A 57,671-nucleotide genomic window follows, 5' to 3' on the forward strand; every position below is an offset into this window, starting at 1 on the left:
GTCGTGGATGGCTATGATGAAACCCCCGTCGTTGCCCACATGAAGGGACAGGACATCGAAATCGGTGTCGATCTCGGTCTGGGCGATGGGAAGGCAACCATGTGGACCTGCGATCTGACGCATGGCTACATTGACATCAACGGTTCTTACCGCAGCTAGGCGCGCACCTATGAATGATGCCTTTCCTCCGGGCTGGGGAAGCCCTGCCAGCCCTTCCGGAATTGTTGGTGACGCGGGCTCCCTCGCCCCGGACGGTCGCATGCTGGTCTATGCGGGATTCTGGATACGCACCGCCGCCGCGCTGCTGGATTCGTTCCTGCTTGGCCTGTCCAGCATCCTGTTCGGCATTTTCACCCTGCCCCATGTTCATTTCGAACAATGGCAGGGCGATACGCCTTCCTATCAGGTCGCCTACACAAACACCGACCTGAACAGCAGTTTCGCCTTCCCGATGCCGCAGATCGACGTACCGGATCACGGCTCGTATCTCGCCATTTACATGATGCTCTACTTCATCCTGATGGAAGCTTCCCCATTGCAGGGAACCCTCGGCAAGCTTGCGCTTGGGCTCCGCGTCAGCACGCTGCATGGAAACCGGATTTCGTTCCTGCAATCGCTCGTCCGTACGGTCATCAAGACATTCGTCTCGTTCCCGCTTCTCTATATCGGTGTGTTGATGGTGGCGTTTACGCCTCGTAAACAGGGTCTGCACGATCTTGTGGCGCGGACCCTCGTTCTCAGACGTGAACGCGTGGCACGCTTCGATGGATAACTGAATTTCCTGCAACATTCGCAGGGTAAAAGCGTTTCTGGACAGGACAGTTGAAGCCGGAAGGCTTACCTCCCGAGGATTCGGGAGATACACTTTCGTTCAGAAACCAAAACCGACTTCGAGAGGTTGGCAAAGAATGCAGGCGTGCAACGCGGGTACCCGTTCAGATTTTCATAGTCCTGACCGTCTTGTACGGCGATCCTTTTCCTCCCTGCTTCGCACGATTTTTCTGCTCTGGCTTCTTGCGTTCGGCATTGCTCCCCTCAATGCCGCTCTGGCCGCCGATGCCGGAGCCGCCAATGCTCCTCTCTCCAAACAGGAAGCCCAGCAGCTTCTGAATGTTCTGAACGACCCGCAGAAACGTTCTGATTTCACGAAAACGCTTTCGCTGATGGCGAAAGGGGTGGACGCCACCGGCACAGTTGCGCCCCCCGCTGTCACAAAACCTGCGGCCGCTGCCCAGCCGGCGGTCGTCACGCCAAATGCAGCGGCGCTGCAAAGTGACTTCGCCTCCAGCGTTTCGTCCATCAAATCGCGGTTTCGGGATTATCTCGACAACTTTCTCGGTCTTTTCTCGGACCTGAAGAGCGTCGGCCACTGGTTCAGGGGAGAAATTTCCAACCCTCAGAGCCGGGAAATCCTGATCGACACGTTCTGGCGGGCTGGTCTCATCATTCTGGTGGCAATGGCAAGTGAATGGGCCATAAGCCTGCTGATCAGGAAGCCGCTCCATCGGGTCACAGCACGCGCCCAGCTTCGGGAACATCGCCTGAATGCGACGAGCGACGCCACGCCCAGCGCGGATCCAACTGCAAGCGCCACCCCCGCTGAATCGACACCAGCGAAAACCGTTGATGCAAAAGACGTCGCCGAGGCTCAGGCCGCAGGTGCCAGCAAAGACGAGATCGCGACGCTCCAGACTCGTGCGAACGACCAACAGCGACAGATCGACACCCTGCGTTTCATCACGCGCGTGCCTTACGCGCTGGGGCATTTCGGTCTCAAGCTCCTGCCGATCCTTCTCTTCCTTGGTGTCGCCTTTGCCGGCTCCGCGCTGGCCACCGGCACGTCTCAGGCCGAAACCGTCACGGAGACGCTGGCCGAGGCCTATGTGGTCGCACGCATTCTGTTCATTCTGGTTGAATCCGCTCTTGCACCGCGTTCTCCCACCATCCGTCTGGCGCCCGTTTCAGACAGCACGGCGCGCATGCTCACCCATTGGTGGAATGTTCTGGTAGCGGCCCCTTCCATCGTCGTCTGCCTATCGGTGCTGGGCGGCGAATTCGACATGTCCGCGCGCGGAACGGAAGCCATGATCCGCGCCGTGGTATTGGTCGAGCATATTCTCATCGCCGGGTTCATCTGGCGTCTGCGCCCCATTGTAGCCCGCACCATCGCTCCCAAGCGCGCAAAAGCGAAGACAGGCTTCTGGTCGTTCATGCTCGCGCTGGCGGAAATCTGGTGGATTCCGGCCCTCTTCCTTGATGTGGCGCTGTGGCTCGTCTGGGCCGTCCACATGCGCGGTGGTTATGACTGGATTCTTCGCACCGTTGTCCTGACAGTTGTCATCATCGCTCTCTCACGGCTGCTCGCCATTCTCTGCTACGGCTGGCAGGACAAACTCTTCCGCCTCAACCCGGAACTGGTGCAGAAACACCCGGACCTTCAGGCCCGTGCCGATCGCTATTATCCTTTCGTGCGCGGCACGCTTACAGGCATCATCGCGTTCGTCAGCTTCCTGGCACTGACGGAATCATGGGGCATCGACAGCGTTCATTTCTTCTTCACCAACAGCCTCGGCTCACGCCTTCTGGGGGCAGCGGTCACGCTTATCGTCGCCGTCGCCTTTGCCGCCGCGATCTGGGAATTCGTCAACGTTCTGCTCAACCGCCAGCTTGAACAGTTCGACAAGAGCGGTCAGTCCACACGAGCGACGCGCCTCAAGACTGTTCTTCCCATCATCCGGACAGTGCTTCTGTTCATCATCATCATCATCGTGCTGGTCACGTCGCTGTCCCAGCTTGGCATCAACGTCGCGCCACTGCTGACCGGTGCGGGCATCATGGGTGCTGCCATCGCCTTCGGCTCGCAGAGTCTGGTGAAAGACTTCATCACCGGATTCTTCATGCTGGTGGAAGATGCGATTCAGGTGGGTGACTGGGTAACCGCAGGTGGCGTGGCCGGCATTGTGGAGAACATCTCCATCCGTACCGTGCGTGTCCGCGCCTTCGACGGTGACCTGCACATCATTCCCTTCTCGTCCGTTTCCTCCATCGCGAACACGGCGCGTGGCTGGAACCAGATCATCATCAATCAGACCGTCGATCTGGGGGAAAACATTCCGCGTGTGGTCAAGATCATGGCCGATACGGTGAAGGAAATGCGCGAGGAAGAGGCCTTCAAGACCATCATTTACTCCGACTACAACGATCTCGGTGTCAACAGCACGACGGAAAACGGCTCCATCATCATCGGCACAATCCGCACGGCGGCAATGATGAAATGGAAGGTTCAGCGCGAATTCTACAAGCGCATCGCCAACCGGATGGCTGCTGCCGGTGTCAAATTTTACACGCCAACCTCCTATACCGCTTCCGCACCGGGCACGGCGCTGAACATCACGGGTGCGATCAAGGCGCCAGCCGCAACCACGGCTGCAAACGAGGACACTCCTGCGCCTACCTCATCCGAAACCAAGAAACCCAAAGCCGACGAGCCCAAAGGCCACGATGATGAAACATGAGGCGCCGCAGTCTCTTTCGAACGATCTGAACCGTATCGAAGCGGAGACGCGGCAGACGTTCTTCGCGCACATCACGCCGGAGACGATGCAGGTGCTGCTCGATAATCTGGGCATGACCGACTGGCATGGCTTTGCCGAAAGCTGGGAACGGCTCGGGATGGATCTTTACATGGCGGATGGCGGTCGTTACCGCCGCCGCCGCTATGCCAGCTTTGCGCTCTCGGACGACACCATCACCCGCAAAAAGCACCAGCCGCATTATCAAAGCCGCGATTACAACGCGCTCAATGGTGGTATCGAACGCTGGTTCGAGCCCATTGAGGACGCCATTGCCGATCATCCGGTCATGCACGCGGTTCTCTCGCTCGTGCATCGACTGGCAGTCGATCTCACCAGCAACGACCAACGCCCTGACACATGGCATGCGGAGGTGCATCAATTCCGCATCGAAGCACAACCCGGGAAACTGGGGCAGCCGACACCCGAAGGGCGTCACCGCGATGGTGTTGACTGGGTTCTGGTGCTGATGGTGCGTCGAGAAAACGTAAACAGCGGTGAGACCACCATTTACGATCTGCAAGGGCGCGAAATCGGAGGCTTCACCCTGTCAGCGCCGATGGACGCCGCTTTTGTCAACGACAATCAGGCCTATCACGGCGTGACGCCGATTCATCCCGTCGATAATAACAAGCCCGCATTCCGCGACGTTCTCGTCGTCACGCTGCGCCATCAGTGAACGCGTGAGGTAAGCGGCCCTTTCAGTAGGGCCAAGCCCCCGAATAATGCGCAGCGTGCCAACCGGTCGCCACAAGCAGACCGACAAAAAGCATGGCACCCACCAGTTGAGCCAGTTCCTTATAGGCGGCTCGGTCCATGTAATCGGATGAAGCAGGCGGCGCAGCGGCTGTCACAGTGCCGTCTGAAGACACAGCTGCAATCACGGGTGCTGGCGCGAGTGGTGTGGGAGGCGGAGGAGCCGCATTATGTTCTGAGGATGGCGCAACAGCAGCAGATGTTTCAGCATCGGGAGCATGTTGCTCGCTGTTAGAAGTGTGCGTCTGTTCGTTCATCTCGTTCTCCACATTTCTGATTCTAACACGAACTTCGCGTTGCGGAGCCTTCTTTTTTGACTTCGTTTCTCACAAGATAATTTTAACCTGAACTTTTAAAAACCAAGCCGATGTTAACACGGAAGTAATAGGAACCAGATCATTATGCAGGAGTATCCTCGCTAAACTGGACATTCCTGTTCTTGTTTTCAATTCAAACCCATTGCAATAAGCGCCGTTTCGCTTTTTTTACTGTTCCTGAGCCATTCAGGAAGGTTTCTCTTCTTCTGGCCTACACTTTCATGGTGGGCAGTCATCACGCCTACGCTCAAAGCCTTGATTACAGTTCTTTTGAACAGATGTTCGGTGAACCGGTCACGACCTCCGCTACGGGAAAGCCACAGCGGGCCAGTGAACTGTCCACCGACACGCAGATCGTCACCGCAGAGCAGATCGAAAGCAGTGGCGCCCAGACCATTCCTGAAGTGCTGAGAATGGTCCCCGGACTGGATGTGCGACGCTACTCCCTGTTACAGGCCAATGTTTCCGTGCGCGGTAACGACGCTGCTGGCGGGGCGCGCACACTGGTGCTGATTGATGGGCGGCAGGTTTATCTCGATGGTTATAACTACACGGACTGGGCCACGCTTCCTGTCTCGCTGAAAGATATCCGGCAGATCGAAGTAATCCGTGGACCGAACTCTGCCCTGTATGGCTTTAACGCTTCAGGTGGCGTCATCAATATCGTCACACGTGATCCGTTGCACGAAAACAAAAGCTATATTCATATTGGGGGCGGAAGCCTTGAAGGATTTGGCGGCGAATTCGTTGCCTCCCACAAATTTTCCGATGTTATCGCCGCAAAACTGTCAGTAAATGGTTATCGTTCCAACGAATACGCAGCGCGCGGTCGTTACGACACCTACCAGCAGACAAGCACAATCAACGCCGCCCTCGAACTGAGAGGCCAAATTACGCCGCAGATCGAATGGAGCCTTACCGGGACAATCGATCAGGCTCACGCGCCGTTCTGGCTGGATTTCGGCACCTATTTCCAGAACACCCCCCTCTCCAAAAGTCTGGAAGGCAAACTTTCCGCAGATACACGATGGGGACTGATTGAATTCAAAGCCTACCACAATGACTTTGAAAGTGGAGTGGACAAGAATATCACCGCTCTCGGCGAGGTTCTTCCCATCGACTTCAACTACAACATGGGCATGACGAACGCCCAGTTGTCTGATACCATCACTCTGAACAGCAAGAACGATCTGAGGCTGGGTGTCGAATACCGCTATACAGACCTGACTGCGAAGCAGGAAAACATCCATCTACCTCCTGAAAACGAAACTCTGGGGGCTGGCTCGGCATCATGGGATTATCATATCCTTCCCAATCTGACGCTGACGAACGCCGTGCGACTGGATGCTCTCTATGTGCCTTCCTTCGCCTCAAACATACCGAACCTTCCCCGCTCGAAATCGCGGCATTTCGTTGAGCCAAGCTTCAACAGTCGTATCCGTTATGATGCGGGCAATGCTGGTGTATTCGGTCTGAATGTGGCGCGCGGCATTCAACTGCCCGGTCTGTTTGATTTTGCGCCCACAACTGTTTTCGGGCCTGTCTCGACGCTCAACAACGCCTTGATTGTACCTTCCACAACAATCAATGTGGGGCTGAATTATTCAAGACATATCGGTCCCATCGGGGCCAATCTTTACGTCGCTCTTTTCGCCCAGCGCACGAGCAACATGCTCGGCACGCCTTTTGCGTCCAACTATATGTTCATGCCTCCCGCTTCCGTTGCCATGTTCCCCCGGAATTATGGGCGTGTTGACGATGCCGGAGGAGAAATCCGTCTTGATGGAAAAACGGGGTTCGGACTGAACTGGGACATTGCCTACGCGATGGCGGCGGTTCGGGATAACAACCAGAGTTCACAGGTCAATTTTGAACGCCAGACCCCGGTCAATTCCGTGATTGGTGGCTTTGCTTACAAGCTCGGGCAGGTGGAACTCAGTTCACACGCCCGCTGGCAGTCACATTATCAGGATGCCGAAGCCAATTTCACAACGCTCACCATGACAAACGTGAAAATCAAGGATTTCGTCACGTTGACAGCCCGCGTCGGCTGGCGTTTTCACAAACATTTCCTGCTGTCATTGACCGGTGAACAACTCGGCACATCTGCACTCAGGGAAACAGCAGGACTGCATGTGCAACGCCGTCTCATAGGAGGCTTTACAGCGTCCTTCTGAAACCAGAGCGCTTTCTCAGTCATCCAGCCTTATCTTACGATTCTTCTTGATTCCGGCCCTATGAGCCTTCCCGTCAAGCCGTCGCTGACGCGCGGCGCGGCCCGGACGGGTCGCCACACGGAAAGCGGGACGATGAGCCGCCTCCCGGATCAGTTCCTCAAGGCGTTCAATCACATCCTCACGGTTTCGGATCTGGCTGCGAAAGCGCCTTCCCGTAATGACAATCTCACCATCGCGCGTGGCGCGTGTCCCAGCCAGTTCAAGCATCCGGTGGCGCACCCGATCAGGCAATCCTGATGCAAGCCACACATTGAAGCGAAGCTGTGCGGCGGTCGCCACCTTATTGACGTTCTGTCCACCGGGACCAGACGCGAGAATGTAGGTAACTTCGATTTCGTCTTCTTCAAGCACCACACCGGGAAGAATCGCCCGCTTCATGAGGAGGCAGCCATCGGATTGATCATCGCCCGTGCGGCGTCGACAGCGAGATGAAGTTGGGGAAACACATGGTCCTCGCCAATGGCCTCAAGAAGGTGATGCCTTACCATGTCACGATGAAGATCGGGACTAACGCGGCCAAGAAAGAGCGTGACATGCCGCTGATGCAACTTCTCCAGCAGATTGCGCAACATGACAGCGGCTGAATAATCCACATCCGTGATGGCGCCTGCGTCAACAACAACGCATCTCACGGGGTGAGGCGCAGCTTCCACCAGACGTGTCACATCATCTAGGAACCAGGTGCAGTTCGCATAGAAAAGATCTGCGGCAAAACGATAGATGATCAGCCCTGGCGCGGTCTCAATTCCATTGCGACAGGGAACGGTCTCGAAAAGCCCGGATTGTACTGGCAGCAGAACACTCGTATGGGGTTCATAGCTATGGCGCACATGCCGGAGCAGAGAGAGGACCGTCGCAAGCAGAATACCCTGCTCCACCCCGATGGCCACGACGGTCGCCGCCGTGACGAGCGCAAGCCGGAACTCGCCGGGACTTTCGCTTTTAATAGCGAGCAATCCCCGCACATTGATCATGTTCAACCCGGTGACAAACACGACGCTGGCCAGAACACATTGCGGCAGATAACGCAGCGGCCCGGTCGCGCAGAGAAGAATGACGGCTACGACGGCCGCGATGGCAATCTGCGATTTCTGGCTACGTGCACCCAGTCGCGTGAGAACAGCCGTCTGGGAAGGACTGCCGTTGACGACAAACGACCCGGTGAGACTGGAAGCAAGATTGGCCGCCGACAGTCCCAGAATGTCGGCATTCTCATCAACCTGTTCGTTAAAGAGATCGGCAAAGGCACGCGACGTTGCCGCACTTTGGGCGATGATGACGAACACGCACGAACCGGCAATGGGCAGAACGTGTTGCAGATCCTCAAACGCAGGCAGCGACAGGACCAGACGCGGCAGGCCGCTACTGACCGGCTGTAACGTGACGATCCCAATCGAGGAAAAACCGAAGGCCGCACTAAGAGCGATACTGCCCACCAGAGCGATCAGCGGCACGGGGCACTTGGGCGCGAAACGGCTGCCAAGCGCTATACTCCCTACGACCGCAGCAGAAAGTATCAGTGTCGGCACGTTGAGCGTGCGAAGATGGGTTAGATCGCGCCACAGCTGAACGACGGGATTGGGGTCATGTCCGCTCATCCCGATCATGTCGTGCAGCATGGAGAGGGCAATCTGCATACCCACGCCAGCAAGAAAGCCGACGAGCACAGTGCGGGAAAGAAAGTCGGCCAGAAATCCCAGCCGGAACAGACGGGCGACAAGCAGCAGGAGGGCCGTCAGAAAAGCGACAACCGGCACAAGCGCCATATAATGCACGCTGCCCGGCTCGGCGATGGCCCCCAAGCCACCAGCCAGAATGGCAGCCGTAGCAGAGTCGGCCGCCACCACCAGATGGCGCGAGGACCCAAAAGCGGCAAAGGCAAGCGGCGGCAGCAGAAGCGTGTAGAGGCCGATAACGGGCGCGACACCCGCAATGCGCGCGTAACCCATCACCTGCGGAACGCTCAGGGCCGCACCGGACAGGCCAGCGAAATAGTCCTGCCAGCGGCTTCGTGGGGTCGTCGTGTTACTCATGCCATGTCTTTCCAACCGCATCCGTCCGCCGTCAACGGCCATACGGGCTGTGGCAGCCAAGCCTCCCGCCCAGCGACAGGCAAACATGACCTCCGATCGCTTCCGGTGTTGCGTTCCGTCGCGCGAAAAGGCATCCACGCGAGAGCTTGAAAACCACAGGACGACAGAGACCTTATCACGATGACACAGCTTCTGCTCCACGACAGCCAGCGGCGCGCGACCGTTCCGTTCGAGCCGCTCGATCCGGAGCATGTGAAGGTCTATTACTGCGGCCCCACGGTTTATGACCTGCCGCACGTCGGCAATCTGCGGGCCATGCTGACAGCGGATATTCTCACCCGCCTGCTGCGCAGGCTCTATCCGCGTGTGACGTTCGTGCGCAACATCACCGATGTGGATGACAAGATCACCGCACGGGCTGCGCAGAACAACGAGGACATCGCCTCCCTCACCGCCCGCACGACCGCCGAGTTCCACGCCGATCTCAAGGCGATGAACATGCTGCCGCCGGACATCGAGCCGCGCGCCACGCACAACATCGAAGAGATGGTGGCGATGATCGCCCGCCTGATCGAACTCGGTCATGCCTATGAAGCGGAAGGCCACGTGCTGTTTGCCGTCGCCTCTTTCCCCTCCTATGGGGCACTGTCCGGCCGCGATCCGGAAGATCTGATCGCAGGCGCTCGTGTCGAGGTCGCTCCCTACAAACGTGATCCGGGCGATTTCGTGCTATGGAAACCCTCCACGCCGACACAGCCCGGTTGGCCTTCTCCGTGGGGACGCGGCCGTCCCGGCTGGCACATCGAATGCTCGGCCATGTCGCACCGCTATCTCGGCGACAGTTTCGACATTCACGGCGGCGGCAGCGATCTGCTCTTTCCGCACCATGAAAACGAACGCGCCCAGAGCCTGTGCTGCTTCCCGCAGGGCAAGTTCGCCGACTACTGGGTGCACAACGCCATGCTGCTGGTCGATGGCGAGAAGATGTCCAAGTCACTGGGCAACTTCCTGACCATTCGCGACGTGCTGGCGAAAGGCCCGGTCGAAGCGCTGCGTCTTCTGCTTATGGGCGCACAGTATCGCTCGGTCCTGAACTTCACCTGGGCGGGTCTGGACGAGGCCAAGCGCACGCTGGACCGGTTTTATCGGGCGCTGGAAGGTGTATGGCCGCTGGATGTGGAGGGCCGCGACATTCCGGCTTCCTTCCTCGCCGCCCTGTGCGACGACCTGAATACCCCAAAAGCCATTGCTGAACTGCATGCCTTGGCGACAGCGGCCATGGCTGGCGATCGAGACGCCGCCGCTGACCTGCTGGTTTCGGGTCGGATGATCGGCCTGTTCATGCAGGAACCCGCCGCATGGTTCCGGGGCGAGGCTGGTGACGGGCCATCTGAGGCAGAAATCGAGGCCCTGATCGCCGAGCGTCTGGCAGCCCGCAAGGCGAAGGATTTCGCCCGTGCCGACGCCATCCGCAAGGAACTGACCGACAAGGGCGTGGTGCTTGAAGACGGTCCCGGCGGGACGACATGGAGGCGCGCATGACCGGGCGGGACGGCGGCGCCGACATCGGGCCGATCGGCAACAGTCCGGTTGTCATTCTTGTTCGCCCGCAGATGGCAGAAAATATCGGCACGACCGCACGCGCCATGGCCAATGGCGGACTGTTCCATATGCGCATTGTCGCCCCACGTGACGGATGGCCGCAGGAACGGGCCAGACGCGCAGCCTCCGGCGCAGACCGAATTCTCGACGCAGCGGAAGTGTTCGAGACGGTCGATGACGCCATCGCCGATCTGCATCACGTCTATGCGACCTGCCCCCGCCCCCGCCATATCGTCAAACCGCTGCTGACGGCACGCGGTGGCGCGGTCGAAGTGCGGGAAGCGACCAACCGTGGCTTGAAGGTCGGGCTGATGTTCGGCCCCGAGCGTGCGGGTCTCGACAATGAGGACATGGCACGGGCTGACGCCCTGATTCGCTACCCACTGAACCCAGCGTTCATGTCGCTGAATCTGGCGCAGGCCGTGATGATCATGGCTTATGAGTGGTGGCTGACAGAGGACAGCACGCTGCCTCGTGAACTGATGACCAATGAAACGCATGTCGCCACCAAAGGCGAACTTGAGAACTTCATGCGGCATCTTTTCCGCGAACTGGATGAATGCGGCTTTCTGCGCAATGAGCAGAAGCGTCCCGGCATGGTGCGTAATCTTCGCCATTTTTTCACACGCGGTGAAGTGACGGAACAGGAACTCCGCACACTCCATGGTGTTGTCACGGAACTGGCCAACAAACGTCGCGAACGATAGACCCTCATTGTTCAGCATACTGAACGATGATTCTTGATACTGGACAAGGCAGGAGAGAATCCAGCATTGTGAACAGTAGTGCTCAGATACAGAGCCAAGAACAAAGGGTGCAGTCCAATGACATCTTCGAAGTCCTCATTACGCGGTATGGCTCTTCTCAATGATGGCGAGGCCAATCATGGCACCGCCTTCACGGAGGAAGAGCGCCGAAGACTGGGGCTCGAAGGCCTGCTGCCCTCCCGCGTCGAGACACTGGACCGTCAGGTTGAGCGCACCCTGCACCATATTGAAATCAAGCCGGACGATCTTGAGCGCTATATCTATCTGAATTCTCTGGTCGATCGGAACGAAATCCTTTTCTACAAGGTTCTCCGGTCCGACCCAGCGCATTTCGTGCCGATCGTCTATGCGCCAACGCTCGCACGGGCCTGCAAGGTTTTCAGCCACATCTACCGCCGTCCCCGCGGGATGTACATTACGCTGGACATGAAAGGGCGCATTGCCGACGTCCTGCGCAACTGGCCGGAAGCGGATGTCCGCACGATCTGCGTGACGACTGGCGGTCGCATTCTTGGACTGGGTGATATCGGCGTAAACGGGATGGGAATCCCCATCGGCAAGCTCCAGCTCTATACGGTCTGCGGTTCCGTACCTCCCCGCTCTCTGCTGCCAATCCAGCTTGATATCGGCACCACCAACGCAGCCCTCCGCGCCGATCCGCTTTATCTGGGAATGCGGCGCGAACCACCCGCTCAGGACGAACTTGATGAGTTTGTCGATGAGTTCGTGCAGGCTGTGCAGGAAGTCTTTCCCGGCTGCTGCCTACATTTCGAAGACTGGAAGGGCACGGACGCCCTACGCTATCTCGCGCGCTACCGCGACAAGACACTGTGTTACAATGACGATATTCAGGGAACGGCAGCCGTCACACTGGCTGGCCTTTTCAGCGCCCTGCGGGTCAAAAAGGAAAAAATCTCCGACCAGACCTACCTGTTTCTCGGCGCAGGCTCATCCGGCCTCGGAATTGCGGACATTCTGATTGCCGCCATGAAGCTTGAAGGCCTGACGGAACAGCAAGCCATCGCACGCATCACCATGATGGATGTGAACGGCCTGCTTGAAACATCCCGCACCGATCTCATCCCCGAGCAGGAACGATTTACAAAACAGGCTGAGCCCAGCACCGATCTTCTTGCTGTGATACGGCAGGTCAAACCGAGCGTTCTTATTGGAGCTTCCACAGCAGGAGGCGCCTTCAGTGAAGCTGTCATCCGTGAAATGGCAACGCTCAACGAACGTCCCATCATCTTCGCCCTGTCCCTGCCGGAAGCAAACGCGGAATGCACGGCGGAACAGGCCTATCGCTGGTCGAATGGTCGGGCGCTCTTTGCCGCGGGCATCCAGTTTCCCAACACGGAAGTCGAAGGCAAAACCTTCTTTCCCGGACAGGCCAACAATTTTTACATTTTCCCCGGCCTCGGCCTTGCGATTTATGCAACACGTCCGAAGCTTGTAACGGACGAACTCATCATTGAGGCGGCTCTTGCGCTGGCAGACCAGATCGACGTGGTGACACTGGAACGCGGTCGTCTTTATCCGCCGCAGACAGACATCATCGACGTTTCCCTCACCTCTTCCGTGCGTCTGGCCGAATTCATCTTCGACAAGGGGATGGCCAGTGTGGAGCGTCCTGAAGATATCCGCGCGTGGATCGAAAGTCTGGCTTACGATCCGCATTATTGAAACGACTGGCCGTTTTCCGTGATCTGTGAAGCCTATTCCCGCAACACGCCCACCTGTGCGGCGTCATGCGGGAGAGGCTGTCCGTGCGTCTCAGTATAGCATGACGCAAAAGCCTGCCGTTCCAGTCGTTCGCAATAGTCGAGATAACGGATCAATGCGCGTTCAGCGCGCGTGTTGCGTCCATAAATTCCCTTGTAGTGCCGCCACAAGATCAGGACGTTGACCGACCAGGCATCATAAGCGTGCATCGTCACACGTTGCCGGACAGAAGGCGGCAACTGATCGAAAGCGTCCCAGTCATCGCCATCGAAACGCCGCCACATTTCATGCCTTAGCGTGCGCTCATTACTGCTGTCCTCTTGTCGGCTTTCTTTCTCCGACGCGAATGACCCGGGCAAACACGCGCCGCTTTTTCTGTCGCCCCTATCGTTTACAAGACGGCATTCGGACATCCGCAACTCCTGTCGCAGCAATTGTGACTGGCTTCACTTCCATTCGTTATGTTATAACATAACAATCATATTGCAAGCGAGTTGACATGACCGACAGTTGCCCCACCCGCCAGCAGATGAATGTTTTGAGTGCTCTGAAAGATATTCAGCAGCCAGATCAACATATTGTCGTTGTTGAACGGTCAATCGGCGCCCCCTTGCAGGCGGCCATCGAAGCATGGCTTGCCTACGCCCCGCGTCTATTTCTGACCCGCGGCACCCCGGAGACGATTGAACGAGAAATTGCTGACATCATGCCAGTGGACGCGCACTGGCTTCTGCGCGACATTCTCACTCTGGCGCATCAATACAGAACATTTTCCCAAACTCAGGAATTACGTGTCCGACTGGAAATCATCATCGGTGACAGCTGCCGCCGTTTTCATGTGGATAATGTGCCGCTCCGTCTGCTCTGCACATATGCCGGGCCGGGTGTCCAATGGCGCTATCAGGACGAGGAAGCCATTCATCAGACGAGCACGGGAGCCATCACGCTTCTTAAAGGTCTGAAATTTCCCGACTGGAGCGAAGAACCCGCAATCCTACACCGTTCCCCGCCCCTGTCGGCCTGTTCCACCCCAACGCAGCGGCTGTTGCTGACAGTGGATCATCCTGATGCCTGCGGCATGACCGCCACCACACAAAGCCTTCTGGTGGAAGCCTGAGGTTTAATCCCCGGAAACAGCCATGAAAGCGAAAGCCGTCGGCGTTCCGACAGGCGTGAAGTTCCATGTGAAATCCAGCACGCCGGTTTCACCATTCACCCGCCACGAGGTGATGGAATCGCTGCGCTGATTGGCGACAAACAGGAACTGTCCCGAAGGATCAAAAGCGAAAGAACGGCCATAGTTGGCGTGTTCCCAAGCCTGATCGAACAGTTCGATGGAGCCATCATCCTTCACGCGGAAACAGGCAATGGAATCACCAAGCCGGTTCGTCACATAAAGGAATTTTCCATTCGGGTGCAGACCGATTTCGGCGGCAAGCGTGCTTCCACGAAACTTTGCCGTCACAGTCATGGCCGTCTGACGCACGGACATCTCGCCCGTTTCCTGATCGTAATCCGCCACGACCACACGAGAATTCTGCTCACCCAGAATGTAGATGACCTTGCCATCTGGACTGAAACAGAAATGACGCGGTGCAGACCCCGGTTCCATCGCCATGAAAGGAGACTTTGCCGGACTCAGCTTTCCGGATTCGAGATCGAACTTCCAGACATAGACGCGGTCCAGACCGGCATCGGCCCCGACAATGAACCGTCCCGCCGCGTCCGCCTGAATCATATGCATGTGCGATCCGGAGTGATCACTGACGGCATAATTGCCCGGCGGATTATCCTTCGCACGTTCCGGCATTCGGGGACCCGTATTCTGCACGAGATCTGTCCGCTCCCCCAGACTTCCATCCGGCTGAAGGCGGATAACGGCTGCGCTGCCACCGGTATAATTCGCCGCAAACACATAGCGTCCTGAAGGATGGACGCTTAAGTGAGCGGGATCAGCACCACCTGACGGTACTGCGTTCAGAAATTTCAGGACACCTGTGTGCTGATCGACGTTAAAAGCGGAAACAGCGCCTGTCTTTTCTCCACCAAAATCGCTGACTTCATTGACACAATAAAGAGTTTTATGATCCGGTGAGAAAGCCAGAAAAGATGGGTTATCCGCATTGGTTGGCTGACCGACCTGCGTAAGTATGCCTGTTTCCTGATTCATTTCGAACAGGGTGATACCCTTGGCATTTGCGTCATCCGGCCCGGAACGTGTGTAGCCACCGACATAACAGAGAACGCGAAGACCGCTCTTTCGTGCGGCCGCCTCCGGTGTCATTTTCGGCAATGCGGCTTTGGGAATGGGCGCGGGCGGCGGCGCTTTGCCATTTTCGCCAAACGCAGCGTCAGTCAGACCACTCAGACCTGTTCCCAAAAGAGACAGACCAAACAGACGCCGTCCAAAACCCCTTTTCTGGCTCATATAAAAAACACTTCCTCAATTCATTTCAGTTGGAAAGAACGTCACTGTTCCAGTTATCGCTACCCTAGAGCGATATTATGACCAGAAGAGGAACAGCAGTTAATTGGTTGCAGATAATTGAAGCGTGCAATTATTTGATAACATGCGTGAGCACGCGTGAAAGCGGCGTGTGCGACAGCACAATAACCAGAAGTCCGCAGAAAATCGCGGCACGTCCACAGATAAATATCCCGACATCAAGGAGATCATGCAAGGTCGCCATATTGACGAAGGGGTCCAAGGGCGCGTCTTCATCCGACACGTTCCGCAAAGCCCGTTCCGCCCGGCGCGTCGCTTCATCCGGCGATAGTTCTGCTCTCAGAAACAGTTCGGTGCGATAGACATCGAGCGCATCGACCCGATAGCGCCCCCTGTCCAAGGCGACAGGACCACAATGGCCGACCTCCAGCATTCTCAACCGAAACGGCGTAATGCCCAGATAACGAGCGGCCTCTCGTCGATCCAGCAGCGAACGACCGGGGAACGCGTAAACCGTTTTCCCTGCATCTCCGATATCTGCCGTTTGGGGATTTTCCACCATTTTCAACAATTCGACGCACGGGACGAACAATGTCAACGACGGTTTTTTGGATGCAGCCTTGCAGACAGCCCTCCTGAACCCTCATTCAGGAGGTGATTTCCGCAGAAAAACACAGATAAAGCAATGACCTGAGGGCTCAAACGCCCTCATCGCATCACCTATGCTTTTTTCATTTTCCTGGCGAGACGTTCCACAACGGACATAAAGGCACTTCTTTCGCCTGCATCGAGACAGGTGCTCCACAGCACACCGTAAAAAACAACCGACAGGATGACAGCCGCACCAAATGCCACCGGAAGGCTCATGTGAATGGTGGCAAGACAGAGCAGCACTGCGCCGGAAAGCGTCGCAGGCAGCACCCTTATGACTGCGGGGCGAAGCGGCTGATAAAGGCGCACACTCACGAGCGACCGCATCCCATAGTCCGCACAGACGCGGAGAGCCCACGCACAGGCAGCACCCGGCACACCGAAGAAAAGAAGCGCAAAGTAGAGGACCGGAAGATAAATGATGATTTCAACGATGGAAAATTTTGCATTCACATCAGCGCGGCCAATCGCATCGACCAGACCGGCTGCGATGGTGTCCGCGCCACTCAGGAACATCCCGAGACAGAGTAGCTTCATGATGGTGCTACTGCGGGCGGCAAAGTCTGGATCGATCCAGAGGGCAAGCAACGGATGACTGAACAGGCTCGCAATGAGGCATGGCGGAAACAGCAGAGCGGAAACAACGAGAACGCTTGTGCTGTAGATTTTCGCGGTACGCCCCGCATCACGGCGCCATGAGGCGGCCAAGGCCGGAAAAGATGATCCGCTGACAGACGTGGTCAGCATCCCGAAGCGGTTCACGACATCCGCAGGTGTTGAATAATAACTTGTCGCGGCAGCCGACACCACGCTGGCGATCATGAACCGGTCAAGATAGCTGAGAATCGGAAAGACGATGTTCGAAACGGTCATCCAGCCGCCGACACGCAGCAACGGTTTCAGCAGGTTGGGGCGAACACGAGCCTGTCGTAATTCCGGGATACGTTTCAGTAAAGGCGGCAGATAGGCGATCGTCAGAGCGATACGGCACCCAAGCACCGTCAGCATGACGGCAATGAGACTATCCCACACATAAAGTGCGCCCAATGGGGCTACATAATAGGCAATGGAGACCGGAATATTGATCAGATTGGCCGTCCGGAAAGCGTGATAGCTCGTATAGACGCTCCAGAACGCAGCATTGAGCATGAGAAACGGTCCGGTGGCGCAGAAAATCCACATGGACCAGAGGACTTCCGAATGAAGCTCCGGTGGAATCTTCAGCCCGTGGTCAACCCATAAGCCGACAACCACGCTCGCGAGCAGTCCTCCGGCGACACCCATGAGGGTGAGCACAACACAGCCTGTCAGAATGAGATCAGCCGTTTCCGGGGTAGTTTTGCCATCAGGACGGTCTGCAATGGCGCGCGTCATGGCACGACCAAGGCCCATATCGAAGATACCGAGCGTCCCGATCATGCTGAGCGCGATGGTGAATACACCCCACCGTGACAGTCCAAGCATGTGAATCAGCTTTGGCGTCACAAGCAGCGCAACAAACACCGGCGAAACACGCCCGATGAGATTCCACGCTGTATTGGAGAGGATATGATGTGTGTGCGGGAGGTCAGACCCCTCGGTCTTTTCCATTCGCCTTTATGCCCCCGAGGCCTACCCGCCAACCATCAGGGTACAGAAACACTTCCACATCTTTGTGGCCTCGTTTCTCTGCAATCCCCATGCGAACCCGACACACCGAGAGAAAAGCGGGGATTTTCTCCGGCTACTCCGTGCCCGTTATCCAGAAATATTCGGGCAGAAAAATCCTGCCCGAAGCATTTCGTCCGACTTACGGAAGAATTTCCGTCTCGGCGAAGAAGAAGCGAATTTCGTTCGCTGCATTCTCGGCGCTGTCGGAACCATGCACGGAGTTGGCTTCAATGCTCTCCGCGAACTGGGCACGAATGGTCTGCGGCTCGGCCTTCTTCGGGTCGGTCGCGCCCATGACTTCGCGGTTCTTCGCAACAGCGTTCTCACCTTCGAGAACCTGCAGAACGACCGGACCGGAAATCATGAAGGACACCAGCTCGCCATAAAAAGGACGCTCTTTGTGCACAGCATAGAATGCGCCTGCCTGAGCTTCACTCAGCTGGACGCGCTTCTGAGCAACGATGCGCAGACCGTTCTCTTCGAACACGGCATTGATCTTGCCGGTCAGGTTGCGGCGGGTCGCGTCTGGCTTGATGATGGAAAGGGTGCGCTCAACGGCCATGTGTGGCTCCTGATACTCTTCAGTTGTTCGCCCTGTAATCAGCAGGGACGACTTCGCGGATAATCCAGCGGCAGCAAAGCCTCTAGAGCATTCTCGCTCTCTCGGGTAGGGCTTTGCGGCATTGGATGCTATGGCAGATTCATTCTTTACGCTTTTTTTCTAGTATGAGACTGCCGTGAGTTTGCTCGTCATCCATGATCTGACCCTCCGCATCGCCGGGCGCACACTGCTGGAACAGGCGGATCTGTCCATTGAACCGGGTCGCAAGGTGGGACTCGTTGGGCGCAACGGCGCAGGCAAATCCACACTGCTCGCGGCGATTTCCGGTGATATCCAGCCCGATGGCGGGACCATCCGCCTTTCCGCCCGCGCCCACCTTGGTCGTGTAAAGCAGGAGGCGCCATCCGGCCCCGCCTCGCTGATCGCGACCGTTCTGGAAGGCGACACGGAACGTTCCGCCCTGCTTGCTGAAGCCGATACGGCGACTGATCCGCAGCGGATCGCGGAAATTCATGAGCGTCTTCTGGCAATCAATGCGGACAGCGCCCCCGCACGTGCCGCCAGCATCCTCTCGGGCCTCGGTTTCAACGCGGAAGCTCAGGCGCGGCCCGTCTCGGATTTCTCCGGTGGCTGGCGGATGCGTGTGTCGCTCGCCACAGCCCTGTTCCTTGAACCGGACCTGTTGCTGCTCGACGAACCGACCAACCATCTCGACCTTGAAGCCACCCTCTGGCTGGAAGGATGGCTTTCCCGCTTTTCCGGCGCTGCCCTGATTGTCAGCCATGATCGCGGCCTGCTGGATTCCTGCGTGGATGCCATCGCTCACCTCGATCGGGGCAAGCTGTCCCTCACGCCCGGCGGTTACGAGGAGTTCGTCCGTATCCGCACCGAACAGGCTCTTCAGCAGTCCCGCGCCGCAGAAAGAGTTGCGGCACAGCGGGCACACATGCAGTCGTTTGTGGACCGTTTCCGCGCCAAGGCAACGAAGGCCCGGCAGGCACAGGCCCGCCTGAAAGCGCTTGAAAAGCTGCCGGTCATTGAAAGCGTCGTCGAGGATTCCCCTACCCGCTTTGAATTTCCCGTTCCGGCTCCGCTGCCACCGCCAATGATCACGATGGATCGCGTGACGGTGGGTTACGATGGCAAACCGATTCTTTCCAATATATCACTCCGCATCGACATGGAGGATCGCATCGCGCTGCTTGGCGCGAACGGTAACGGCAAGTCGACCTTCGCCAAACTGGTTGCGGGCCGCCTCACCCCAATGTCCGGCACGATGAATCACAGTTCGCGTCTGAAAGTCGGGTATTTCGCCCAGCATCAGGCTGAAGAACTGGTGTTGAACGATACGCCTATCGATCATATGGCGCGCGCATTGCCGCAGGCTCTCCCCACAGAAGTGCGCTCGCAACTCGCACGGTTCGGTCTTGACGCTGCCAAGGCTGAAACCAAGGTGTCGGAACTGTCCGGTGGCGAGAAGGCGCGGCTCCTCCTTGCCCTTGCCACGCGCGACGCCCCTCAACTTCTAATTCTTGACGAACCAACCAACCATCTCGATCTCGACGCCAAGGACGCCTTGGTGCGTGCCCTGTCGGCGTTTGAAGGCGCAGTCCTGCTGATCAGCCATGACCCACATCTGGTTGAGATGGTTGCCGATCGCCTCTGGCTCGTGGGCGACGGCAAGATCACGCCCTTCGAAGGCGATATGGCTGAGTATCGCACATGGCTTCTAGAACGGTCGCGGGCGGCGGCGCGGAATGGCGCAGCCAGCAATGCGGAACCCACAACCGGCAAAAAGGAAGAGCGGCGCGAAAGAGCGGAAGCGCGGAAGGCACAGGCGCCTTTGCGCAAGCGGGTGAAGGATGCCGAAGCGAAAATGTCAAAGCTTTCGACGGAGCGGGCCAAAATCGAGGCGAAACTCGCCGATCCGTCTCTCTATGCAAACGCCTCTGGCGACGAAGTCACAAAACTGACGACAAAGCTGGCCGCCATCAAGAAGGATGAAGAACAGGCGGAAGAGGAATGGTTCGCGGCACAAGGCGCGCTGGAAGAAGCGGCGTCAGAGGAATAAGCAGGCTTTTCAGACTACATGGCCGAAGCGAAGATCATGTAGTCTGCGCTGTCCTCAATGACTGGCTTTTTTGCCAGCTGCTTTCTGCTCCTGGAACTGTTCGATCTCGCCTCTCAGGTTGCCAATCGGCGCTGCGCCAATCGTGTCCTGATAGGTCGTTCCGTCCCAGATCCAGCGATCCGAACCATCCACCACAAGATCGTACATTCCCTTGTGACTTGTCGGTAAAACGGCGATTTCACCGCTGACGGAGTCAAGAATCTTGCGCCAGTTGCTGCCCTGCTTGAGATAGACATCGGTCGAGCATCCTGCCGATCCGCAAAGCGCTGCTGACTGCAACTCAATGAAAAGCGCAACATCTCCCCTCTTCGTGGAAAGCGGCGCAGAACCAATGAGCACCAACGGCTCTTCATGATGACGACGAGACGTGGCTATATCATCCGCCGCAAGCATACGGGCCGCTTTATCGAGTTCTGTTTTGGGCTGCTGCGACAAAATCACCGGCTTTGCCTGCGATGCAGCGGAAGATGATGTCTTTCTGCCCGTCGCATGATGAGTCGTTGATTTATGGTGGGTGGTCGTCGCGCCGTGCGCCACCTCGAAATGACCGATCCCGACGCTCAATGCCGCCAGCACAAGGCCCGAACGATGCAGGGTCCGGATGCACCTTACCGGAGAAGCAACCGACTGTTTTTTCAAGGCCGATAGGGCAAATGAACGCAAGGCTGAAAAACTCCACCAGACGATGACAGGGGATGTTGAAGAGACACCCTACCCACTACCATAACCAAGATCGACCCAAGGAGCGATACATCTTGATGAATGATGAAAGCCGTGTGCCTGCGGGCTTGTACCGGCACTACAAAGGTGGTCTCTACACGGTGCTACATCTGGCGCGCCATAGCGAGACGGAGGAGTGGCTGGTGGTCTACCGCAGCGAGGCCCACGGGACATTCTGGGTGCGCCCACTTTCCATGTGGCTGGAAGAGGTCGGCGGTCAGCCGCGGTTCGCGCTGGTGGAAAAGTCTCCGCCAGCCTGAAACAACAAAGCCCTGCCCCAAAAGGGCAAGGCTTCTGTTTGAGCGGAATATACGCCGATAATCAGATCAGCGATTTTGCCCGCGTCAGCACGGCCGAACACACCTTGCCCTGAGAATCATGATCAAGCGACGTGATCGTGGAGCGCTTGCCTGAGATCAGGAACTGACCCGATGAGCCGATGGCGTAATCCATGTTGCCGTTCTGATCCATCGGCACGGCATTGGTCTTGGCGTTGACCTTGGCCTGCAGCACATCACCATCGTCATGCGAAACGAGTTCCGTCTCAACACAATAGTTCAACAGGCCTGCAACGTTTGCGGGCGAAACCGAGGCCACATCGCCGGGGGTCGCTACAGTCGTCGGGGACTGGCCATAAACGGGCGGCAGATCAGCTGCGTGAGCAGGCAGAATGAAAGACGCACTACCAGCCGCCAGAGCTGCAGCGGCGACGATATGAAGATGGAAACGGGTCATCGAAAGCTCCTGATTGCTTTGTTGTCATGTTGCTTCAATGAACCGCACCGCGCAACATCAGGGAATGGCATAGAGCCATTCCTTGGGGGGGGATCAACCGTTCACAATTTCGAGAACTTCGTAAAAGCCCGTCAATGAGCGGGTTCTGGAGCGGGTGAAGGGAATCGAACCCTCGTATGCAGCTTGGGAAGCTGCCGTTCTACCATTGAACTACACCCGCATCTGGAGCGACATATAATGCGGCCCCAAACAGGTTGCAATCGCCGCCTTGCCTCTTCTCGCTCTAGAGCTTGGCCGGCACCCGTGGAGACCGCTGGGTCTTTTCGCTCCACCCACCTCCGAGCGCCCGATAGAGGGTGACGATATTTTCATAGCGCGCCACCTGCACGGCGACCCGCGACTGCTCGGCCTGAAGCAGATTACGCTGCATGACAAGCTGGTTGAGATAGGAATCCGTGCCAACGGAATAGCGCATTTGCGCCAGTCTGTAGGCGTCGGCCATCTCCTTCACGTAATCATCCATCCGTCGTCCCTCCTCGATATAGGTGGAACGGGCGACGAGCGTGTCCGAGACTTCCCGGAATGCAGTCTGGATCGATTTCTCATAGGCCGCCACCTTCATATCGCGCTCGGCTTTGGCCGCTTCCAGATTGCCCCGGTTCTGCCCCCATGTGAAAATCGGAATCGAGATGTTCGGCTGAAGGCCCCATGTAGTGGCAGGCGCCGTGAAGAGCCGGTGCCACATCAGACTGCTGATGCCATCGGTGGCCGTCAGCGTGAATTTCGGAAAGAACGCAGCCCGTGCGGCGCCGATATTGGCGTTGGCCGACAACAGATCGTGCTCTGCTTCAATGATGTCCGGACGGCGGAACAGCAGTTCGGACGGCAGCCCCTCCGGAACGTCCGCCATCAGAGTCTGCTCGCCCAGAGGCCGGGGTGGTGGTAGATCAGCGGGGATCGGTGCGCCAATCAGAAGCGTAATGTTGTTCTCGTCCTGAGCAACCAGCCGTACCTGCTGAGCGCGCAGCTGACGCGCCTGATCATACTGGGTCTCCGCCTGACGGACCGTCATCAGGTTTTCTTCGCCATGATCGTAACGCAGACGCACGAGCCGGACATTCTCACCAAGGTTTTCGGTGGCCTTTATGGCAATATCGAGAACTTCTTTGTCGCCAAGCCATGCGAGATAAGCGTTAGCAACCTGTGACACGATGCTGATGCGCAGGGCGCGCTCCGCCGCCACCTGCTTCAGCGCCGTTTCCGCAGCGGCGTTCGACAGACTGCGTATCCGTCCGAACACATCGATCTCGTAGGAAGAGAACCCGATGCCAGCGCTATAGTATCGGAAGGTGGAGATGCTCTGTCCGACGCCCGGCGCAAAGCTGAAACCGGCGGTCTGCGACGGCTGCATGTACATCGCCTGTCCCGACGCCCCGATTGGCGGAAACAGCGACGCATGCTGGATATCATACTGCCCGGCCGCCTGCGCGACACTCGCCGCAGCCTGACGCAGATCGCGGTTCTCCCGCATGGCAATGGCAATCAGCGCTTTCAGACGGGGGTCAATGAAGAAATCCGACCAGCCAATATCCGACGCAGGCGTTTGCAGATTGCCATTCCCTGCCTTGACCGCCGGCATGGGATCGGCCGGAAACTTGTCGGAAACAGGTGCTTTCGGCCGGTGGTAGGTCGGCGTCATCGTGCAGCCAGCCAGCAGCAGAGCGGCAAGCGCGACCGATCCTGAACGGGTGGCGGCACCACCCATGCGGGAAAAGACTTTCATCAGCCTGCCTCCGGTGCCGCTGTTGGGGGAAGATGGGTGTCATCCTTGCGTTCCGAGAGGCGACGCACCTTGAACAGACGAAGCACCAGCACGAAGAACAGCGGTACGAAGAACACGGCGAGGAAGGTCGCCGTCAGCATGCCGCCGACAACGGCCGTGCCGATGGCTTCACGCGCAGCCGAGCCTGCGCCAGACGCAATGGCCAGCGGAAACACACCGAGCACGAAGGCGATGGAGGTCATCAGGATGGGACGCAAACGCTCCCGTCCCGCATTGAGCACCGCTTCTTCCAGTGACTGCCCTGCTTCAAAGTTCGCCTTGGCGAATTCGACGATCAGGATCGCGTTTTTCACTGCCAGACCAACAGTCGTGAGCAGCCCCACCTGGAAATAGACATCATTGTCCATACCACGCCATAGGGTCGCAATGATCGCCCCCAGCACGCCAAGCGGTATGACCAGAATGACCGCAACGGGAATGGCCCAGCTTTCATACAGAGCCGCAAGGCAGAGCAGGATGACGACAGCGGCAAGGGCATAAAGCGGTCCCGTCGAAGAACCGGACGCCATCTGCTCGAAGGACAGCCCCGTCCATTCGTAACCCACGCCTTCCGGCAGATCCTTGAGGATATCCGTGATAGCGGCAATGGCGTCACCGGAACTGTAACCGGATGCCGGCTGGCCAAGAATTTCGTACGAATTCAGACCGTTGTAATCCTCGACCTTCTGCGGCCCCACGATCCAGCTTCCGCTCACGACAGCATTGAAAGGCACCATCGTTCCCGCACTGTTCCGCAGATACCACGCGCTCAGATCAACCGGGACCATGCGCGCGGAAGGCATTCCCTGAATATAGACCTGCTTCACACGGTCATCGCGCATGAACTGATTCACATAGATCGAACCCAGCGCACCTTCGATCAGCGTATTGATATCGGTAATCGACACACCCAGCGCGCTCGCCTTCTCCCGATCGATATCGAGATGATATTGTGGCGCATCTTCCAGACCATTCGGACGGACCGCCATCAGGCGCTTGTCCTTCGCAGCACGACCGAGAACCATGTTCCGCGCGGCAAGCAGTTTCTGATGTCCGATGTGCCCCCGGTCTTCCAGTTCCAGATCGAAACCGGACGCATTGCCCAGCTCCAGCACGGCGGGCGGATTGATCGCGAAGATCTGCGCCTCCGGGTCACCCCAGAAATGCATCATGATGCGCATCGCGATGGCGTCCACGCCCTGACTGAGCTTCGGCCGTTCATCCCACGGCTTCAGCTTGATGAAGAACGCACCGGCGCTCTGTCCCTGCCCCGCAAAGTTGAAGCCGTTCATCGCAAAAACGGATTCAACATTATCGCCTTCGGTTTTCAGGACGTAATCCGAAACCTTCTTCGTGACCTTTGCCGTCTCTTCCCGCGTGGTTCCGGGCGGCATCGTGACCTGTCCGAAAATCAGCCCCTGATCCTCATTCGGCAGGAAGCCCGCAGGAAGCCGCATGAACAGGAAAACAGCCACACCCGTGATGGCGGCAAAACCGATAAGGGACAGCACGCGATGGCCAATGATCAGTTCGACACCACGAAGATAACCATTGGTGAGGCGTGTGAAGGACCTGTTGAACCAGCCAGCAAGCCCCTTGTCCTTCTCATGCTGACCGGGCTTGAGCATGGTGGCGCAGAGTGCAGGCGTCATGATCATGGCGACCAGCACCGAAAGCCACATGGCGGCGCAGATGGTGATCGAGAACTGGCGATAGATCACGCCCGTCGAGCCGCTGAAGGCCGCCATCGGCAGGAACACCGCCGTCAACACCAGCACGATGCCGATCAGCGCGCCGGAGATTTCATCCATCGACACGCGCGCCGCTTCCCGAGGAGAAAGATTCTTCTCGTGCATGACGCGCTCGACGTTTTCGACCACGACAATCGCGTCATCCACCAGCAGGCCGACAGCCAGCACCATGGCCAGCATGGTCAGCGTATTGATCGAGAACCCGAGCGCCGACAGGAAGCCGAACGTGCCGAGCAACACCACCGGCACGGCGATCGTCGGAATCAGGGTCGCGCGGAAGTTCTGCAGGAACACCAGCATCACAAGGAACACGAGCGCGATCGCTTCCGCCAGCGTGATGACCACTTCCTGGATGGACAGCGTGATGAACGGTTCCGTATCGAGCGGATAAACCGTTTTCAGACCAGCCGGGTAGAATTTCTCAAGCCGCGCGATTTCCTCACGGACAGCCGCTTCCGTCGTGAGCTGATTGGCGCCCGGCGTCAGCTTCAGCGCCATACCTGTGGCAGGCTTGCCGTTATAGATCGAAGTAAAGGCATAATTCTGCGCGCCCAGCTCAACTGTGCCGATATCGCCCAGACGCACCTGCGAGCCGTCCTGCTGCACTTTCAGAATGATGCGCTTGAACTCTTCCGGCGATGAAAGCCGTGTCGGCCCGATGATGGTCGCATCCAGTCGCGCACCCGGTTTGGCAGGCAGACCGCCAAGCTCACCCGAGGACACCTGAATGTTCTGGTTCTGAATGGCCGCCTCAACATCCCCGACCGTCAGGCCGTAGCTGTAGAGCTTCTGCGGATCGAGCCAGATACGCATCGCGTATTCCGAACCGAACAGCGTGTGATCGCCCACGCCCGATACGCGCGAAAGCGGATCGGACACGTTGGACGCCACGTAATCCGAAATGTCCTGAGCGCTCATCGACCCATCGGTGGAGATGAAGCTCACGACCATCATGAAGTTCTTCACGGCCTTCGCAACACTCAGGCCCTGCGTCGTTACTTCCGTTGGCAGACGGGGCTGCGCAAGCTGGAGCTTGTTCTGCACCTGCACCTGCGCGATGTCGGGATCCGTTCCTTGCGCGAAGGTCAGATCGATTTCCATCTGGCCAGACGCATAGGACTGCGCCGAGATGTACTCGAGATGATCAAGCCCGAACATCTGCTGGAGGATCGGTCTGACAACGGTGTTGTTGACGGTATCCGCCGAGGCGCCGGGATAGGTCACACTAATGGAGACCTGTGGCGGCGCGATGGAGGGATACTGCGCGATCGGCATGCGGAAGATGGCCACCGCGCCAACGAGCATGATGATCAGCCCGATCACCCATGCGAAAACGGGCCTGTCGATAAAGAAGCGTGACATGTGGGCTTAATTCTTTCCGCTGTCGGACGGTGCTTCTTCAGTGAAGGGAGCGGGCGTGACCTTGTCCCCGGGATGCACTTTCAGGGATCCAACGATGACGACCCGATCACCGGCCTTGAGGCCAGTATTCACGATCCAGTCGTTGCCGTGCGTCGATCCGACGTCGATGCCACGGAACTGGACCTTGTCGTCACTATCGACAACCAGCACCTGCGCGTCGCCATGGCTGTTCCGCGTCACAGCCTGCTGAGGAACCAGCAACGCCTGTGGATTGACGCCTTCATCAAGCGTGGCATGAACATACATTCCCGGCAGCAGCAGTCTCTGTGGATTGGGGAACACAGCCCGCACCACGACGGTCGCCGTTGCCTGATCAACGTTCACTTCGCTGAACTGCATCTTGCCGGGCTGCTCGTATGTGGAGCCGTCCTCCAGTTCCAGCGAAACAGGGACAGAATTGTCCGGATTTGTGTGAATCTGACCCGATGCTACCTCACGCCGCAGGCGCAGCAGTGAAATGGCCGGCAGATTGACGTCCACATAGATAGGATCAAGGCGTGTGACGACGGCCATGTTGCTGGACTGCCCCGCCTGCACCAATGCGCCCACAGTCAGAAGTGTTCGCCCGATCCGTCCGGTAATCGGTGACTTCACTTCCGTATAGCGAAGGTTGGTTGCAGCGGTTTCAACCTGCCCTTGCGCCGTGAGTATCTGCGCGTCAGCTGCGCGGGAGGCCGCGAGCGCGTCGTCATATTCCTGCTTGCTGACCGCATGCGCCTTCATGAGAGGACCATAACGCTCCAGCTTAGCTTTCGCCGTAACGGCATTGGCTTTTGCTTGGGCAAGCTGGCCCGAGGCACTGTCATACGCTGCTTTATAAAGACTTGGATCGATCTGGTAGAGCTGTTGCCCTGCCTGCACATCCGAGCCTTCGACGAAAAAGCGCTTCATGATCACGCCGTTTACCTGCGGGCGGACCATTGCGATTTCGTAAGCGGAAATGCGACCGGGAATACGTGTATGAATCTGTACGGAGTGCGGCTGAACAGTCAGCACTTCTACTTTTTGTGGCGGTGGAGCGGCCTGTTGAGGCGCTTTCTTATTGCACCCTGACAGAAGCAGCAGGCTGGTCACCGAAGCCACAACAGGGGAGATGGGAAAACGGACGGGGCTTTTCACCAAGGTATCCTGCTGTCGTCTATATGAAGTTTAAAAGAAAATTAGAGCAACGAACGGTTTCAGCCCACGCAAAAATGGTTACGTCAGCGAATCCGCTTACCGCATCGAATAGAAACTACATAGTTTCCAAACCAAAGGTCAAGCCTGCTCCGCACACATTCACATGGACAGGAGAAGCGCGAACAGGCACATAAAAAGAAGTCATGGATGTAAAAAATCTTCACCTTTCTCCCTGTTCCGGCTCAGGCCGCGGGCCGGGACGACCGCCCGAAATGGCGGAATGTGAACGCCGCGAGAAAATTCTCGTCGCAGCGGGTGATGTTCTGCTGACATACGGCTATCAGGCCGCCTCCATGGACAAGGTCGCCCAGTGCTCGGGCATGTCGAAGAGAACGCTGTACCAGCTATTCCCTTCCAAACAGGAACTTTTCCACGCCCTGATCGACATGCGGCTTTTCCGCATTTCCTGCTCGGTCAGCGAGGCTATGGAATTCACTGAGGCAGGGCTGGTGAAGCTGCTCACCGAAATGGCAACCCACCTCATCCGTCCCGAGACGATCGAACTGATTCGCGCCATCATTTTCTCGGCCTCCGAAGCCGAGGACATTAGGGAAATCATGACCACCCTGAAGCAGTGCGGAGAGTCGAACAGGCTTACCGCATGGGTGCAGACATATTGCCAGCACCACGGGCTTTCCAGTGAAGGGTCTGAAATACGGTGCCGCCAGCTTTTTGGCATGACGATCGGCGAGTTGATGCTGCAAGCTCTGATCAGCAGAGACCTCCCTCCTGAGGAGATACGCACATTCATAGCCTCGGGCGCCAATCTGTTTCTCGTTGGACTGAACACCCTCGATACATCATCCGACACTTCCCGCGCCTAGAGTCCGCCAAAGTTCAGACATCTGCATCCGCAGCAGAATCATGCTAGGATGCCACCGATTTCATGACGCAAAACAAGGCTTTCTGATCATCATGACATGCTGCGGCAAAGAGGCGGATATCCCATGAGCCTTCCCATTATGGGAATGATCCTTTTCCCGCTTTGTCTCCTGTTCTGGATGAACCCGGAGCGACAGATTCAGCTGGTTCTGATTGGAGGCATTTTCCCTGCCGCAGCAGCTCTGATCCTTGGTGGAATCTGTGTGCAACCGTCACTGGTGCCGGGGCTTGCCTTTCTGTCCTATGTGGCTTTGCAAAAAATACTTGGCGCACGGTATCCCGGTCAGAAGGAAGTCATGTACCTTTCGGGCCCCATGATCTTCAATGGCGTGTGGGCTGTATTCGGATCTCTTGTCATGCCGCGCCTGTTTCATAATCAGGTGCTTGTCTGGCCCCAGAAAGCAGATGCAGCGGGCACTCAGGTTTTGCTGGCGCCCAGCTTCGGTAACATCAGTCAGGATGGCTATCTGGTTATCAATATCATTCTCATGGTGTTGGCAGCCCAATATCTCACCCGCAACCAGATCGACATGAAGAAATTCTACGGCGCATTCGTCGTCGCTGGCTGGATGGTCGTGTTCATCTGCTTTTGGCAGTTCGCCGCTCGCACCGCCCACCTCCCATTCCCCAAGGAATTCTTCTATTCCAATACTGGCTGGGCTGTCCTCGACGGTCAGATGGCTGGCCCCGTTCCTCGCATCAACGGAAGCTTCACAGAACCGGCCGCCTGCGCCACCTATCTTACTGGCGTCATCTTTTCCAGCGTCTGGCTCACTCTCAAGGGCTACAAATTCCGCACGATCAAACCTCTCATCATCGCGGCCACGCTGTCGCTGTGCATCACGACTTCCACCACAGGTTTCGCCGCTCTGGCAATCGGCATGATTCTTTTACCTTTCATGGTAGTCGCGACAGGGGCCGCCCGTCTTCTGGGCCGCCTGGGCCAGTTCGCCATGATCGGTGCAGTAGTTCTCGGCATGAGCACGCTGATCGTTGTTACATTTGCACCTCAGGTCGTCGCTGGCGTTCAGAAAGTGAGCGCAGACACAGCCAGCAAAAAAGACACTGCCTCTTACAAGGAACGTACACAGGCTGACACCGACGCCATAACCGCCTGCATGGAAACCTATGGTCTTGGAACAGGATGGGGTAGCAATCGTTCGTCCAGCCTTGTCCCTGGACTTCTGGCTTCGGTCGGCATCATCGGGTGCATTGCCCTGCTCATATTCGACGTACGCCTGATGCTGACAGCCAAGACAGCGCTGACCGTCGCGCCGGGTTCGGATTACTGTCTCGTCATAGAAGGGTTCATCGCGGCAATTCTCGGGCGCCTCATCGCCGCTCTCACGTCGGCTCCCACAATCGGCATGCCCGATTTCTATGTCATGATCGCCATTACGATCGCAGCCATTGCGCGGGTGCGCATGATGGCTCGCCAATCTGCAATTACTCCACAAGCGCCAACAGCTCTCGCCGCCTGATTACAGGAATAAAGTGGCCATCAATTTTCTACACGAGAGAACTGGGTGAAATTACTCTCATCCCAAAGCGGGTGGCCGTGAACATGTGTCTCGGCCACCATGCAGGACTTATACCCCTACGACCAGGAAACCTCCGGCAGGAAGGGAGGATCAATTCTCGTCACTGACCGGGAAGCAAGCCCAAATCGTTTACGCATTTTGGCAACGACGTTTTTGAAAATATAAATGCCCCAATTCAGATATGTCGCAGGCTTTACTTTGTAAAAATTCGAGAAAGAAGCTTTGGGATCACCAAACCTTGCTGAATCGATGACATGTTTAAGTAGGTACGACTGATATTTTTTCTCGATCAGATCGATGATCCGACTATCGGGACGATCATTACGGGAAACATAAAAATCCAGAAGCTTTTTCGTTGCTGGCAGCAATTGCCGCGTGGGGATATCCACCTGCGAAAGAGAATCATCTCTCACTGAATACATGTATAAAGCATCCGGGATCACACGAAATTTTGCCCCAGACATAATGATACAAGAATAAATCAGGGAGTCTTCCCCAAGAGTAATATCTTTATCATAAGAAATACTTTGCCTTTCCATGAATTCCTTCCGGAAAAGCGGTTTCATATAGGATAAAGACAAGGTACCCTGAAGACCGGGCCAGTCCGTGGAAAAATACCTTAAAATATCGATATCTTTTCCATAATCCATCCATTCGCTTCGGAACGCATGGCTTTCCCGTCCGGTATCCAGATTTGCAACAACGAGCTGGTCCCCCAACATATCGAGACCATCCCGCTCCATGTGTTTCACCATGATATCCAGACGCTCTTTTTTCCACCCATCGTCTGAATCTATGATGGCGATATATTTTCCTTTTGAGTGTTTTATTCCAACGTTTCTTGTTGCCGAGACACCAAGATTTCTCTCATTTTCATAATATGAAACACGCTTATCTGCTTCACACAGTTTCAGCGATTTCTCTTTCGTGTCATCACGGGATGCGTCATTGACAATAATAACTTCAAAAGAAGTCATCGTCTGGTCTAAAACGGAACGAACAGCCTTTTCAATGAAGCGACCAGCATTGTAGGCTGGAACAATCACTGAAACCAGACAATCGTTTTCGTTACTCTCACCCATGAAACACCCTGAAATCTAGAAGAACAAAAAACGTAAAACCCACCAAATCAATCGGAACGGGAATATCAACTCGATACTTATTGCCCTGAATCCACACAGAAAACCATCCAGCCTTCAGAAGAACCGCTACATCCAGCCTTATCAGATTACCTCAACTGGCTTCACGTGCAGACTGGAGACACCTTGAATGGCGCATGTGACCGTCGATTACGCTTGTTTCATTATCTTACAAAAAATATCCGCATACCAAAAATGCGGAATAGCCTGATGTCCAATATTATATTCTAGAACAGAAAATATGTAACATGCACACAATTATCGCTACCAACCAGAAAAACAGACAGAGTAAAAATTAGTATGAAATATCGCCTTCTCCTGTGCGCCCTCGGGTTTGTAACATGCGCGCAGATCGCGCGGGCTGACGACAGTCCCGCAATTCAGGCCACTCTCAATGCATGTTATGCCGGAACCGGCTCCTGCGACATCGACTTGCAGGGCGCGCGTAAAACCATTGGCACAACACTAAAAATCGATCCTGAATACGTCACGCTACGCAATGCGACTTTCGACTGCGAAATGACATCCGGCTCCTGTCTCTACGTTTCTCAGGAAGGCTTTACGCATAACACCCATCGTGGCTCCAACCGTTTGGAAGGTCTTGCACTCTACGGCAACAAATCCATCGACGGGATCACCATGAATTATTCTGTCACCAATGATTATGTGACGGATGCAGCCACGACGCTGTTCAATGTCTCCCTGCAGGGCTTCAATCATGGCCTCGTCCTTGGAAGTGGCGTATGGGGTGCGGATATGCATGGCGTCCTTATCGGCAATGGCAATGTGGGTATCTACATCCCACCGGGCACGAAAGACGCTGGCGAGCTCTCAACTTTTGTTGGTGGCACAATCTATAACAATGCTGTTGCCGGGCTGGACGAAGAATCAAACGTCGAACTGACTTTTGTGGGAACACGTTTCGACTTCAATAACCAGCAGATGATTCTCAATGGGCCGACAACATTTTCTGGCCATATTGAAAACACTCAGAACGGCAAACCGGAGATCGTCCTCAAAGCCCTTCCCGGTGTGCCTGCCGGCTCAATCTATATGAGTGCTGGCACAACCATCACCGTCGATGGATGGAACGCCAGTTCGCCTCAGCAGCCGTGCTATATCCAGACTTCCCTTGCTTGGAACCGCATTGTGGTTCCGGCGACATTGTGGGGATTCGGCGGCACACAGGGTGCCGTATGCGGACCGGGCAAGGTCGTCACATGGGACCGTCAGGCACCGGACTTCCAGTAATTTTCTGATACTCATTTCACGAACGGCATCGTCAGAAATGGCGTAATTGACAGTATCATATTACGGATCATTCCAATTTCTGGGCAGTTGGGATGATCCAATTTTTGTGGTGCCATTTCCCTTAATGAGCGCCCTGCACAAAACAAACCTTTTTTTCTTATCGTTTCAAAGGCATGAGGCTCCCAACTTCACAACGGGAGACTCGCCGCGTGCGCCGCTTCACCCTCATCGCGTTTGGCGCGGCCGGTCTGGCCGTCGCAGCAAGCGCGGCCGGACTGTTTACTCTTTCCCATATGGATCTCGCCGCCTTTGCGACGAAAAAACTGACACAGACAACGGGACGCCCCGTACATATCGGCAGTCTCCACGTCTCGCCGGGACGCTGGCTGACAGTGGACGTCGACGATCTAAGCATCGCCAACATTCCCACCGGCAGCCGTCCGCAAATGATCACGCTGGGACACCTGCACACGCAGGTTCGCCTGATGTCCCTGTTCCATGGCCCTGCCGAAACCCGCGATCTCATCCTGACGAATTTCTCCGGCCTGTTCGAACGCACGCCGGATCGCACACCGAACTGGCGCTTCGGATCAAAGCCAGCAGAAAAATCTCAGGAAAAACCCAGAAAACCGGCTCCCGCTGACACAAGCTGGTTTCCGGGTCTGCGGCAGGCCACCATCAAAGGCAGCGAGATCATCTACCGCTCGGCCAATGGCCATTCCTATCGTGTTGGACTGGATAACGTCGCCATCACATCAGCCAGCGATACGGCTCCTGTGGAAATGACCGTCGACGGTTCCTACAACGGCACACCCATCGCACTCACTGCCCATATGGGCCCCCTGACGATCTTGCGGGAAGCAAACAAGCCTCTCCCCACCAAACTTCATGCCTCGTCAGGCGATCTGACCGTCGATCTTGATGGCGCAATGACGGACCTGATGGATTTTGACGGCGTGGATGGCAAACTTTCGCTGAACACGCCGACATCCGCACCACTCATGGCCTTTGCGGGAGAACCCGCCAGCACCTTCGTCATGGCGCTTGGTCTGACAGGCCAGTTTCATCATGCCGGGGACGTCTGGCACATTGCACAGGGAAAAGGACGGCTGGGTAACAACCCCATCGACAGTGCCGACCTTACCTTCACCGAAGGAAAACCGGGAGCGCCTGATAGTCTGACTGGCGAAATAAGCTTTGCGAAACTCGATCTGAACAGTCTGCTCCCCACCACCAAGAGCAGCCCGAAGCCCGAAAGCCATACCGATATTCCGCTCATCGTGCCGGCAAAGCCCGATCCGCTGTTCGATCTGCGCCTGTCCGCCGGCTCTGTGCGCTATAATGCGCTTGAGTTTTCCAACGCCGCTCTCACCATTCGGCAACAACCGAACCGTATCGACGTCCCCTCCTTCCATCTCGGCTGGCTTGGTGCGTCTCTTCAGGCTTCGGGAAATCTCACCGCCCATCCGCAAGGCTCCAGCCTTACTGCCGCCATCGACGTGACCGGCGCGGACATTGACCGTTTCCGAAAACAGGCCGGGCTGGCTCCAGTGCCGGTCAATGGCGCCCTTTCCTTTCGGGTCCGCGCCAGCGCCACGGGGGCGCACACTCTCAATGAAGCCTCACGCAAGGCCGATCTGGAAGCTGTCGTCGGAATGAACAGCGGCACGATCAACCGGCAGGTGATCGATATCGCCTCAACCAATGTCGGGCTCCTATTTCACAAGAATACCGGCACCACCCCCATCACCTGCCTTCTCGGCGCGCTCACACTGCATCAGGGCATGGGAACGGTCGTGCCGCTCCGCATCGTCACACCAGCAGGCTCCATCATTGGCGAGGCAATGTTCAATCTCGACCGCCGCTGGTTCGAACTGGCTTTCCAGAGTGAGGCTCCGGGTATGCTGGCACTGGACATTCCCATTAGAGTCAGCGGTCCGTTCAGCAACCCTTCCATCGGACTGGCAGGATGGTCGGCACGCGGGCGTGCCTTGCTGAAAGGAGCACGTGCGACAAACAGCCTTCCACCAACGATTTCCTCTTTTTCCGTGGGGAGCGCCTGCCTGAAAACACCTCATTGAGAGATGAGCGGATACCTCAACTCCGCGTGAGCGTGTATAATGCCGGACATGACGGAAGAGCACCCAGAAAACCCGGACCGCCGCCTTGCCCTTTCCTCCATTGCCGCCTTGGGAACCCTTGGTTTCAGCGCCGCGGCTCAGGCTGATACGGTCAAGGCGCGCGCACCGGATACCAACCGGACGAACGAACCCAATGCCTCCCATCCGTCGCCTGCCGATCAGCCCGGCGTGGCTTCAAGGCCAGTCGTGAAGACCCAGAGCGACATCTTCTATCGCCCTACCCTGCATTTCTCGCCTGTCACCGGGTTCATGAACGATCCCAATGGGCTGCTTTTCGACGGCACGCAGTATCATCTCTATTATCAGTATGATCCGTTCGCGCCTTACGCGGGGCGGGTTCACTGGGGCCACGCAACCAGCACCGATCTGCTGCATTGGAAAGACCAGCCCATCGCCATTCCCGAGACGAAGGATGGTGAGGCCTATAGCGGCTGCGCGGTGCTGGATACGAAAAATGCATCCGGACTGTTCGAAGGCGAAAAAGGCGGAATCCTTGCGCTTTACACGCGCGCCAGCCCGACCCGACAGGCACAGTATCTCGCAGCCAGCCATGATGGCGGCCTGACCTTCACAGAATATACCCACAATCCCATTCTGGACATCGGCAGCAACTCGTTCCGTGATCCGCAGGTGATCTTTCACCAGCCCAGCGGCCAGTGGGTCATGGTGGTGGCGAAATCGCGGCTGCACCAGATTGCCTTCTATGCGTCCATAGATCTGATCCACTGGGTGCATCTCAGCGATTTCGGCCCATCCGGTCTTTTCGGTGTCGATTACGAATGTCCCAACCTGATTCAGGTGCCGCTGGAAGGTGGCGGCTCACGGTGGGTGCTGTTCGTGTCCGTCAATCCCGGTGGCCCCACGGGCGGAAGCATCACGCAGTATTTTGTCGGTGAGTTCGACGGAACGCGCTTTATCCCGGACGACACGGTGATCGGCCTGACAGACTTCGCCAAAGACGCCTATGCTCTTCAGGTCTACAGCAACATGCCGCAGGGGGAGGCTGTCTCCATCGCGTGGCTGGGCAACTGGCAATACTGTCAGGAACTACCGACACAAAGCTGGCGTGGGGTCATGACGCTGCCCCGGACCATGATTCTCCGGCGCGACTTCGCAGGATGGATACGACTGGCGCAGATGCCGCGGGGGATCGAAGCCCTGCGTGGAACCGCCATCCCCTTCCCGGTCAAACGTATCGCCGCTGGCTCCAGCGCGCAGATCGCTCTGCCAGTCGGGACAGCGCTCGAACTGTTCATGAGTGTGACTGTCGATGAGCGCCCCCATGATCTTCCCCTTGGCGACAAAGGGCGGACAGGCCGCTTCGTCATCGTGTTCGGTAACGAACAGGGGGAATCGCTGACCATCGGGTTCGACGCATTTTCGGGCCAACTCTGGCTGGACCGAAACGATCTGCACGGATTTGAACAGCCTTTCTTCACAGGGCAATTCTCTACGGTGCTCAATCCGGATGACCGTCATTTCGATATCCGTATCGTGCTGGATGCCTGCTCACTGGAAATTTTCGCCAATGGTGGCCTGTCGGTGGGAACAGCCCTGATTTTCCCCAGCAATCCGCTCGATTTTCTGCGGCTGGAAGTGAGTGGAGCGGCGGCGACCGTGGATAAGCTTATGCTGTATCCCCTCCAGAAAACCATGACACGGGAGACTGCGGTTTCAATGCCTCCCGGCTAGACTGGCAGGCCTATCCATTACCGGGAACGGTTGACTAGACAGGTCATCTCTGGCGATAACCACCACTCCCTTTTCGGGACCTCGTGATTTGTATGGCCGGCTTGCGGCGAGGTTAAAGAAACGCGCTAAAGAGGCTCTGGCGGGATCATGCCGCCAGGTTTCCACGGTCGACGTCCCGCGCGGAGGATGGCAATCCCACTCTGCCACGGACAGAACGGAACCGAGACCGATCATGACTGATAATTCTCTCCGCACCACCGCTCCCGAAGTCGCTGCCAAATGGCGCACGGCGACACGCCTGATTCATGGCGAGGTCGAGCGCACCCCCTATGGCGAGACGAGCGAAGCCCTCTTCCTCACCTCCGGCTTTGCCTATGATAGCGCCGAGCAGGCAGCCGCCACCTTCACCGGCGAAGTCTCGCATTACCAGTATTCCCGCTTCGGCAACCCGACGGTCGATGCGCTTCAGCGCCGCCTCGCGGACCTCGAAGGCGCGGAAGCCTGCATCTGCACGGCGACCGGCATGGGCGCTGTTTCCTCCGCGCTTCTGGCGCATGTGAAGACAGGCGACCGTGTCGTTGCTTCCCGCGCGCTGTTCGGTTCCTGTCATTGGATCGTCGCCAACCTTCTCCCGCAATATGGTGTGGAGACAGTGTTCGTGGACGGTGACGACCTCAACGCATGGAGCGAGGCGCTCAGCAAGCCCACAGCTGCCGTCCTGCTGGAAAGCCCATCCAACCCGATGCTCGACGTTCTGGACATCAGCGCCATCAGTGAACGCGCCCACAAGGCCGGTGCGATCGTGATCGTGGACAATGTGTTCGCCTCGCCGGTGTATCAGAAGCCACTGGAACTCGGCGCGGACGTGGTGGTCTATTCCTGCACCAAGCATATTGACGGTCAGGGCCGCGTGCTGGGTGGCGCGATCCTCGGCCGCAAGGACTGGATCAACGACACGGTTCTGCCCTTCACGCGCAACACCGGCAACGCGCTGTCCCCCTTCAATGCGTGGGTCATGCTCAAGGGGCTGGAAACGCTGAACCTCCGCGTGGACGCCATGACCCGCAATGCCGCCGCCGTTGCCGACTGGCTGGCGGAAGCGCCGGGTATCGTCAGCGTGCGTTATCCGGGCCGCAAGGACCATCCGCAGCACGAACTGGCGGCACGTCAGATGAGCGGTTTCGGCTCGCTGGTGGCCTTCGAGGTTGCGGGCGGCAAGGAGGGAGCCTTCGCGTTCCTCAACGCCCTGCGCGTGATCCTGATCTCCAACAATCTGGGGGATGCCCGCTCGCTTGCCACCCACCCGGCAACGACGACACACATGAAGATCGGTGCGGAAGAGCGCGCAAAACTCGGTATTTCCGATGGCGCCATCCGCCTGTCCGTGGGATTGGAAGACCCTGCGGACCTCATCGAGGATCTCGCCCGTGGTGTTGCGGCTCTGAAAGAGCGCGGCTTCACGGCCAACTGATAGCAGGAGCGACGACCCACCATGTCTCCAAGGCCGCCGATGCCGCCAAAGCTGTTCGAAGATCCGGAAGCGGCTCTGGATGAAGCGATTGCGTCCCTGCCGGCCTATGAGGAAACCACGGAGAACGTGCGGGTCGTCGTCCGCGCATTCTGGCTGGAAGACCAGTCACAGCCGGAAGATCATTCCTACTGCTGGGGTTACAGGATCAGCATCGAGAATCACGGCGACCACACGGTTCAGCTTCTCGAACGGTCGTGGGAGATCATCGACGCGAACGGTCACATCGACCGTGTTCGCGGCGATGGGGTCGTGGGCGAACAGCCCGTGCTCAAACCGGACGGTGGATTTCAGTATACGTCCGGCGCTTCCCTCGATACGCCCAGCGGCATTATGCGCGGCTTTTATCACATGATCAATGAGACGACCGGGCGGCATTTCGAGGTGCGTATCCCGGCGTTCAGTCTCGATAGTCCTTATCAGCCCGGCATCATCCACTAATACTCTCACTCCTCCTACCAGCATCCGAGACATGAACCATATGACCAAAACCGCCGCCCCGCTCCGCCCTTCCCGCGAGGAAGCCGAGGAGGCCATCAAGGTTCTGTTGCGCTGGGCTGGTGAAGACCCGAACCGCGAGGGACTGCTGGACACGCCTTCCCGTGTCGCGCGGTCCTATGAAGAGTTCTACGAAGGCTATGCGATCAATCCGGAAGAACTGCTGGAGCGGACGTTCTCTGAAGTCGATGACTACGACGAGATCGTTCTGCTGCGCGACATCCGGCTGGAGAGCCATTGCGAGCACCACATGGTGCCGATCATCGGACGGGCGCATGTGGCCTACCTGCCCCGCAAGCGCGTGGTCGGCATTTCCAAGCTGGCGCGCGTGGTGGACGCCTATGCGCGGCGCTTCCAGATTCAGGAACGGCTGACGGCGCAGATCGCCAACACCATCGACAAGGTGCTGGAACCGCATGGCGTGGCGGTCATCATTGAAGCCGGGCACCAGTGCATGACCACCCGCGGCGTCCACCGCCCCGGCGTTTCCATGGTGACCAGCCGGATGCTTGGCGTGTTCCGCGATAACTCCGATACCCGCCGTGAACTGATGTCCATGTTGAATCGTCCGAATATCGGCGAACTCTCGGCTTGATCACGTAACTTTTTCTTAAACCGACCGCGCGAACGTGAAGGCATGACATCCATGCCTTCCGCTCCCGAAAACACCGCTGACCATTCTCCTCACAGCGGAGAAGCCCTGCAACTCGCAGGCCGCTTTGCCGAAGCCGAAGCAGCCTACAAACAGCAACTGGCCAAAACGCCAGATGACGCGCGCACGCTCAGCAATTACGGCGGTCTTCTCTGTACACTCTGCGCTTTCGAGCCAGCATTGGAATTACTCAGTCGCGCCGTCCAGCTTGCCCCGGATCTGGCCGACGCATGGTCCAATCTTGGGAACGCATTTCAATCCCTTCAATGTTACGGCGAAGCGATTGGCGCTTATTCACAGTGTCTCCGGCTCAATCCGAACCAGAAGTTTGCTCTCAGCAATCTCGGTGTCGCGCTGGATTGCATCGGCCAGCATGCGCAAGCACAGAACTTCCATCGTACCGCAGTGAAACTCAATCCGGAAAACGCCGAGAGCCATACCAATTACGCGCTCTCCCTTCTGGCGCAGGGTAACTACCCCGATGGTTTCGCCGAATATGAATGGCGCTGGAAGACACGCACAACCGGAGCACATGGGTTTTCCGCCCCCTTGTGGAAGGGCGAGAAATTTCCCGGCAAAACCTTACTGGTGCATACGGAGGGGGGCTTCGGAGACATGCTTCAGTTCTCCCGGTTCCTCCCTGCCCTCACTCAGTTCGACGGCCATGTGATCGTGCGTGTGAGGCCAGAGCTTCTGACGCTGCTTTCCCACTCCTTTCCGCAGATTGCGTTCGTGTCAGAAAACGAACCAGCACCTCCGCATGATCTTCAGTGCCCGATTCTGAGCCTCCCTCTGGCGCTGGGATCTACGCTCGCCACTCTCCCTTCTCCCGAAGGTTTCCTGCATCCGGACCCGAATAAAGTGCGCCATTGGGCTGTGGCTCTGCGACAGGATGATCCGGACCACCACAATCCGTTACGGATCGGCCTTGTCTGGGCGGGAGCACCGCATAGCGAAATCCGAGAAGCGGAAATCGCGGACCGCCGCCGCTCCACTACGCTTGCCACACTTGCGCCTCTCGCCGCGGCAGCCCCGGATGCCGTGTTCTATAGTCTACAGGTCGGCGACCAGGCCTTTCAGGCCAAATCTCCTCCGGCAGGCATGCGACTGATCGATCACACAGACAGGTTGAAGAACTTTGAGGATACGGCTGCCCTGATCGCCAATCTTGATCTGGTGATCGCCGTCGACACATCGACAGCTCATGTCGCGGCCGGACTTGGAAAGCCTGTATGGCTGCTCTCACGCTTCGATCAGTGCTGGCGCTGGCTGTCAGGCAGAATGGATTCGCCGTGGTATGACAGCGTGCGCCTTTATCAGCAGGACAAACCTCTCGACTGGTCCGGACCGATCGCGCGGGTTTGCACCGATCTTCGGACGTTCGATGCACACCACCATGACAGAGCGGCCGCGCTGACCACGGCCTGACCCCTTCTCTCAGATATCGAGCATTTCCACGGACTGGGCATGTTCCTGAATGAACGCAAACCGCAATTCCGGTTTCCGGCCCATCAGGCTTTCCACCCGGTCCTTCGTTTCGATCCGGTCTTCCGGTAGCGTCACAACCCGCAGCAGCGTGCGCCGTGACGGGTCCATGGTCGTCTCTTTCAGATCTTTCGGCGGCATTTCGCCAAGACCTTTGAAGCGTGACACTTCCACTTTTGCGTTCGGCTTGAAGTCCTTCCGGATTTTCCGGTCCTTGTCCGCATCGTCCATCGCGTAGACCGTCTTCGCACCATGCGTCAGACGGTAAAGTGGCGGCTGGGCGAGATAGAGATGTCCGTTCCTGATAAGTTCAGGCAACTCACGATAGAAGAACGTCATCAGCAGCGATGCGATGTGCGCGCCATCTACGTCAGCGTCCGTCATGATGATGACGCGACCATAACGCAGTTTCGCAAGATCGAACCGATCCCCCACGCCACAGCCAAGTGCCTCAACCAGATCGCTCAGTTCCTGATTGCCTCTGAGCTTTTCCGTCGAGGCGCTCGCCACGTTGAGAATCTTGCCGCGCAATGGCAGCACAGCCTGCGTTTCGCGGTTACGCGCCTGTTTTGCTGACCCACCTGCGGAGTCACCTTCGACGAGGAAGATTTCCGTCTCTTCGGCCCGTTCGCGGGTGCAGTCTGTCAGTTTGCCGGGCAGACGAAGACGCCGCGTCGCGCTCTTGCGGGGCGTATCTTTCTGCTCCCGCCGACGCAGGCGGTCTTCCGCCCTCTCAACCACAAAAGCCAGCAGGGAATCAGCCTGCGCGGGATTACCAGACAGCCAGTGATCGAACCGGTCGCGCAAAGCTGTTTCAATAAGTTTTGAAGCCTCGCTGTTCGTAAGCTTCTCTTTCGTCTGCCCCTGAAATTGCGGATCACGAATAAATGCAGACAGCTGGCCCGCGACACAGCCAAGAATGTCCTCGGCCGTGACAATGCTCGCGCGTTTGTTGGAGCGCTGCTCACCCCACGCACGGAATCCCTTCACCAGCGCGGCGCGGCACCCGGCTTCATGAGTGCCGCCTTGCGGAGTCGGGATCGTATTGCAGAACGAAACAAAGCTGGCCGAACCGGATTCCAGAAAAGCGATCGCCCATTCGACCCGCCCATTGGCCACGCCGTCGGTTTCGGGAAGGTCCGCCTCTCCCGCCCAGATCGGGGCCAGCAATGGCGGATTTTTGCCGAGTTCGTCGGCCAGACTATCAGCCAGTCCACCGGGAAAGTGCAGAACGGCTTCGGTGGGTGTCTCGTCACCAGCTTTGATCAGTGTCGGGTCACAATTCCAGCGAATCGTCACTCCCCGGAACAGAAATGCCTTCGAGCGGCAGAGACGGTAAAGGCGCGCAGGCTGAAAGATATGTGTCCCGAAAATTTCCGGGTCAGGACGGAAGCGGATCTGGGTGCCACGGCGATTCGGCGCAGCTCCTACCTTCTCCAATGCGCTCTGCGGCAGGCCTCGGGCGTAAAGCTGCCGCCACAACGTCCTGTCGCGCGCGACCTCGACTTCCATTTCCGCAGCGAGCGCATTCACCACGGACGAGCCGACACCGTGCAGACCGCCGGAAGTGGCATAGGATTTCCCGGAGAATTTTCCACCCGCATGCAGCGTGGTGAGAATGACTTCGAGAGCTGATTTTTCAGGGAAACGCGGATGAGGATCAACCGGAATGCCGCGACCGTTATCCCGGACAGTCAGCCAGTTACTAGGTTCGAGCGAAACCTCGATGGTGGTGGCATGGCCCGCGACCGCCTCATCCATCGAGTTATCGAGAATTTCGGCTGCGAGATGATGCAGCGCCGCCTCGTCCGTGCCGCCGATATACATGCCGGGACGACGACGGACAGGCTCAAGGCCTTCGAGCACCTCAATGGAGCTCGCATCGTATTGCTGCTGCCCGGCAGGCGTCGGCGCTGCTTTAGCCTTGGCCGTGTCAGGCTTTTCAGGAGAAGAACCAGTGCTTGAGAAGAGATCGCTCATGCCCGGTGTCTGTCCCCTTCTCTGGCCGATTCGTCAAGAACGATGGTGAGTCGTTCTCAGGCCCGATGAGCCGCGCGCTTTGTGCTCCGACTCCGGCTGCGGGTCTGGGTGCTTTTCTCAACGCCGGGAGCCGCACAGGTTTCGAAGGTTGCAGGCTGGGTAATATCCTTGGCCTGAGCGTAGTTCGAAAGATCCTGCTCGTTGTCGAGGGCGGCGACTTCATCAAACATCGCCATCCGCTGATTGCAGAAGATGGTGCCGGACTGGAGCCCTTTTTCCGACTGCGCATTGGCGAGCTGGGTGATGTAATCATCATGCTCGACCTGCGCACGCCGTCCGTAGGTCGTCCGGAAATAGGTGTTCAGCCGCTCTTCTTCCCGCAGAAGCGCGCTGCGAAACTTGGCGACGAAGCCATTATACCGCTCCTGCGCCTTGCAGGAGAGCGCCGTGACCATCAGCTCGCTTTTGAGCCCCTGCACGTCGAACGCCTCGCGGGCTGACGAACCGCCGCAGCTGGCCGCTGAAGCAACAGATCCACATGATAGGCCGAGGAAAACCACACCAGCAATCGCAAGACGAAACGGACCAGACGACATGAAGGGTCTCTCCAGATGAAGGAATGCGCCGACAGACATATGCACCGCCGATGACGCTCTGGCGAGTGCTTTCTAAACCTTATTTCTGAAGGTTACGGTACAAGCTACCGTTTTAACGAGTATATGCTGATACGCTCCTTGCGTAACATATCTGCCATGAAGCTAATGGACAGCCCAAATGTGGCCTTTCGGCGGCAAGTGGAAACACCTTGCGCCAGTCATGTCAGAGCATGGCTTTCAACCGGAAGCCGGATGTTCTAGAGCGGGGAAGATTTTCCGCGGACGGCGGATTCGCCGCCAGCCCGCATCGTTCTTCACAGCTTCGCGGAGCCTTTACGTGCGAATAAAAGTCCTCGCCGTGCCTTTGCTGGCCACCAGCTTCCTGGCCGGATGCAATCATGGCCCGCTTACGAGCGGCCCCCTCGGCTCTCCCGATCCTTTCGGTTACATGAAAACGTCGGCTGTCTGTAAGACAACGACCCCGGTTGCCGGGGCCAATGGCAATCTCGTCAGCCAGATGACAGTGCGCAGCGATGATGGACGATGCGTTCTGTCCGTAAAACCACCTGAGGGTGGGTCCTACGCTTCGTTCGGCGTCTCTCCGGCTCCAGAGCACGGTAAAGCGTTTCTTTACACGCTAAACGGCTACACGCAGATCACCTATACGCCGACGATGGGCTATGCCGGTAACGATACGTTTACCGCCATTCTCGTTCGCAGCCCCGGCGCAAAGCGTGATCGCCTTACGGTGACTGCGACGGTAGATGCCACAGGCGTGCTCATCCCGCGTCCGGCCGTCACGGCTCCCAGCACGGAACGCAAAGAAGCTACGCGTACGACTTCAAAAGCACGTCGTACCACGACGACAGCCAAGAAACGTCGCTGACACGTAACCGGCGTCCCTATCAGGGGCGCCGGCAAAGTCAGTTCTTCAGATCGAAAAAGAAATCGGTTCTGAAAGAGGACGCCGCAGTCCAGCGTCTTCCGCGCGCCGCACCAGATCATCCAGTGTGACGGCTTTCAGCTTCTCACCAATCATCTGGTCTTCTTCCCGCCAGAACGGGTCGAGGACTTTCTGGAACAGTTCCCCGACCGGGCCATCGTCCAACGTCGGGTCCATGCTCACAACGGTCGAAACGATATCCGTAATGGAAATATCGCGACGTGGCCTCCCGAGACGATATCCCCCGCGCGGCCCGCGCACGCTTTCCAGCAGGGAAGAGCGCGAAAGAGTCTGCAACAAAGGCTCGATCCCGCGCCGCGCCAGCCCCGCACGCTGCGCAATATCAGCGGCATTCACAGTGCCTGTGCGACCTGCATAAAAAGCAACGTCAAGCATGATCATCACGCCGGTCATGGCCCTGTCCCGCCTCAGCAGCATGCTCTTGTCCCCGAAGATATTGACTTTCTGTCCAATTAAATACCTCACTCACATCGTCGTTGCGACATATCATGACGGGAAAAGTGGAAAAATCCAGACCACGCCCCTATTCACATTAACCTTTCGTGTTATTTTCACGAAACATTTCGGATAACAACCGGCAAGAGGTACGGTTCGCATGGGTTCCCGTAAACTTCCCGAGCATATCGATTTCAAATTTGCCCCACCGCGTGGGCGTGTTTTCGATTCCATCGTCGATGTCGTTGGGGGCACACCGCTCGTCGGACTGCCGCGCATGACGGAAGAAGACAATCTGAAAGCGCGTATTCTCCTGAAGCTGGAATTCTTTAACCCGCTCGGCTCCGTAAAGGATCGTATCGGCGCGGCGATGGTCATTGCTGCCGAGGAAGCGGGACTGATCACACCAGGCAAAAGCGTGCTCGTCGAGCCGACCTCCGGCAATACCGGCATCTCTCTTGCTTTTGTCGCGGCTTCACGTGGTTACCGGCTTATCGTGACCATGCCCGAAGGCGCATCCATCGAGCGTCGCAAAATGCTGCGCCTTATGGATGCACAGGTGGAGTTAACGCCTTCACGGCTAGGCATGGCCGGCGCCATCACGCGGGCGCAGGAAATTCTCAAGACGACGCCCAACGCATGGATGCCGGCCCAGTTTGAAAATCCGGCGAACCCGCTCGTCCATGAGCAGACAACTGCCGAAGAAATCTGGCATGACACGGCTGGCGAGGTGGATATCGTCGTCGCCGGGCTAGGCACGGGAGGCACCGCCTCCGGCATTGCCCATGCTCTGAAAAAGAAAAAGCCGAACATTGAAATCTACGGTGTGGAGCCGAGGGAAAGCGCCATTCTGAATGGTGATGAACCCGGACCGCACGGCATTCAGGGAATTGGCCCCGGCTTCTGCCCGCGTACGCTGGACACAAAAGCCCTCACGGAAGTGCTCCCCATCTCTGAACGCGAAGCCATTGCCGCTGCCCGCCGTTGTGCCCGCATGGATGGCGTTCCCATCGGCATATCTTCCGGTGCGGCGCTGCATGCTGCCGTAACGCTCGCGCTCCGCAACGAGAATCATGGCAAGACCATCGTGGCCATCGCACCGTCCTTTGCCGAGCGCTATCTCTCGACATCGCTTTTCAGCGGTCTCTGATTTTCTTCAAGATGCGCACAAAAAAGGGGGCTTTAAGCCCCCCTTTTTTCATAAACCCTGACGCGTGAATATCTTAGTGCAGAACGATTTCCACGCGCCGATTCTGTGCTTCCCGCACATTCGGCCCCGTCGGCACAAGTGGATTTTCCTGTCCGAAACCCTTCACGTCGATGATCGATCCAGCGACACCATCACGAATCAGTTCCGCCTTGATGGCGTCGGCCCGGCGAAGCGACAGTTCCATATTGTAATGCTCGCCACGCGCCCCCGGATGCGCTGCCGATGTATCCGTATAGCCTGAGACCTGAATGCGCGTGACTGCGGTGTGGCCAGAGGCCTGTGCCGCGACCGCCACGATAGACCGCGCACGATCGGTCAGAGACGCGACATCCCAGTCGAAAAACACGAGATATGTCCGGGCGGCAGCAGGCGCCGGAGCCAGCACGGGTGCGGCAGGTGGCGGTGGAGGCGGTGCTGGATTGAACTCGTAACGCAGCCCAAGCATCAGCGAGTGATTGAAGTCGGTTTTCGTATCGTGATTACCGCTCTCAACACCATAAGACTTGGGAAGGTTGTCCCCTCCACCAACAGTGCCTAGCGCCGTGGTGTAATGGGACTGCGGGCCAAGCATGGTCCAGAAACGATATTCCGCTATCGCTGACAGCCCGACCACCCAAGGCACCGGGAACGAAAGACCGAAGATACCCTGATAGGTGAACCCACCAAACGTACCGCGGATCTGCTGGTTCAGGGAGCGGTCCAGACCCGTGATGGAAGCGCGCGTGGAGGTCCAGCCGTAGCCAATTCCCGCACCGAAATAGGGAAAAAGCCAGCTTTTACCGATATCGAGATCGAACAGGGCATTCACCATGAGGCCGGAAGTCTGGCGGCGCCCGTCACCCTTCGTCGAGACCGTATTGGTCACCAGACGATTGTAATCCATGTTCCGGTAGTTGCCTTCGACCTCGACACGAAAGCCGTTGCCAAGACCATACCCGACCGAACCGATGCCGACAGCGCCGGTTTTCCAGCGATCGCGCCCACTGGGAAGGTTACGGCTCAGGCGGACCTGCTGATCCTGATTGAAGGTCGCTCCACCCAGTCCCTGAACATAAACTCCCTGCACAGGCTGGGCGAATGCGGCGGAGGGCACTGCGCTGAAGACGAGCGGCGCTGACAGGACTGATCCTGCAAGAAACCCAAAACGCAGCTTCATCCTATTCTCCTCATGCCCGCCCCGCCAAACCTGACAAATCCATCAGACATAGTGTCACAGCAATATCACACGGCCTTCTTTTGCCGAAACGCGGCCAACGTGCAACTCGCAACCTGACGTGGCACAGCAGATTGAAATCAAAAAACCAGACTATATCGGCGGCTGATCACGGTCATCTTCAGAAAACCCTTACCGTGACGGGAGTTCCTTTTCCTTCCGGGTTCCCTCGGTAGTGTGACCTTCCTGCAACGTTCTGTTAACCAATTACAAGCGCCTCAAATGGCGGTTCCAACGCATCCGTTTCGAATTCGAGCACCCAGAGATCCGGGTCCCGCCCAATCTGCCGGGAGACATACGCGTCCGCATCCGCTTCGGAAACAGGGTCGGCACCACTCCCTCTCATCCAGGCGCGAGCCCCTTCCGGAGTGCGGGTCTGGGTCAGCACAACCGCACGTCTGTCGCGGTTAGTGAGCACCACCAGTACGCCGCCCGCGTCTTCGTCCCCGCGATGACGGCGAAACGCCGGACAACCGGAATTATTGGCCTGTCTTAGTACAGCGGAAACCCAAAGCCCTGTTTTCAGCCGCGCCTCATCTCTCATTCCGGTCCCTCCGCCACCATTGTTCCCACATCATCCGGAATCATCGACAGAGCCGCCTTGTAGGCCTTGCTGTTCGTGATGAGATTGCTGGCCACTTCCAGATCCAGATCGCCACCAAGCGCCGCAGGACAGGTCTTGCGAATCTCCAGTATTCTCGACACGGGCACAGGCAGGCGCACCGAACGGGAGGCTTTCACAGCGCTACCGTCAGGCTCAAGCCCCGCACTCAGGGCATCGAACTGACGACGCGTGTCAGCCGCACCTTTGCTTGTGCAGATCTGCGGCATGACGCCCAGCCCCTGCAACGGCCAGCCAAGCGGAGCAATGACCCGGCTCCAGGTCACGAAAAGTTCACCACGATCTGGAAGCTGAGCAACCGTCTGCACCAGTCCCTTCCCCAGTGTCGCGCTCCCGATCACCACGGCCCGGCGATGATCGGCAAGAGCGGCAGCGAGAATCTCGGCCGCGCTGGCCGTCCGGCCATCCACCAGTATCACCACCGGCAAATGCTGCGCCATGTCGCCGCCCTGCACTGCCCAGACATGGTTGGCCTGAGAATCACGCCCTTTGGTGATGGCGGCGACACCATTATCGAGCAGAAGCGCCGCAGCCGTCACAGCCTGTTGCAGGACGCCGCCCCTGTTGCCGCGCACATCAATGATCAGACCACGCAACTGCCGGTCCTGCGTCGCCTGATCGAGATACTGGCTCATTTCCTCGGCGGTTTCCGAAGAGAAGGAGGTAATCCGGATAATGACCACGGGACCCGCGTTGAACGCGAAGACCGTCTCCGGCGGCACACTGGCCCGCCTCATGGAAATGACACGTGTGCGGCGCGTGGCAGGTGAATAGAATTTGATGAAGACTTCGCTCCCCGGCTCACCGGACAGCAGGGCATTCACCTGCGCTACGGACTTGTCGACCACACTCTGCCCATTGATCGAAACGATCCGTTCTCCAACATCCACCCCCGCCGGCCATGCGGGACCATTCGTGTTGACGGCGCTCACAACCAGATGCCGCCGCCCGGCGTTTTTGCGTCCTCGCCCCGCAGAGTCGGAAACTTCTTCTTCGATCGAAATACCGATCCCTGCGGCTCCCCCACTCCGGGCCGTGCGATCGGTGTCGGCAGGCTGAGGGCCGATATAACGGGAATAGGGATCGAGGTGATTGAAGAGTTCGTCGAAGAAGCTCTGCGTCACCCCTGCTTCACCCGCTGCTTTCAGCACTGACGAAACATTGGACGCCGCGTCGAGAAAATCGGTGGTGAGGTCAGCCCACTCCTTCACACTGCCTTCGGGCGGCGCCACTTTTTGCAGGACGATATCCTGTCCCTGCATGAGCCTAATGCCCTCGGGCACTTCCACGACCCGGAGCGCCGGATTGAGCGCGCTGATGCCCCCCAGTCCCCACAGACAGAACTGACGTGGCGTATGCGCCTGCAAAGTGCGCGGTTCCAGAAATTCGAGGGCTGTCTGGATGACGGAGCGCAGAAGAGAGACATTGAACACGCCGTGAGAATCGCCGGACTCACTAACTATGGCGCTCTCCTGTTCCACGGATGAGGAAGGCGTCGGAACGCGTGTGGGGGTATCCGTGCCGTTATCGACCGTAGCAGCGGCCTGTGCGCTCACAGTCGCAGCCAGCAACCACACGACAACAGCCGACAGGAGCGCAAACGCCCGCACACCGCTCATGTGCGAACGATATCGCATCGTCGGCAGAGAACAGCAGCGCGCGGTCAAGCGGGACCAGCGGCCAACCGAAAGAGGCACCCTGATCCGTCGGCCTGAAAACCGATAACCCGCACGTGCACGCGAGACCCTTTTCTGGGAAAGAAATCCGCCGGTATAGTCTCTGAGGACGCTTCTGCGCCTGAACACGCCTCATCCCCTCTGCTCGAATCCACGTGCGGTTTCCGCTCTGCGGGTTCCGTAAATGATAGCAGACCGGTTGTCCCGGTATCCGTCAATGTGACCTGCACGCCGAACCGGGTCACGGCTGCCACATGGCCTTCGAACACCTTCGTCCGGTGACTATTCAGCCACAGTAACAGCAGGCGCTCCCGTGCCGTCGCCGATATTTCGGTCGCCACAGCGTCCGTCACAGACAGATGGGAGGGAAGTTCCGCCAATGACAGGGAGGTTTCCGCCTTTTCTTCCAAAAGAGCGCGATGGCAGATCAGATCAGCATAGCGCCGGATCGGACTGGTGACATGGGCATAAACATCCAGCCCCAACCCCGCATGACGACCAGCCAACACGCTGTACACAGCAGGAACACGGAGCGTCGCGCTGCTGCCATCAACAGAATCGTGACGACGAAACAGAGCGCGAGCGCCCCGCTCCAGCAATGTCCGTGATGCGGCTTCTCCAGCCGCAATCATGAAGGATTCGATCAGTTTCTGGCTTTCATGAGGTCTCGCTTCGACGATCTGGACTGTTTTCGTGTCGGGATCACAGTGAATTTCCTGTGTCACCCCCTCTTCGCCAGCCGGTAGACAGCCCCGTCGCACGCGCTCAGCGGACAGAAGCCGATGGGCCGCATAAAGACCGTCCAGCCATTCTTCATCAAACCCAGCAGGGAGAACCCTCTCTCCATCCCGCATCGCCTGCACCTGCTCGTATGTCAGTCGGGCACGGCTTCTCATCAGGGCGCGACAAATGTTTGGTGAACCTGTCAGCTGCCCATGGTGGTTGATGCGCAGATCAAACAGAACGCAGTAACGGTCTGCATTGGGTTTGAGCGAACACAGCTCTTCCGACAGGAAGGGCGGCAGCATCGGGATGACGCGATCCGGCAGGTAAATCGAGTTTCCGCGCCGTCGCGCTTCGCGGTTCAGCGCCGAACCGGGGGGGACGTAGTGCGCCACATCCGCAATCGCCACAAGTAGACGGAAACCATCCCTCTCCGGTGCAGCCCAGATTGCATCATCGAAATCCCGCGCATTCGCACCGTCTATCGTGACGAATGGAATATCCCGCACATCCAGTCGCGTACCGTCATCGACGGGAGCAGAAAGACACGCAGCCTCCCGCATGACATCATCGGGAAAAGAGTCTGACAGGCCATAGCGTGCCAGCAACGCATCAATTACTGCGACCGGGTCATCCTGACAGGCCGAGTTCAGCACATCGGCTTCCGTGCTTTTTCGTTGAAGAATCCGTCCTTCATAACGATATCTGCCAACCGAGCGCAGGCGCGCCAGTACCGACTGACCAGCCAACTGCAAGGGTTCATGCGGCTGTTCTTTATGAAGGAAAACGATCGGCAAAGCGCCAGCTTCCGCTGCCCATAGCCCCAACGGCTCGCTGGGCGCTATCCGTCCCACCGGCGCACCGTGTATGTCTCGACCTGTCACGATGATATCAGCCAGCAACGGTAGATCAGGCTCGCCACGCAGCTTTCCCAGCAAGGCGGCATCGCGAAAAGCGCCCGATGCCGCCTGCTCATGCAAAAGTTTGCGCAGTCTGATCTTCAGATTCGGCGGCAGACCAAGACGCCGCAGCAACTGGCCGACCGTCAGCGGCTTGAGGCTCTCACGGAGCGCATCGAGAGCCACCTCCGGATCGGGCAGAGCCGCCAGACGACGCGCCCCGTCAGCCATCAGTCGGCAGAGGCGTCGTCCTTCGCCTTTGTCGTCTTTTTGGCGCGGGTTGCAGTTGTGGTCTTGGCTTTGGTCTTCGTCGCCTTCTTGGCGGGCTTTTTCTCCGCGTCGCCTTCGGCCTTCGCCTTGCTCTTTGTTGTCTTCGCGGCAGTTTTGGTCGTCTTCTTCGCCCCGGCCTTCCCTTTTGGCTTCAGCGGCTTGCCCTTTTCGGCAAGAAGCTCCAGCGCACCGTCCAGAGTGACATCGTCCATATTCTCGCCGCGCGGGAGATTGGCGACCACCTGCCCATGCTGGACATACGGCCCGAAACGGCCCTTGCGGACCATTACCGGCTCGCCATCCTTGGGATGCGGCCCCAGATTGCGGATCGACGCCATCTTCTTAGCCAGCGCATCAACCGCCCTGTTCAGCCCGACCGTAAGAACGTCATCGTCCTTGTCCAGCGAGCCGTATATGGCGCCCATTTTGACGTAGGGTCCGAAACGGCCGAGACCGGCCTCGATCGGTTCATTGAACTCGGGATGAATGCCGATAATACGCGGCAGACTAAGCAGACCGACAGCCTGCTCCAGTGTCAGATTTTCGGCCGTCAGACCGCGCGGCAACGATGCACGCTTCGGCTTGGCTTTTTTGTCTTCGGGGTTGGGCTCGCCCTGCTGGACATAAAGCCCCCACGGACCACGCTTGAGGGTGATATCCTCGCCCGTGACCGGATGCTGACCAAGAACCTTGACCCCGTCCTTCAGCCCGTCTTCGCCTTCACTCTCGCCACCATCGATCGCGAGTTTCCGGGTGTACTGACACTCAGGATAATTCGAACAGCCGATAAAGGCACCGAAACGACCAAGTTTCAGACCGAGACGCCCCGTGCCGCAGGCCGTGCAGTGACGTGGATCGGAACCATCCGCGTGCGGTGGAAAGAAGTGCGATCCCAGATCCTGATCGAGCGCGTCGATCACCTCGGTGATGGTGAGGTCTTTCGTCTGCGCCACGGCTGCGGAAAACGCCTGCCAGAAAGCGCTCATCACAGCACGCCAGTCGGCACGCCCACCGGAGATGTCGTCGAGCTGCTCTTCAAGCCCTGCCGTGAACTGCGTGTCCACGTAGCGTTCGAAGAAGGATACGAGGAAAGCCGTCACCAGACGACCGCGATCCTCCGGCACAAAACGGCGATTTTCCAGCCGCACATAATTGCGGTCCCGCAACACGGTGAGAATGGACGCATAGGTGGAAGGACGGCCGATGCCGATCTCTTCCATCTTCTTGACCAGAGACGCTTCCGAATAACGCGGCGGCGGCTGCGTGAAATGCTGCTCCGCTTCCACCTTTTCGCGTTTGACCGGATCACGCTCGCTCATGGGCGGCAACATGCGGCTCTCATCGTCCGCTGCCTTGTCCGTATCGTCCCGACCTTCCGAATACAGCTTCAGGAAGCCGTCAAAAGCGATGATCGAACCATTAGCACGCAGCACGGTTTTTCCGGGCTGGTCGGCGATATCAACCGCCACCTGATCAAGTTCCGCGGACTGCATCTGACTGGCGACGGCACGCTTCCAGACCAGCTCATAAAGACGCCGCTGATCTTCCGTCAGGTAACGCGCGACGGAGGCAGGGGTGCGGCTCACATCGGTCGGACGGACGGCTTCATGCGCTTCCTGCGCATTCTTGGCCTTTGTCGCATAGACGCGTGGCTGCGGCGGCACATAATTGGGACCGAAATCCTTGCCGATATGACGACGGATATCGGCAATCGCCTCACCCGCCATCGTCACGCCGTCGGTTCGCATATAGGTGATGAGACCGACCGTCTCACCGCCAAGATCAATACCTTCGTAAAGTTGCTGAGCCGTGCGCATGGTGTTCTGCGCCCCCATGCCCAGCTTGCGGGAGGCTTCCTGCTGCATGGTGGAGGTGGTGAACGGCGGCGGTGGATTCCGCTTGACCTTCTTGCGCTCAACCGAACCGACCGAGAACGTACCCGCCAGCACGGCGTCACGTGCGGCATGCGCCTGCTCTTCATTCCCCAGATCGAACTGATCGAGCTTCTTGCCGTTGAAATGCGTCAGACGCGCGGTGAAAGGCGCTCCGGCGGGCGTGAGGAATGTCGCGGTGACACTCCAGTATTCACGCGGCTTGAAGACCTCGATCTCGGCTTCGCGCTCACAGATCAGCCGGAGCGCCACCGACTGCACGCGCCCGGCGCTTTTCGAGCCGGGTAGCTTGCGCCACAGCACCGGAGAGAGCGTGAACCCCACGAGATAGTCCAGCGCACGGCGGGCAAGGTAAGCCTCGATCAGCGGCATATCGAGATCGCGCGGATGCGCCATCGCCTCGCGGATCGCGCCCTTGGTGATCTCGTTGAAGGTGACACGCCGGACCTCGACGCCCTTCAGCGCCTTCTTCTCTTCCAGCATGGCACGCACATGCCACGAGATCGCCTCGCCTTCGCGATCCGGGTCAGTGGCGAGATAAAGCGTGTGCGCGCCCTTCAGCGCCTTGACGATCGCCGCCACCTGTTTCTGTCCGCGCTCGTCGGACTGCCACTTCATGGCGAAATCTTCATCCGGCAGAACGGACCCGTCCTTGGGCGGCAGATCGCGCACATGCCCAAAAGAGGCGAGAACGGTGTAACCGTCACCAAGGTATTTGTTGATGGTCTTTGCCTTGGCAGGCGACTCAACCACGACAACGTCAGTCATGCTCTCTCCGTGCCAGTCCGGACCGGAGCGTATGATTCACCCGGTTCCGTCTGGCGCCAACTGGACAACGGCTCCACCGGGCAGCATCTCTGCCCGACCGGCAAGCTCAAGTTCGGTGAGCACCGCCAGAACCGCCGAGACCGAGAACTGACAGCGCCGCACCAGATCGTCAACCGGGACCGGTGTGAAGGAGAGAAGTGAACAAATCATTCTCCTCGCTTCCTCAAGGTCCTTTTCCTGCTTCAGGGGCGGAGCGCCCCAAGCATCCCGCGTTTCAGCGAGCCCGGCAAACAGAGTTCCGGCTGCCCGATCAGGATGGCGAAGATAAGGCAGTATATCCTTGATGGTTTCAACCAGATGATTGTGACGGCGCAAAAGGTCGTTACTGCCACGACAGCGCGGATCAAGCGGCGAGCCCGGAACGGCGAACACCGCGCGGCTGTAGCGATCCGCCAGTTGCGCGGTGATCAGACTGCCCGAGTGCATGGCCGCCTCCACCACGACGGTGCCAAGCGAAAGCCCAGCTATCAACCGGTTGCGACGGGGAAAATGACGGGCCTGAGGCTGCGTGCCAAGCGGCGCTTCCGTCACCACGGCCCCTTTTTCCGCAATCTGCGCCTGAAGCTGGGCGTTCTCGGCGGGATAGCTCACATCCAGCCCACCCGCTATGGCCGCGACCGTCCCGCCCCATTCGGGAAATACGCCATGCAGCGCGCCACGATGGGCCGCCGCGTCGATCCCCCGCGCCAGCCCCGAAACCACGGTAATCCCGGCATGAGAAAGCTCAGTCGCAAGGCTTTCCGCGACCCGCATTCCGGCTGCCGACGCGTTCCTTGCCCCAACGATTCCCACACTGCGCGGGGCATTGAGGCAGACCACATTGCCCAACACTGAGAGAATCGGCGGCGAGTCCGGCACTTCGGCCAGCAAGGGAGGATAATCAGGATCGAAGAGGGTGAGAATGCGACCACCCAAGGCCAGAACGCCTTCGATCTCGCGTTCCACCTCACCCATTTCCGGGATTTTCAGCGGACCTTTGCGGCCGCCTCGTCGCGCCTTTTCAGGCAGGGCATTCAACGCGTCCTCTGCGGACTGATGCTCGTTCATCAGCCTGCGCCATGTAATCGGTCCGACGTTTTCTGTCCGGGCCAGTCGCATCAGCGCCGGTAGTTCGGGATTGATTTCCCCCGTCACGCTCACTTCGAGGATTGGCCGATCTTTGGCTCGGTGCCCTGTATCAGCCGGGAGATATTGTCACGATGGCGCATGAAAATGATGAGCGCGACCATGACGCCTGCCAGTGGCTTTTCTGACTGCGTAAAGGAATGACCATTCAGGAAAAACAGGATGACCGGCATACAGGCAAAAGCGAGCAGCGCTCCTGCCGAGGAAATACGAGTCACCTTCGCGCCGATAAGCCAGATCAGGCAGCAGGCCAGTCCCGCCAGCGGCGACATGGCCAGCACCACGCCAAGCCCGGTCGCAACGCCTTTTCCGCCCTTGAACCCCAGCCACAGCGGGAAACAGTGGCCCAGCACGGCGAAAATGGCCGCCAGCGCCGCAGCACGATCCCCGAGTTCCGGCGGTGTCATCACCCACGCGATGAGAACGGCCAGCGCGCCTTTCAGCCCGTCGCAAAGGAGCGTGGCTGCGGCGATCTTCTTGTTGCCGGTGCGCAGAACGTTGGTCGCGCCGATATTGCCCGACCCGATCTTGCGAATATCGCCCTGCCCGGAGGCCGCCGTCAGCAGCAGCCCGAAAGGAATGCTTCCCAGCATGTAGGACAGCAGCATCACCCCGACGAGCAGCGTGACGGGAGACTCGAAAAAGTTCACGCCGCGCCTCCGAACACACGCCGACCGTTCTTCCACGTGGAAAGCACCCGACCTTCGAGCGCGCGCCCGTCAAACGGCGTGTTCTGTGCGTGTCCCGGCAGTTCTCCCGCCACCACACGCCAGGCCCGATCCGGGTCGAACAGGCATAGATCAGCAGGGACGCCCTTCCCCAATGTGCCGACAGGCCGCGCATGGTGACGTGCCGCTGGACCGGACACGCCCAGAAGAGCAGCTGGCTTGTTGGTCAGAAGCGACAGCGCATCCATGAGAGAGAGTGTGCCGTCATGATAACGGGTCAGTGTGACGCCCAGCAGCGTCGCGAGCCCCGTTCCCCCTGCTGAAGCCTGCGCGAACGGTAGCCGCTTGTCATCGGCATCCCGAGGCGCGTGATCGGAAGCGATGACGTCGATCGTGCCGTCCGCCAACGCGGCGCAGATGGCCAGACGATCCTCTTCACGACGCAATGGCGGTGAAAACTTCGCGTATGTCCGGAAGTCGCCGATAGCGTTCTCGTTCAGGTCGAAATACTGTGGCGCCGTATCGCAGGTGACACGGATACCGCGCGCCTTGGCCTGACGAATCAGTTCAACGCCTTCCCCCGTCGAGACATGCCCGAAATGCAGCCTACCTCCCGTCATTTCCACCAGACGGATATCGCGGGCGATCATGATCGCTTCTGCCGCCGTCGGAATTCCCGGCAGGCCGAGACGCAGGGCAAGCTCACCCTCCGTGGCGCAACCTGACCCGGCAAGCGTCGGCTCCTCGGGGTGCTGCACCACCAGCGCGTCGAATGCCTGCGCGTAGGTCAACGCCAGTTTCATCTGACGCGCTGAGGAAATGGCCCGACAGCCATCGGTGAACGCCACCGCACCAGCTTCTGAAAGCAGACCCATCTCGGCCAGTTCTTCACCACGGCAGCCTTTGGTCAGCGCACCGTATGGGAGGATGGACACATAGTCAGGCTCTTCCCCACGAAAACGGAGCATCCGCACCATCGCGGGATCGTCGATAGGAGGCGACCCCGTTGGCAGTACGGCGACGGTCGTCACACCACCGGCAAAGGCAGCACGTGAAGCGGATTTGACCGTCTCACGATATTCATGCCCCGGCTCGCCAATCTCGACACGCATGTCGACAAGACCGGGGCACAGAACAGCACCCTGCCCGTCCACAACCTCCGCGCCTTCCGGCTTGCCTTCTGCTCCCGGCAGGTCATGACCGACAATCACGCCATCCCGCACCAGCAGACGACCGGGCTGGTCCAGTCCCGCAGCCGGATCGATCAGACGGACATTCTCGAAAACGGTGCAGGTGCTCATGACCGACCTCCACGGGACAGACGATCAAGCACGGCCATGCGCACGGCGACTCCCATCTCCACCTGTTCACGAATCACGCTCTGATCGGAATCCGCAATCTGGCTGGCGATCTCCACGCCACGGTTCATCGGGCCGGGATGCATGACCAGCGCGCCGGGTTTCGCCAGATCGAGCCGCCGCTGATCCAAGCCGTAATAACGGAAATACTCACGGGCGCTGGGGATCAGACCGCCGGACATGCGCTCCTTCTGAAGACGCAGCATCATCACCACATCGGCGTCACGCAAACCGGTTTCCATGGAATGATGTACTTCAACACCAAGGCTCGCCATGGAACGCGGCACTAGCGTCGGAGGACCGACCAGACGGACCTTGTTGGCCATGG

48 protein-coding genes, 1 tRNA gene and 1 riboswitch (1 of these 50 running past the window's edge) are annotated in these 57,671 nt (G+C 58.0%); of the genes, 22 read left to right on the plus strand and 27 right to left on the minus strand.

From position 1 onward, the window contains the following. The 4 genes from ABF824_RS01220 to ABF824_RS01235 form a co-directional block, all read left to right on the plus strand. The coding region (locus tag ABF824_RS01220) for a bifunctional ornithine acetyltransferase/N-acetylglutamate synthase (RefSeq protein WP_415486053.1) at positions 1-159 on the plus strand (159 nt) is incomplete at its 5' end. Between the two features lie 10 nt (positions 160-169). Continuing rightward, on the plus strand, positions 170-772 hold the full coding sequence (locus ABF824_RS01225; RefSeq protein ID WP_415485996.1) for an RDD family protein: 603 nt from the start codon (positions 170-172) through the stop codon (positions 770-772). Positions 773-908: 136 nt separating this feature from the next. Beyond that, on the plus strand, positions 909-3,515 hold the full coding sequence (locus ABF824_RS01230; RefSeq protein ID WP_415485997.1) for a mechanosensitive ion channel family protein: 2,607 nt from the start codon (positions 909-911) through the stop codon (positions 3,513-3,515). Then, entirely contained in the window at positions 3,502-4,251 is a 750-nt protein-coding gene (locus tag ABF824_RS01235) for a 2OG-Fe dioxygenase family protein (protein ID WP_415485998.1), read from the plus strand. The genes ABF824_RS01230 and ABF824_RS01235 overlap by 14 nt, the downstream gene beginning before the upstream one ends. A 22-nt stretch (positions 4,252-4,273) precedes the next feature. On the opposite strand, the gene ABF824_RS01240 is transcribed toward ABF824_RS01235, so the two are convergent. Continuing rightward, positions 4,274-4,585, minus strand: a complete 312-nt coding sequence (locus ABF824_RS01240) for a hypothetical protein (RefSeq protein ID WP_415485999.1) — start codon at positions 4,583-4,585, stop codon at positions 4,274-4,276. Between the two features lie 281 nt (positions 4,586-4,866). Here ABF824_RS01240 and ABF824_RS01245 point away from each other — a divergent pair, with 281 nt between their 5' ends. Continuing rightward, positions 4,867-6,822, plus strand: coding sequence for a TonB-dependent receptor plug domain-containing protein (locus ABF824_RS01245; RefSeq protein ID WP_415486000.1), 1,956 nt, complete (start codon positions 4,867-4,869; stop codon positions 6,820-6,822). Positions 6,823-6,837: 15 nt separating this feature from the next. Here the strand turns inward: ABF824_RS01245 and arfB are convergent, their stop codons facing one another. After that, a complete protein-coding gene (gene arfB / locus ABF824_RS01250) occupies positions 6,838-7,260 on the minus strand; it encodes an alternative ribosome rescue aminoacyl-tRNA hydrolase ArfB (protein WP_415486001.1) in 423 nt (140 codons plus the stop codon). After that, a complete protein-coding gene (locus tag ABF824_RS01255) occupies positions 7,257-8,915 on the minus strand; it encodes a SulP family inorganic anion transporter (RefSeq protein ID WP_415486002.1) in 1,659 nt (552 codons plus the stop codon). The genes arfB and ABF824_RS01255 overlap by 4 nt, the downstream gene beginning before the upstream one ends. A 180-nt stretch (positions 8,916-9,095) precedes the next feature. On the opposite strand from ABF824_RS01255, the gene cysS reads away from it, so the two are divergent. The 3 genes from cysS to ABF824_RS01270 all read left to right on the plus strand — a co-directional run bounded on the left by cysS (position 9,096) and on the right by ABF824_RS01270 (position 12,967). Then, positions 9,096-10,457, plus strand: a complete 1,362-nt coding sequence (gene cysS / locus ABF824_RS01260; RefSeq protein WP_415486003.1) for a cysteine--tRNA ligase — start codon at positions 9,096-9,098, stop codon at positions 10,455-10,457. After that, entirely contained in the window at positions 10,454-11,224 is a 771-nt protein-coding gene (locus tag ABF824_RS01265; RefSeq protein ID WP_415486004.1) for an RNA methyltransferase, read from the plus strand. The genes cysS and ABF824_RS01265 overlap by 4 nt, the downstream gene beginning before the upstream one ends. A gap of 117 nt (positions 11,225-11,341) precedes the next feature. Further along, a complete protein-coding gene (locus tag ABF824_RS01270) occupies positions 11,342-12,967 on the plus strand; it encodes an NAD-dependent malic enzyme (protein ID WP_415486005.1) in 1,626 nt (541 codons plus the stop codon). 32 nt (positions 12,968-12,999) lie between these two features. Here the strand turns inward: ABF824_RS01270 and ABF824_RS01275 are convergent, their stop codons facing one another. Continuing rightward, positions 13,000-13,365: a DUF6525 family protein gene (locus tag ABF824_RS01275; protein ID WP_415486006.1), complete on the minus strand. Its 366-nt coding sequence runs from the start codon at positions 13,363-13,365 to the stop codon at positions 13,000-13,002. Positions 13,366-13,505: 140 nt separating this feature from the next. Between ABF824_RS01275 and ABF824_RS01280 the strand changes: the two genes are divergently transcribed. Then, a complete protein-coding gene (locus tag ABF824_RS01280) occupies positions 13,506-14,123 on the plus strand; it encodes a DUF1826 domain-containing protein (RefSeq protein ID WP_415486007.1) in 618 nt (205 codons plus the stop codon). A gap of 3 nt (positions 14,124-14,126) precedes the next feature. On the opposite strand, the gene ABF824_RS01285 is transcribed toward ABF824_RS01280, so the two are convergent. From ABF824_RS01285 to ndk, 4 genes are all read right to left on the minus strand, one after another. Then, positions 14,127-15,434, minus strand: a complete 1,308-nt coding sequence (locus tag ABF824_RS01285; protein WP_415486008.1) for a lactonase family protein — start codon at positions 15,432-15,434, stop codon at positions 14,127-14,129. A 130-nt stretch (positions 15,435-15,564) separates the two neighbouring features. Continuing rightward, positions 15,565-16,014, minus strand: coding sequence for a hypothetical protein (locus ABF824_RS01290; protein WP_415486009.1), 450 nt, complete (start codon positions 16,012-16,014; stop codon positions 15,565-15,567). A 158-nt stretch (positions 16,015-16,172) separates the two neighbouring features. Then, positions 16,173-17,693 carry a flippase gene (locus ABF824_RS01295; protein WP_415486010.1) on the minus strand — a complete coding sequence of 507 codons (1,521 nt, stop codon included), beginning with the start codon at positions 17,691-17,693 and terminating at the stop codon, positions 16,173-16,175. 199 nt (positions 17,694-17,892) lie between these two features. Further along, the gene (gene ndk, locus ABF824_RS01300; protein WP_415486011.1) at positions 17,893-18,315 is read right to left on the minus strand and encodes a nucleoside-diphosphate kinase; all 423 of its coding nucleotides are present in this window, start codon (positions 18,313-18,315) and stop codon (positions 17,893-17,895) included. A gap of 175 nt (positions 18,316-18,490) precedes the next feature. On the opposite strand from ndk, the gene ABF824_RS01305 reads away from it, so the two are divergent. Continuing rightward, entirely contained in the window at positions 18,491-20,386 is a 1,896-nt protein-coding gene (locus tag ABF824_RS01305; RefSeq protein ID WP_415486012.1) for an ABC-F family ATP-binding cassette domain-containing protein, read from the plus strand. A gap of 54 nt (positions 20,387-20,440) precedes the next feature. Here ABF824_RS01305 and ABF824_RS01310 read toward each other — a convergent pair whose 3' ends face one another. After that, positions 20,441-21,109, minus strand: coding sequence for a hypothetical protein (locus tag ABF824_RS01310; protein ID WP_415486014.1), 669 nt, complete (start codon positions 21,107-21,109; stop codon positions 20,441-20,443). 95 nt (positions 21,110-21,204) lie between these two features. On the opposite strand from ABF824_RS01310, the gene ABF824_RS01315 reads away from it, so the two are divergent. Next, positions 21,205-21,426 (plus strand): DUF1653 domain-containing protein, encoded by a 222-nt coding sequence (locus tag ABF824_RS01315; RefSeq protein ID WP_415486015.1) that lies wholly within the window; start codon positions 21,205-21,207, stop codon positions 21,424-21,426. A gap of 61 nt (positions 21,427-21,487) precedes the next feature. Here ABF824_RS01315 and ABF824_RS01320 read toward each other — a convergent pair whose 3' ends face one another. The 5 genes from ABF824_RS01320 to ABF824_RS01340 all read right to left on the minus strand — a co-directional run bounded on the left by ABF824_RS01320 (position 21,488) and on the right by ABF824_RS01340 (position 28,015). Beyond that, on the minus strand, positions 21,488-21,901 hold the full coding sequence (locus ABF824_RS01320; RefSeq protein WP_415486016.1) for an alcohol dehydrogenase: 414 nt from the start codon (positions 21,899-21,901) through the stop codon (positions 21,488-21,490). 146 nt (positions 21,902-22,047) lie between these two features. After that, positions 22,048-22,121: transfer RNA gene (locus ABF824_RS01325), tRNA-Gly, on the minus strand. A 63-nt stretch (positions 22,122-22,184) separates the two neighbouring features. Further along, positions 22,185-23,684, minus strand: a complete 1,500-nt coding sequence (locus ABF824_RS01330) for an efflux transporter outer membrane subunit (protein WP_415486017.1) — start codon at positions 23,682-23,684, stop codon at positions 22,185-22,187. Further along, on the minus strand, positions 23,684-26,836 hold the full coding sequence (locus ABF824_RS01335) for an efflux RND transporter permease subunit (protein WP_415486018.1): 3,153 nt from the start codon (positions 26,834-26,836) through the stop codon (positions 23,684-23,686). The genes ABF824_RS01330 and ABF824_RS01335 overlap by 1 nt, the downstream gene beginning before the upstream one ends. Positions 26,837-26,842: 6 nt before the next feature. After that, on the minus strand, positions 26,843-28,015 hold the full coding sequence (locus ABF824_RS01340) for an efflux RND transporter periplasmic adaptor subunit (RefSeq protein WP_415486019.1): 1,173 nt from the start codon (positions 28,013-28,015) through the stop codon (positions 26,843-26,845). Between the two features lie 203 nt (positions 28,016-28,218). Here ABF824_RS01340 and ABF824_RS01345 point away from each other — a divergent pair, with 203 nt between their 5' ends. Further along, positions 28,219-28,899, plus strand: coding sequence for a TetR/AcrR family transcriptional regulator (locus tag ABF824_RS01345; RefSeq protein ID WP_415486020.1), 681 nt, complete (start codon positions 28,219-28,221; stop codon positions 28,897-28,899). Between the two features lie 123 nt (positions 28,900-29,022). Continuing rightward, positions 29,023-30,438, plus strand: a complete 1,416-nt coding sequence (locus ABF824_RS01350) for a hypothetical protein (protein ID WP_415486021.1) — start codon at positions 29,023-29,025, stop codon at positions 30,436-30,438. A gap of 116 nt (positions 30,439-30,554) precedes the next feature. Here ABF824_RS01350 and ABF824_RS01355 read toward each other — a convergent pair whose 3' ends face one another. Then, positions 30,555-31,580 (minus strand): glycosyltransferase family 2 protein, encoded by a 1,026-nt coding sequence (locus ABF824_RS01355; protein WP_415486022.1) that lies wholly within the window; start codon positions 31,578-31,580, stop codon positions 30,555-30,557. Positions 31,581-31,937: 357 nt separating this feature from the next. Between ABF824_RS01355 and ABF824_RS01360 the strand changes: the two genes are divergently transcribed. The 7 genes from ABF824_RS01360 (at position 31,938) to ABF824_RS01390 (ending at position 40,827) form a co-directional block, all read left to right on the plus strand. Then, positions 31,938-32,888 carry a hypothetical protein gene (locus ABF824_RS01360; RefSeq protein WP_415486023.1) on the plus strand — a complete coding sequence of 317 codons (951 nt, stop codon included), beginning with the start codon at positions 31,938-31,940 and terminating at the stop codon, positions 32,886-32,888. A gap of 209 nt (positions 32,889-33,097) precedes the next feature. After that, a complete protein-coding gene (locus tag ABF824_RS01365) occupies positions 33,098-34,969 on the plus strand; it encodes an AsmA-like C-terminal region-containing protein (protein ID WP_415486024.1) in 1,872 nt (623 codons plus the stop codon). A 48-nt stretch (positions 34,970-35,017) separates the two neighbouring features. After that, positions 35,018-36,721, plus strand: coding sequence for a glycoside hydrolase family 32 protein (locus tag ABF824_RS01370; RefSeq protein WP_415486054.1), 1,704 nt, complete (start codon positions 35,018-35,020; stop codon positions 36,719-36,721). A gap of 70 nt (positions 36,722-36,791) precedes the next feature. Beyond that, positions 36,792-36,871: riboswitch (SAM riboswitch) on the plus strand. 82 nt (positions 36,872-36,953) lie between these two features. Further along, positions 36,954-38,192: an O-succinylhomoserine sulfhydrylase gene (gene metZ / locus ABF824_RS01375; RefSeq protein ID WP_415486025.1), complete on the plus strand. Its 1,239-nt coding sequence runs from the start codon at positions 36,954-36,956 to the stop codon at positions 38,190-38,192. Between the two features lie 21 nt (positions 38,193-38,213). Beyond that, entirely contained in the window at positions 38,214-38,690 is a 477-nt protein-coding gene (gene apaG / locus ABF824_RS01380; protein ID WP_415486026.1) for a Co2+/Mg2+ efflux protein ApaG, read from the plus strand. A 40-nt stretch (positions 38,691-38,730) separates the two neighbouring features. Further along, entirely contained in the window at positions 38,731-39,342 is a 612-nt protein-coding gene (gene folE, locus ABF824_RS01385) for a GTP cyclohydrolase I FolE (RefSeq protein ID WP_415486027.1), read from the plus strand. A gap of 51 nt (positions 39,343-39,393) precedes the next feature. Next, positions 39,394-40,827, plus strand: coding sequence for a tetratricopeptide repeat protein (locus ABF824_RS01390; protein WP_415486028.1), 1,434 nt, complete (start codon positions 39,394-39,396; stop codon positions 40,825-40,827). A gap of 9 nt (positions 40,828-40,836) precedes the next feature. On the opposite strand, the gene parE is transcribed toward ABF824_RS01390, so the two are convergent. Both parE and ABF824_RS01400 read right to left on the minus strand, forming a co-directional pair. Further along, positions 40,837-42,864 carry a DNA topoisomerase IV subunit B gene (gene parE / locus ABF824_RS01395; RefSeq protein ID WP_415486029.1) on the minus strand — a complete coding sequence of 676 codons (2,028 nt, stop codon included), beginning with the start codon at positions 42,862-42,864 and terminating at the stop codon, positions 40,837-40,839. Positions 42,865-42,920: 56 nt separating this feature from the next. Continuing rightward, a complete protein-coding gene (locus ABF824_RS01400; RefSeq protein ID WP_415486030.1) occupies positions 42,921-43,460 on the minus strand; it encodes a hypothetical protein in 540 nt (179 codons plus the stop codon). A 337-nt stretch (positions 43,461-43,797) separates the two neighbouring features. Between ABF824_RS01400 and ABF824_RS01405 the strand changes: the two genes are divergently transcribed. Beyond that, on the plus strand, positions 43,798-44,346 hold the full coding sequence (locus ABF824_RS01405; protein ID WP_415486031.1) for an Ig-like domain-containing protein: 549 nt from the start codon (positions 43,798-43,800) through the stop codon (positions 44,344-44,346). Between the two features lie 45 nt (positions 44,347-44,391). Here the strand turns inward: ABF824_RS01405 and ABF824_RS01410 are convergent, their stop codons facing one another. Further along, a complete protein-coding gene (locus ABF824_RS01410) occupies positions 44,392-44,841 on the minus strand; it encodes an RrF2 family transcriptional regulator (protein WP_415486032.1) in 450 nt (149 codons plus the stop codon). Positions 44,842-45,019: 178 nt separating this feature from the next. On the opposite strand from ABF824_RS01410, the gene cysK reads away from it, so the two are divergent. After that, complete coding sequence (gene cysK / locus ABF824_RS01415; RefSeq protein ID WP_415486033.1) at positions 45,020-46,009, plus strand: cysteine synthase A; 990 nt, start codon at positions 45,020-45,022, stop codon at positions 46,007-46,009. Between the two features lie 73 nt (positions 46,010-46,082). Here the strand turns inward: cysK and ABF824_RS01420 are convergent, their stop codons facing one another. The 9 genes from ABF824_RS01420 to ABF824_RS01460 form a co-directional block, all read right to left on the minus strand. After that, on the minus strand, positions 46,083-47,225 hold the full coding sequence (locus ABF824_RS01420; RefSeq protein WP_415486034.1) for an OmpA family protein: 1,143 nt from the start codon (positions 47,223-47,225) through the stop codon (positions 46,083-46,085). Between the two features lie 256 nt (positions 47,226-47,481). Further along, on the minus strand, positions 47,482-47,826 hold the full coding sequence (locus ABF824_RS01425; RefSeq protein ID WP_415486035.1) for a DUF1491 family protein: 345 nt from the start codon (positions 47,824-47,826) through the stop codon (positions 47,482-47,484). Further along, entirely contained in the window at positions 47,823-49,523 is a 1,701-nt protein-coding gene (locus ABF824_RS01430; protein ID WP_415486036.1) for a S41 family peptidase, read from the minus strand. Before ABF824_RS01430 ends, ABF824_RS01425 begins: the two co-directional genes overlap by 4 nt. A 44-nt stretch (positions 49,524-49,567) precedes the next feature. After that, the gene (locus ABF824_RS01435; protein ID WP_415486037.1) at positions 49,568-51,433 is read right to left on the minus strand and encodes an RNB domain-containing ribonuclease; all 1,866 of its coding nucleotides are present in this window, start codon (positions 51,431-51,433) and stop codon (positions 49,568-49,570) included. Further along, entirely contained in the window at positions 51,433-54,132 is a 2,700-nt protein-coding gene (gene topA / locus ABF824_RS01440; protein WP_415486038.1) for a type I DNA topoisomerase, read from the minus strand. The genes ABF824_RS01435 and topA overlap by 1 nt, the downstream gene beginning before the upstream one ends. Before the next feature lie 36 nt (positions 54,133-54,168). Beyond that, positions 54,169-55,290 (minus strand): DNA-processing protein DprA, encoded by a 1,122-nt coding sequence (gene dprA, locus ABF824_RS01445; RefSeq protein WP_415486055.1) that lies wholly within the window; start codon positions 55,288-55,290, stop codon positions 54,169-54,171. Positions 55,291-55,328: 38 nt separating this feature from the next. Continuing rightward, positions 55,329-55,967 carry a glycerol-3-phosphate 1-O-acyltransferase PlsY gene (gene plsY, locus ABF824_RS01450; protein WP_415486039.1) on the minus strand — a complete coding sequence of 213 codons (639 nt, stop codon included), beginning with the start codon at positions 55,965-55,967 and terminating at the stop codon, positions 55,329-55,331. After that, positions 55,964-57,286, minus strand: a complete 1,323-nt coding sequence (locus ABF824_RS01455; RefSeq protein ID WP_415486040.1) for a dihydroorotase — start codon at positions 57,284-57,286, stop codon at positions 55,964-55,966. The genes plsY and ABF824_RS01455 overlap by 4 nt, the downstream gene beginning before the upstream one ends. Further along, positions 57,283-57,671, minus strand: the end of a protein-coding gene (locus tag ABF824_RS01460) for an aspartate carbamoyltransferase catalytic subunit (RefSeq protein ID WP_415486041.1). 571 nt of this gene lie beyond the right edge of the window; 389 of the gene's 960 nt are visible here — the last part of the coding sequence; its start codon lies off the right edge, out of view; its stop codon occupies positions 57,283-57,285. Before ABF824_RS01460 ends, ABF824_RS01455 begins: the two co-directional genes overlap by 4 nt.

Source organism: Acetobacter sp., from assembly GCF_047721705.1.
GTDB lineage: Bacteria > Pseudomonadota > Alphaproteobacteria > Acetobacterales > Acetobacteraceae > Acetobacter.

Excerpts from the sequence above, each read along its gene's own strand:
- ABF824_RS01370 (WP_415486054.1), top strand. The coding sequence starts at position 35,018 with ATGACGGAAGAGCACCCAGAAAACCCGGACCGCCGCCTTGCCCTTTCC.
- ABF824_RS01235 (WP_415485998.1), top strand. The coding sequence starts at position 3,502 with ATGATGAAACATGAGGCGCCGCAGTCTCTTTCGAACGATCTGAACCGT.
- metZ (WP_415486025.1), top strand. The coding sequence starts at position 36,954 with ATGACTGATAATTCTCTCCGCACCACCGCTCCCGAAGTCGCTGCCAAA.
- ABF824_RS01270 (WP_415486005.1), top strand. The coding sequence starts at position 11,342 with ATGACATCTTCGAAGTCCTCATTACGCGGTATGGCTCTTCTCAATGAT.
- cysK (WP_415486033.1), top strand. The coding sequence starts at position 45,020 with ATGGGTTCCCGTAAACTTCCCGAGCATATCGATTTCAAATTTGCCCCA.
- ABF824_RS01360 (WP_415486023.1), top strand. The coding sequence starts at position 31,938 with ATGAAATATCGCCTTCTCCTGTGCGCCCTCGGGTTTGTAACATGCGCG.
- ABF824_RS01245 (WP_415486000.1), top strand. The coding sequence starts at position 4,867 with ATGGTGGGCAGTCATCACGCCTACGCTCAAAGCCTTGATTACAGTTCT.
- ABF824_RS01330 (WP_415486017.1), bottom strand. The coding sequence starts at position 23,684 with ATGAAAGTCTTTTCCCGCATGGGTGGTGCCGCCACCCGTTCAGGATCG.
- ABF824_RS01345 (WP_415486020.1), top strand. The coding sequence starts at position 28,219 with ATGGATGTAAAAAATCTTCACCTTTCTCCCTGTTCCGGCTCAGGCCGC.
- apaG (WP_415486026.1), top strand. The coding sequence starts at position 38,214 with ATGTCTCCAAGGCCGCCGATGCCGCCAAAGCTGTTCGAAGATCCGGAA.
- ABF824_RS01390 (WP_415486028.1), top strand. The coding sequence starts at position 39,394 with ATGCCTTCCGCTCCCGAAAACACCGCTGACCATTCTCCTCACAGCGGA.
- folE (WP_415486027.1), top strand. The coding sequence starts at position 38,731 with ATGACCAAAACCGCCGCCCCGCTCCGCCCTTCCCGCGAGGAAGCCGAG.
- ABF824_RS01455 (WP_415486040.1), bottom strand. The coding sequence starts at position 57,286 with ATGAGCACCTGCACCGTTTTCGAGAATGTCCGTCTGATCGATCCGGCT.
- ABF824_RS01410 (WP_415486032.1), bottom strand. The coding sequence starts at position 44,841 with ATGCTGCTGAGGCGGGACAGGGCCATGACCGGCGTGATGATCATGCTT.
- ABF824_RS01230 (WP_415485997.1), top strand. The coding sequence starts at position 909 with ATGCAGGCGTGCAACGCGGGTACCCGTTCAGATTTTCATAGTCCTGAC.
- ABF824_RS01355 (WP_415486022.1), bottom strand. The coding sequence starts at position 31,580 with ATGGGTGAGAGTAACGAAAACGATTGTCTGGTTTCAGTGATTGTTCCA.
- ABF824_RS01265 (WP_415486004.1), top strand. The coding sequence starts at position 10,454 with ATGACCGGGCGGGACGGCGGCGCCGACATCGGGCCGATCGGCAACAGT.
- ABF824_RS01435 (WP_415486037.1), bottom strand. The coding sequence starts at position 51,433 with ATGGCTGACGGGGCGCGTCGTCTGGCGGCTCTGCCCGATCCGGAGGTG.
- ABF824_RS01285 (WP_415486008.1), bottom strand. The coding sequence starts at position 15,434 with ATGAGCCAGAAAAGGGGTTTTGGACGGCGTCTGTTTGGTCTGTCTCTT.
- topA (WP_415486038.1), bottom strand. The coding sequence starts at position 54,132 with ATGACTGACGTTGTCGTGGTTGAGTCGCCTGCCAAGGCAAAGACCATC.
- ABF824_RS01425 (WP_415486035.1), bottom strand. The coding sequence starts at position 47,826 with ATGAGAGATGAGGCGCGGCTGAAAACAGGGCTTTGGGTTTCCGCTGTA.
- ABF824_RS01255 (WP_415486002.1), bottom strand. The coding sequence starts at position 8,915 with ATGAGTAACACGACGACCCCACGAAGCCGCTGGCAGGACTATTTCGCT.
- ABF824_RS01280 (WP_415486007.1), top strand. The coding sequence starts at position 13,506 with ATGACCGACAGTTGCCCCACCCGCCAGCAGATGAATGTTTTGAGTGCT.
- ndk (WP_415486011.1), bottom strand. The coding sequence starts at position 18,315 with ATGGCCGTTGAGCGCACCCTTTCCATCATCAAGCCAGACGCGACCCGC.
- ABF824_RS01335 (WP_415486018.1), bottom strand. The coding sequence starts at position 26,836 with ATGTCACGCTTCTTTATCGACAGGCCCGTTTTCGCATGGGTGATCGGG.
- ABF824_RS01420 (WP_415486034.1), bottom strand. The coding sequence starts at position 47,225 with ATGAAGCTGCGTTTTGGGTTTCTTGCAGGATCAGTCCTGTCAGCGCCG.
- arfB (WP_415486001.1), bottom strand. The coding sequence starts at position 7,260 with ATGAAGCGGGCGATTCTTCCCGGTGTGGTGCTTGAAGAAGACGAAATC.
- parE (WP_415486029.1), bottom strand. The coding sequence starts at position 42,864 with ATGAGCGATCTCTTCTCAAGCACTGGTTCTTCTCCTGAAAAGCCTGAC.
- dprA (WP_415486055.1), bottom strand. The coding sequence starts at position 55,290 with ATGCGACTGGCCCGGACAGAAAACGTCGGACCGATTACATGGCGCAGG.
- ABF824_RS01295 (WP_415486010.1), bottom strand. The coding sequence starts at position 17,693 with ATGGAAAAGACCGAGGGGTCTGACCTCCCGCACACACATCATATCCTC.
- ABF824_RS01430 (WP_415486036.1), bottom strand. The coding sequence starts at position 49,523 with ATGAGCGGTGTGCGGGCGTTTGCGCTCCTGTCGGCTGTTGTCGTGTGG.
- ABF824_RS01240 (WP_415485999.1), bottom strand. The coding sequence starts at position 4,585 with ATGAACGAACAGACGCACACTTCTAACAGCGAGCAACATGCTCCCGAT.
- ABF824_RS01290 (WP_415486009.1), bottom strand. The coding sequence starts at position 16,014 with ATGGTGGAAAATCCCCAAACGGCAGATATCGGAGATGCAGGGAAAACG.
- ABF824_RS01320 (WP_415486016.1), bottom strand. The coding sequence starts at position 21,901 with ATGACCCGTTTCCATCTTCATATCGTCGCCGCTGCAGCTCTGGCGGCT.
- cysS (WP_415486003.1), top strand. The coding sequence starts at position 9,096 with ATGACACAGCTTCTGCTCCACGACAGCCAGCGGCGCGCGACCGTTCCG.
- ABF824_RS01350 (WP_415486021.1), top strand. The coding sequence starts at position 29,023 with ATGAGCCTTCCCATTATGGGAATGATCCTTTTCCCGCTTTGTCTCCTG.
- ABF824_RS01225 (WP_415485996.1), top strand. The coding sequence starts at position 170 with ATGAATGATGCCTTTCCTCCGGGCTGGGGAAGCCCTGCCAGCCCTTCC.
- ABF824_RS01315 (WP_415486015.1), top strand. The coding sequence starts at position 21,205 with ATGAATGATGAAAGCCGTGTGCCTGCGGGCTTGTACCGGCACTACAAA.
- ABF824_RS01400 (WP_415486030.1), bottom strand. The coding sequence starts at position 43,460 with ATGTCGTCTGGTCCGTTTCGTCTTGCGATTGCTGGTGTGGTTTTCCTC.